Raw genomic sequence first — 52,166 nt, 5'->3', positions numbered from 1 at the left:
AGTCAACTACACACTCAACCAAAGGAGCCGCCTCACCGTCTACCTTGACCAAGGCGTAGTCGGCCCAGACAATAATGCAGCTGAAAATGCCATCAGGCCGTTTGTGATAGGCCGCAAAAACTGGCTCTTTGCCGGTAATCCTGCCGGAGCGGCAGCTAGTGCCAGCCTCTACAGTCTCGTCGAATCAGCGAAAGCAAATGGCCTGGAACCGTACAGATATCTTCGTTTTATCTTCGAAAAACTTCCTTTCGCAGAATCGCAGAGCGATTACGAAGAGCTGCTACCGAACAGGCTCAAAGCCGCCGACCTCCTTTTGCCGCAATCAATAAGTGGGGTTTAATTAGCGGATACATTTATCAGAACGTAAGAAGGCTGAGAAGGTTATATTTGAAACTAATGCCATTCTTAAAGCAGCCATGGATAAAAGCCCGGCGGGTATTGCCATTGCTGGTGCTCCCGATGGTATTCTTCGGTATGTGAATGATGCAGCGTTACTCATACGAGGTGGTACTCGCGAAACAATAGTCAACGGAGTCGGAATTAATAAGTATGTGGCCAGTTGGCAACTTCTGGATCTTGAGGGCAATCCCCTTAAGACCGATGAAGTGCCATTGTCTCGTGCGATTCTTTACGGCGAGACAAGCAGTCGGGATTTAATTATACGTAGAACCGATAACAATGATCGTATAGTCCAGGCAAACGCTGCACCCATCAAGAATCAAGAAGGAAAGATTGCGGCGGGGATTGTTGTTTTCAATGACATCACCGAGCGCAAACAGTATGAAGAAGCATTGGCCTCAAGTGAAAAAGAGTTCCGACAATTAGCCGAAGCCATGCCACAGATCGTCTGGATAACAAGACCAGACGGCTGGAATATTTATTTCAACCAACAATGGGTCGATTACACAGGTCTGACGCTGGAGGAAAGCTACGGTCATGGCTGGAACATACCTTTTCATCCGGAGGACCGGCAACGCGCCTGGGATGCCTGGCAAAATGCAACGCAGCACAACGCCACCTATTCACTGGAATGTCGGCTTCGGCGCGCCGATGGCGCCTACCGCTGGTGGCTGATACGCGGCGTACCGCTGCGTGGAGAAGATGGGAAGATCCTCAAATGGTTCGGTACGTGCACCGATATTGATGATATCAAACAAGCAGAGGTTGCATTACGGGAGAGTCAGTCGAAGCTGGAAACTGCCTTGGCCAGCATGACGGATGCCGTGTTCATTTCAGATGCCGCAGGCAAATTCATTGAGCTCAACGATGCTTTTGCTTCGTTTCACAGATTTGAGAGTAAGGAAGCGTGCCTTAAAAATCTGGATGACTATCCTGATATCCTGGAGGTATTCATGGATAATGGGGAAAGAGCGCCTCTCGAGATGTGGGCTGTCCCACGAGCGCTCCGAGGAGAGACAGCCACCAATGCCGTTTACACACTCCGCCGTAAAGATACGGGTGAAACCTGGAAGGCGAGTTATAGCTTTGCTCCCATTCGAAATACACAGAGAGAGATTATAGGATCGGTAGTCGTTGGGCGTGACATCACCGAGATAGTTAAAGCCGAGGAGGAGAGATTCAAGCTTGAAAATCAGCTTCATCAGATCCAGAAAATTGAATCAATAGGCCAATTGGCAGGAGGGGTTGCCCACGATTTCAACAATATGCTGAACGTCATTCTTGGCTACGGCAACATTATTCTTGAAAAAACCAGGGCGGATGACCCCCTGCATGAATGTGCACAGGAAATCGTCGATGCCGGTAATCGTTCAGCTACTATCACTCGACAACTTCTGGCTTTTGCTCGTAAACAGACAATAGCCCCCAAAGTTCTTGATCTGAACGAGACCATTGAAAAGATGCTCAGGATGCTCAGACGGCTTATTGGCGAGAACATTCAACTTAATTGGCATCCCTCTTCTGTTTGGCCAGTTTTTATCGATCCGTCGCAACTTGACCAGATTTTGACAAATTTATGCGTTAATGCTCGAGACGCCATCGGCGACGTTGGTAAAATCATTATTGAAACAGAAACAACGACCTTTGATGAGATCTATTGCTCACAGCACCCCGGCTCAATTCCAGGCGAGTTTGCGCTTCTCTCTGTGAGTGACAATGGCATCGGCATGGACGCTCATACAGTCAGCAAGATCTTCGAACCCTTCTTTACCACTAAAGAATTAAGTAAGGGAACAGGGCTTGGGCTGGCCACGGTTTATGGCATAATCAAGCAGAACAACGGCTTCATCAATGTCTACAGCGAGCCGGGCCAGGGTACGACTTTCAAAATCTATTTGCCTCGACATACGAAACAGATCACTACCGGCCAGAAGAAAGAAGAAGATGCTATTATGCATGGCCGTGGCGAAATCATCCTTGTCGTGGAAGATGAAGCATCAATTCTCAAACTTGCATCAAGAATACTCACGAGCCTTGGTTATGTCGCTCTCACTGCCAATAGCCCGCAAGAGGCTGTCAAACTGGCAAAGGAAAACGAAAAGAGAATTGATCTTCTCATAACAGATGTCATTATGCCGGAAATGAACGGCCGAGATCTGGCAGATGTACTTCTTGCCCTACATCCAAACCTCAAGTGTTTGTTTATGTCAGGTTATACCTCTACAGTTATAGCAGAGAAGGGCGTGCTTGAAGAGGGAACGCATTTCATTCAGAAACCATTTTCGGCAAGGGATTTGGGCGTAAAAGTGACTGAGGTATTGAAAAGTCAATTGTAAAATCAACAGACCAATTGATTGCCATTTTCAATGTGTGTTAGTAAGGATTTCCAGGATTAATCTCATTAAAATCACTACATGTTCCATTTTTACACTGCTACTGACTCTTGAAAATTCTCCTGGCTCCAGAACCTAACAGCAAAACAAGAAGTGGGAAGAAGAGATTATCCATGATAAGGTTGCCGGCCAATATACGTAACTAATCCTCTTTCTCAAGGGTCAAAATATTTTCTGAATTACTGAAACGGGCTTGCAAGGTGCCCCTCGACCCTATCCCGTTGTTTATCATCCAGTGTTGCATACCACTTGCCTCGAGTAGAGTGTCTCGCACCATCCCCAATAAAAAACGCGCCAGGGAGACAGGGCCTGGCGCGTTTTCAGGTGGGGTCTTCTTACATCGGAGGATGCACCATCAGTAAACCCGGTGTTCTTTTGATGTCTGTTCGGATTCAGTTAGAAAAAAAATAGTTATTTTAACCTTAACTGACACAGCAGAGAGAAAACTGGTTATTCTCCGTTAACCTTGTCCCGCAGAATCCCAGATGGACTAAAGGTTACAACACGCCTTGGAGCAAGCATGAGTTCACTTCCAGTCTGAGGATTACGACCCTTTCTTTCTCGTTTGTCCCTGACATTAAATTTCCCAAAACCACTCAGCAGAAGATCCTCCCCACTGATTAACGTCTCCTTAGCCAAGCGCAGTATGGCTTCTACTGCTTCCACCGACTGTGTCTTTGTCATCCCATCATAGCGCATGTAAATTTCTCTGACGATATCTGCCTTTGTCACGGTCATATGCTAACCTCCTATCTTTTGTTGGAATAAATACATTGCTGCGATTAACGATATACTTGCCAAAAGAAACAAGTCAAAACATATCAAAAGATTGCCTGATATTAGTCATGTTGACTAGCTCTCCATGAGCCCTTAAACTGGAGAATGTATGCGATTTGTTTTTGCGAGAGAACAAAGCAGGGAAATTGAGAAGGGCGATTCTTTGCTTGATGAAGGCAAGAATAGCCTCCGACTTCTATAACGAGAGCCTGCAGTCATATCAACTTATTCCTCCCTGAAAGACCATAATCCATCATATGGGATTGCGACGGTGTGTCGATAGAGCACAACGATGATGATTTTGGATTATTGCTGTATTAGAAATTTTTGGCCTCAAGTTAGATCTCTTCTCTCTATGGTTTTCCTCAGAGTTGTAATCTCTCAGCCGTTGATGTGACCATCAATCACCGATACCCTCAATGTGTTGTTCAAGCAAATCTTAAAAATATATCATCTCCATGATATCAATGTAGATTAATCGATTCTTTATTTTGTTTTTGTGGAGATATTCTATGACAATGAAGCAACGGAGGATTCATGCAATCATTCATGTCGCCACAGTGGCAGCTGGTGGTGTAGGTGCTGGATTGGCAAAGCTTCCAGGATCTGACATGCCAGTATTGTGCGTTTTACAGCAGGCCATGATCATCGCCATCGGGCATGAATACGGATGCGAACTTGCCAAGACTGACGCAAAGCATTTACTACTTACATTCCCTGCCGGGTATGGAGGTAAAGCATTGTCAGGTGTATTGATAGGCTGGTTGCCTGGCTTTGGGAGCCTCATTAGAGCAAGTACGGCGATGGTCATCACTGAAAGCATTGGCTGGACTGCTAACGCATACTTTGCCAATAACGATACCAGCACATAACTCCTTCCACTCCCCTAGTAGTTCCCTCCATCTCTCTGCAAATCCCACTGTTCAAAAACGATCGTTTTTGATCACCCTTTAATCCACCCCTCCAACAGTGTTCGTAAATTAGCCTTCATCCATTTGAACATGTTCAAAATGATCCCCAGGGATTTTGAACATGCTCCGGGATATCTCCGTCCAAAATCAACCGAGGAACATGATGGCAATCTTTGCTTACGGTCGGGTCAGCACTAAAGAACAAGCGAGCAAGAACCAACGCCTGGAGATCGAGAACTCTGGGATGAAAATCGATTTCTGGTTCGCCGATGAGGACGTTAGCGGCAAGACCCACGCATCACAACGCCCTCAGTTTACAGCCTTGCTCAATCAAATCCGCGATGGTGAGACATTGGTCGTTGCCAAGCTCGATCGTCTAGGTCGGGATGCGCAGGATGTCAGTGCCACGATCAAGGCTCTTGCAAAGCGCAAAATCGAGGTCATCGTCCTGCAACTTGGTAAATTGGACCTGACTTCACCGGCCGGTAAGCTGATGCTCAACATGCTTGCCGCCGTTGCCGAAATGGAACGGGACCTTTTGATCGAGCGAACGCAGGCAGGACTTGCTAGAGCCAAGAGTGAAGGAAAGATCCTGGGGCGACCACCCAAGACAACCGAGAAGCAGCGAGTTGAGATCAAGAATTTACGAGAGAATGGCGCATCGATAAGTGCGCTGTCACGGGCCTATGGTATTTCGCGAGCAAGCATCATGCGGATAACCGGAGATTTGTGACCTTGTCACTCTTCCTCAAGAGAGTGCTATTAAGACCATTCAGTATCACCTGACAAACTAAAACACCATTCATTGGAATCCAAAGCCGCCATGCCTCTGTCACGAGGCATGGCGGCTTTGTTTTTTCCCCTTATTCAAAAAAGGACATCAACCATGATTAATGCACCGACCCGAGAGCAACTCAGCCTTTTGCCAGGCTTGTATGAGACTGAGCATATCCCTCAAGAGGATAAAATCGTTTATCTGCACTTCACCATAGACCAGAGCCACTGGTGGGCCATCGAGTGGGACGGACAGGATACGTTCTTCGGCTTTGTCCTGCTGTATGGATGGAGCCAATACGCCGAGTTCGGATTTTTCCAGTTGAGCAAATTGCGGGAGATCAAGGTGGTGGGGATCTATGAAGTCGTAAACGATCCATTTTGGATTCCGCAGGCCGTAAAGGATATTTCCATGATCAGGAATACATTGCATTTCCAGTGCATGCAACAAAACCGGTCAGTGGCTTAACTGGTAACGCTATACATCATCAGAAGTTTTTTCCAGAGCCTTTCCTGTCATGACTGCAGGAAGGGCTCTTTTCTTTTCACAACTACAACCATTCAGGAGGCAGCATATGTCCCAGTCAATTTTGATCGGCAGCAACAAAGTAACAGAAGCAGAGGTCATCCAGGTTCCGGCGGTTCCCTTTACCAAATCTCATCATCCAATCCATCACCGACACATCATTGACGCCATCCGTTCCGGGGTTGCGGCAACTGGGTTGGAGATTGTCAACACAGAGTACGTCCTGGCCAACAATGGTAAACGGATGTTCGGAGTCTGGGATCTCAGTGGTGGCAGCGATGAACTGTGCTGGTCCATCGGTATCCGCAACTCAATGGATAAATCTATGGCTCTCGGCATCACCGCCGGCACCCGGGTGTTCGTCTGCGAGAATCTGTCATTTAGCGGCGAGTTTGTCGAGTTCAGAAAGCACACCAAAGGCTTGGTCTATGACGAACTGGAGTTTATGGCCTATCGGGCGATGAAGAAAATGGTGATGAACCTGACCAAATTTCAGGCCTGGCACGAGGGATTGAAGAACTTCTCTTTGACCGAGTGGGACGCGAAGATCCTGCTGGTAGAGATCATGACCAACAACATCATTCCACCCAGCAGGTTTGTACGATTCAATGAGTTGTACTTCGGAGGTGTCTATGATCAGAACCTTTGGGGATTTCATGAGACCGTTACCGATATGCTGCGTGACAGTAATTTGCTGACATTGCCTGGCAAGAACAGAGAGCTGAACTGCATATTGGATACGTATATCGACGCAAGTCATGCCGAGCAGCAATCAGCTTTAGCAGAGTTTTATGAGCGACGATATCTGCAGGCTCAATTCTAAACAGAGTCATCTACTATTAACCAGCCTGCCATGGTGGATCCAGGCGGGCTTCTCTTTTGGGAGGCTGTCAATGAATAATAAACAGAAACTTCGGTATCAGGGACCGGAGGTATTGCAAGCGATCCTGCAGCGGGAGTTGTACGGCAAAAAGTTTGTCTTGCACTGTGGACACCATATCACCTTCGGAGCCATGCTGGGGAATGATCTTACCGTCAAGAACGGTAAGGAGTTTAGGGTGATTTGCGCTGTGTGTGGGTACTGAAGGGGAGAGCGGTTCATTGTGACTCTGTCGTCTGTAACACCCGAGGTTGCTGGCGTTCTCCAGCCTGGATAGAGGCTGGAAACCCTTGGAGTGGTGCAGAGGTAAAATAAGGGCTGAGGTCTATGAACTCGGTTAGGAGGTGAAACATGTATAGGATTATTGGTGTGTTAGTCGTCAGCGGTTTTGCAGTGTATGGATTGTTTACCTTGTGGCAGAAGTGTAAACCTGAAGAAGATTTCAGGGAATCAACAACCTGACGGTGTCAGTCCGGGACGAGGACTAGCTCTCGTTAACTGGTTCTTCGTAGTCAGCTGTTTTTTCACAATTACAACATCTGTTAATAACAACCGGAAATGCGAGAAGGAACGAACTCCCGCAAGGGGTCTCTCGTTGATTTCTCTTCCGGTAAATCTCTTTGGAGGTATCCACAATGTCAGAAGACAAAAGCTTATCCATGATCATAAGCGAGATTAACAGAACGTTACGTTCTTTCGGAAAAGAGGCCGTTCAGGAAATCAAGATGATGAATAAAGACGGGCAAGTCATCGGTCAGATTCGCTATGGTTATCGCCCGCAATATGTGTTCGATGCGGTGAATGCCATTCTGTTACCTGAAAACTGGAAACACGAAGTCATGTCCAAAGAGATCTTTAATCAGCAGGCGGTTGTTGAGGTGAAACTGTTCATTCGCATCGCCGGTGAATGGCTGTGTAAGGGGTCACAGATGGGACAGATGCACATCGTTAAAGACAACGTTGGTGATGCATATAAGGGAGCTATAACCGATGCGCTCCAGAAGTGTTTCTCTTTACTCTCCATCGGTACTGATGCATATAGGGGGTTGCTAGAGTCACTGTATAAGGGATTCTCAGGTTCGAAATCGTCAACCAAGCAACCTGTATCCGTAGGATCCTTGCCTGCGACATCAACAGTAGCAAATGCTACACTCCAACAGCAAGGCAAGCCGACATCTGTAGAGCCAATACTACCCCAAATAACCGGCGTGCAATTCAGGCTGGTTGATGATCGCTTGATCGCTACCGGCAAGGTTTATGAGAAAAAAGAGATGCTGAAGGCTGCCGGCTTTCAATGGGATGGAACCAGCAAAAACTGGTTCAAAGATGCCGCAGCTGCAACGCCTTGACCGAATCAACTGAAATAGAATGCCAGGCGACATCAGGCATTTGTCAATCGAACCCTACGAGGGAGCGACACACTCCCTCAAGGGGGTTGTTGTGTCCTCCCTCTTATTCTTTTGGAGGAATATCATGGATATTATCAATATCTTGCAGACCAATTTACTCAAACTCTCTCGGCAGCATACCGAGGAAACACTTGGAGATCGCCGAGACTATCTTGGCGCATCAGATATCGGTCAGTGTCCAAGGAAGGTTATCCACGAGAGGATACATCCACATGAACACGATCTCGCAACCCTTCTTCGTTTTGAACGAGGCCATATGGCGGAAGAGATTGTGGCCAAGGTGTTCACAGCTGCCGGTTTCACCAATTTCGAGCGGCAGGTTGAGATTATGGCCTCCAGCGAAGTCGCGCCTTTCATCGTGCATATAGATTTTGTCTTCACTTCATGGAGTAGCAAAGTGAAGTCCATCCTTGAGGTCAAGAGCTGCTCAGTTCCATCAGCGCCTTATGGCTCGTGGGAATCACAGTTGTATGCGCAGATGGGCGCCCTCGCAGAACAGTATCCCGATTATACTATCAAGGGTGCTCTGCTTTCCCTGGACTTGGCTGCAGGAGAAGTTGGTTTCTTTCAGGGATACCAGCCTAACGATACAATCTTTAAGCATCTTAAAAACAAAGCCGAGGACATGTGGATCGCGTATCAGGCCATGTTGCAAGGTAACGAAGTTGAGTTGGCGACAGAACCTGGACTGCTTTGTGGCGGCTATTGCAATTACCTTCTCAACTGCCCTCGTTTTGCGGCACAGGAGGCTCCTGACTTGGTGGGCGTTGTTGAAGACCTGCAACAATTGCAGGCTGAAGAAAAGCAACTGAAAGCTAGAATTGATCCGCTCAAGAAGAATCTATTAGCGGTGGTGCAAAAGGTTGGGACGATCAAAGTCAACAGCTCCATCCTGAGGCAAAGAAACCAATCGAGGAAATCTATCAATCTCGAAAAGCTGGAAACGGTTCTAGCTGATCTTGGACAGTCGATCAGTGACTTTCAAGAACCCAGCACGTGCTCTTCATGGCTCGATATCAAGAGATGCAAGGTGGCTTGATAGGGATTTGTCGGCAACAGGATTATTTCCTCTCAAAAAGTTCGAAGGGGTACATTTTTAAGATATTTGTAAGTATTGGCTGTTTGTATGGCTGTCTTGAGATGGGGCAACACTTACTATCAGGACATCATGACCGAGGAACAACGAGAAGACCTTTTGATTGAATGGAGTGTGACCAGTTCGAAAATCAGAGAGCAGATTGAGAAAGAGTATCTGGAACGATGTGGCTCTTTGCAAAGCCAGGCTCATTGGGAACAGCATCTGGTGAAAGCATTGAATCTTGAACAGTCGTGGCGGCGAAGAGGCCTGCTATAGAGAAGTAGAAAAACTGTACTGTGAAAACTTCCAGCGGCTGAACAGGTATTCCTTGGCAAAGACCTTTACTGGACTTTTTTCCGGTAAAGGTCTTGTTTTTTTGTATGATGTGTAGCCATAATTTGGCACGGAGTCGGCATCCGGTTTTTTTTTTGAGAACACATGAGGAGATGGCGGGAGAAGCACCTTGTCACCTGTACAGGTCCGCTGCGGTAGCCAAGGTGGTATGGATTTCCTTGGCAAACGATTCTGGCTCCAAAACCTCCGCCTCAGCACCCCACGACAATATCCATCGCTTCAACTCAAGCAGATGGTTTACCGTCAGAGATAAGATAACGTCACCATTATCACAATCGACAAGTTCTTGACTAGGGTGCCAGGTCCTTTCTCTCACATAGTCAGCCACATTCCTCTTGAAGAGGATCTTGACACCAATTTCGCCGCCAGTCCAATGCACCCCGAAGTGGCTTCCAGACAACTTCTTGAAACTGAAATGTTCTGGAATAGCAAAGGACTTACCAGTTGTCTTTGCCTTCGATATTCTTGATAAGCTAAACGTCCTGATTTCTCCGCGCATATGGCAGTTACCAGCATTGCCTATGTCCTTTCGGAGAATCTTCGACGCTGTTGTTTGCAGGGCATAGAGTATGCCCGGAGCCAGGTCTCGACAATCCGTCTGAAAATTCTCAAGGTTGCAGTTGTGGTTATTCGTAACACCAGGAGAATCAAGATATTACTAGGCAGCAGTTATTCATTCCAGGGCCTGCTTGCAGCAGTGGCTGGGCAACTTGCTCCCGGCTGACCGCAGGCTTGAGTGCTGCCCGGCGTGTAGATAAAAACGGGGGTTATAGGAGAAGTGCTCCCTGAATGAGGAAAAGTACGTCTGAAGGGCGCCAAAACAGTGAAGTGGTCCTCGGCAAAGCGCGCTGTTGACCACTTCGGTATGAAAACGGACATCCATGAAATATGCGGGCTAGCATCTGCCAACTGATGCGGAGATTGAATTCCTGTCTGAGTCCTCCATCAATACCGATTTGCTTACAGCCGTTTTGCCCGAATTATTTTCCGGACCATATTGTAACTGTAGGAAAGAGTGTTATTGAATATGGGATGAATAATCGAGTAGTCCTGCCAAAACAACCATCCCTCACTTCCATTGATACTGTTTAAGGAGTTTCATGACCACTTCACTCAGGCTTAAGCTCGGTGTTGTCGTTTGTCTTGTGCTGCTCTCTGTCATTACGATTCTTCCATCGTTTTACACAGCGACACCGAGCTGGTGGAAAAAATATATGGCTCCAGGCGGTTTGCATTTAGGGTTGGACCTGCAAGGTGGCATGCATCTGGTTCTCAAGGTTGACCTCGAACGAGCCGCTCAAAATACCCTCGAACTGGTTGCCACTGATCTGAAAGAACGACTTGCAGAAGAAAGCATCAGCGTGGTTCAGAGCAAATCACTAGAAGCGGGAACCGTTATATTCACCTTACCGAACGCAAATGCGGTAGAACAAGTGAACGCTCTAGCAAAAGACGATCCTGATGTTGATCTTCGTATCGAGACTGAAGCTGGCAGTTTCCCTCGTATCTTCATCACGTTATCAAAGGAAAAGAATAGCTATATCCGGGCAAACGCGGTCAATCAGTCCCTTGAGATCCTCCGTAACAGGATTGACCAGTTTGGCGTCGCCGAACCAGTTATCATTCGCCAGGGTGATGATGAAATCGTTATACAGCTACCGGGGGTTAAGGATCCCAAGAGGGCACTGAAACTTCTTGGAGATACCGCTCAGCTCGAATTCAAGATGGTTGCCGAACCAGAAGGGTTGAATATTGTAAAACTTGTCGATGAGGCTGTACGCTCAGGAAAATGGCATCAGGGGGAAGGTATAAAAAAACTCAACCAGGAACTTGAAAACCTGTTGCCTAAAGACACGTCCGTCTACTTTGAAAAGGAAATTGATCCGGCAACCAAGGTAGAAACTAGTCGTCCATTGCTGCTGCAAAACAAAATCATCATGACTGGGGATATGATCAAGGATGCCCAGGTCCGAATCGGCGGTACCTTTAATGAGCCATATGTCAGTCTCGACATGACCGGAAGCGGCTCCAAGGTTTTTGGCACAGTTACCGAGAAAAATGTCGGCAGACGTATGGCTATCGTTCTGGACGATATTGTTCGCTCCGCGCCGGTCATTCGCGAAAAAATACTTGGAGGTTCAGCGCAGATTTCGGGCAGCTTTACCCATGAAGAGGCAACTGATCTGGCTATCATCCTGCGGGTTGGAGCACTTCCGGCTCCTGTGGATATTATTCAGAATATGACTGTTGGGGCCAGTCTTGGACAGGACTCCATCCAGCAAGGTATAACTTCCGGCATCCTCGGCTCGCTGCTAGTAATAGGTTTCATGCTCATTTATTATCGACTGTCCGGAGTCATTGCCAACACCGCCATGGTTCTAAACATTCTTTTTCTCTTCGCGGGTCTCGCCATCCTCAGCGCGACGCTCACTATGCCCGGTATCGCAGGTATTGTACTGTCAATCGGCATGGCTGTTGATTCAAACGTTCTGATTTTCGAAAGGATGCGGGAGGAATCCGCCCTGGGGAAATCCATCAAATCCAGCATTGACGGTGGATTCAGTAAGGCTTTTCTGACCATTGTTGATGCCCATGTGACGACGTTGATTACAGCCCTTGCGCTGTTTTTATTTGGTACAGGTCCAGTTAAAGGATTTGCGGTCACACTGTCGCTTGGCATAATCTTCAACCTTTTCACCTCCATAAATTACTCTCATTGGGTCTTCAACGGTCTCAACTCCTATAAGCTTATTCAACGCATCCACTACATGCAGTTTATTCAAAAACCAAACCTTGACTACATGAAGTTGCGTAAATTTGCTTTTGCTCTTTCAGGCTCACTGGTCATACTGGGAATGGTGGCATTCGGAGAAATTCTCCTGGGTAATGCCAACATGGGTGTTGATTTCAGTGGTGGTTCATTGCTGCAGTACAAGTCAAGCCATGATTTTTCCATGAATGAGGTGCGCCAGGTTTTTGATAGAAGTCATCTTGAGGGTGTTGACCTGCAGCAGGTTGAAAACGAAGGCAGGTTGATGGTCAAAATTAAAAAATCGTCAAAGGTTATTGCTGCAGAGCTTAGTGAGCAGGTCACTGCTGTGCTCAACAACCAATTGCCTGACAAAAAATTTACCCTGGAGAGCCAAACGGAAATTGGTTCATCGGTCAGCGCAGTGCTTCGTAATAAGGCGATGCTTGCTATCGCCCTCTCGATGACGGGTGTCATTGTATATCTCGGTTTTCGATTTAATCTCAGTTTTGGTATCGGGGCGGCTATTGCCACTTTTCATGATGTCTTTGCAGTTTTGGGTATCTGCTGGATCATGAATATTGAGATTACACTATTGATGGTCACAGCTTTACTGACGCTGGCAGGCTATTCATTGAACGATACGGTGGTCATCTTTGACAGGATTCGAGAAAACATGAACAAGTCCGAAACCCCGTCCCTGTTGACAGTTATCAACGACAGTGTCAATCAGGTTCTTGCCCGTTCAATAGTCACCTCCTTTACTGCCTTTTTAAGCGTACTTGCTCTTTTTATGTTGGGCGGATCGGTTATTCATGATTTTTCCTTTGCCTTGCTTCTCGGCATAATCATTGGCACCTATTCTTCAATTTTCGTTGCCAGTCCTATCCTGACACTGTGGGATAAAAATTGAGGATTGCACTTTTCTCACGAAGGATAAGATAGAATGCAGCCTGAATTTCAGAACGGCGACTGGAGTCGCTCACATGTTTTTGATCCGGGAGTCCGACGGCCAACGATAGGTAGTGCGGATGTGGCCCACTGATGTGAAGATCGCAGTTGACGACAGAGCAGTTTCGGTGAGTACATTAGAGGTTCAGTATAGACTTCACACTACAGGATTTCTTACTATGTCAGCAGTTACGAACGACGATGAAACCTCTCTAAGTATAACGCAAGAAGTTCTCCGTAATAGATTTGCCTTACAATTTGTGAGTCGGGCATACGATTCCATTCAAGTCCACCACGAGCAAGGACAATCAGGAGAGACGGGTAAAGTGCTGTTAGTGTGGGACTAAAGTCGATTGTTTGGTGATATTGAGATGAGAATATCTATTGTCGATGACGAAAGATCAGTTGGCGGCATCAGCATTTATGTAGCAAGGCTGAAAAAACACTAGTTAATCAGTATTTCAGACGGATTAGAATTAGGGATTGTTTCCGGGAAACCCTGGATACAGATTGTTGCTACAGCAGCTTCGGATCTCGATTTTGATAATATTTTATTCATCGCCTTGGGCGACATCGTGTGGATCTGCTGCTGGCCGCAGCTTTGATTCAACTGTGATCCCGGCGAGTGTGATATCGATCACGAAGCCCTAATTTTGATTCAGCGAGAAGGCATCCTGTTCCGGAAAATATTTAGCCGCTAAAATAGAAAAGGTGCTATCTTTTTTGCTCAACCTGGCACATCGAATTCCCGCCTTAATGGTATCAAAAACACTTTCCCCAGAGTCCAAACTGTATAAAAAGCAAAGCCAATTATGAGGCTTGAAGTCGTGTGAATCACTCTCCCGCCTCTCTTCCCGTTAGACGGGTTCAGATCTTCATGTCATTACAATGCTCAAGCGTTGGCAGTGTTCGGTGTTTCGATTTCCTCTACAATCTGTTGGTGTTTGGCGTGATTTTTAGCGACTAGCATATAGATGGAAGGTATCACAAACAATGTAAAGAGCGTGCCAATCGCCATTCCCCCTACCAGCACCAGGCCTATCGAGTTCCGGGCCGCCGCACCGGCACCAGTGACCAGGGTTAATGGAAAGTGACCGGCGATGGTTGCGCCGGTGGTCATCAGGATTGGCCGCAGCCTGGTTACGGCAGCTTGGTGGACAGCCTCTTGTTTGGCTATTCCCTGCATCTGGAGTTTGTTCGCAAACTCAACGATGAGAATTCCGTTTTTTGAGACTAAACCAACCAGAGTCACCAAGCCAACCTGGGAATAGATATTCATGGTGGTAGTCCACCCATGGGTCCAGAATGGCACGCTAGGGTCAGGTATCTTCAGAAAGGTAAAAATCATGGCACCGAACATTGCCAGCGGTACTGAACCTGCCAGAATAACGAAGGGATCGCGGAAACTGTTAAACTGTGCGGCCAGCACCAGGAAAATTAGAACCACCGCCAGACCGAAGGCCTGAACAAATTTGTTGCCCTCTGTACGCAACTGCCGCGATTCTCCTGTGTAGTCAATTACATATCCTTTAGGCAGAATCTTTTTTGCTTCACCTTCCAGAAAGCGCAAAGCTTCGTCCAGAGGTCGTATGGCTACCCCGCTGATCTTTACCGCATTGAGTTGCTGAAATCGGTTTAAAGAGCGTGGTACAGTGCTGTCCTTAATGGTGGCGATAGTACTGAGAGATACCAGCTGGTCATTTCTTCCGGTGACATATATGTTGCCCAGTTGATCAGCATTGAGTCGATCCATACGTTGGATCTGTGGGATAACCTTGTAGCTGCGGCCGCCAATGTTGAAGCGGTTGACAAAGTTGCCACCAACCATGGAAGCGAGATCAACACCGACCTGCTGCAGGTTAAGCCCCAGGTCGGCTACTTTGTCACGGTCAATGACTAATTCCGATTGGGGCTGATCGATCTTGACATCGATAATGGGCGGAAAGGCAAACATCCCGCTTTTCATGGCGGCAAACTGGATTTGTTGGGCAAAACCGAGAATTTGTTCCGGCTCGGCCGTAGACGCCAAAACGAACTCCACCGGGAACTGCCCGCCTCCCGGCAAGGCTGGCGGCGTAACCGGGAACATGCGAATTCCGGTAATGCCATGCAGTTTCTGCTGAACTTCCGGCATGATCTGAAAAATATTGCGCTCACGCTGCTGCCAAGGTTTGACCACCATCCCGCCGAACCCGGATGAAGGGAACGTTATCTGGAAGACAAACTGTGTTTCCGGCACACTCAGAAAAGCTGAATTAACAGCGGCTGCATAATGACTTGTCTGGTCGAGAGTGGAGTTTGCGGCTGCATCGAGAATTCCAAAGATAACGCCCTGATCCTCGACGGGTGCCAGTTCTTTCGCCGACATGGTAAACATTGGAACGGTACAGAGGCTCACAAAAAGCCAGACCAGATAGACAGCGGGTCTGGCATTAAGAGTTTTACTGAGTATTTTACTGTACAGATTGCGGATTTTCTTAAAATCACGTTCAATTTTTCCGGCAAAACCACGCTCGGTCATGCCAGCCTTGAGCAGCCGTGAGGCCATCATGGGCGAAAGGGTAAGGGCAACTATACCGGAAATCGTCACTGCTCCTGCCAGGGTAAATGCGAATTCCCGAAAGAGTGAGCCTGTCAGACCGCCCTGCAGACCGATCGGTGCATAGACAGCTGCCAGGGTGATGGTCATGGAAATCAATGGGCTCACCAGTTCACGGGCACCGAGAATGGCTGCCTGCATGGGCGATTGTCCTGTACTGAGGTGACGCTCGACGTTTTCCACAACGACGATGGCGTCATCGACCACCAGACCTACAGAGAGTACTACTGCCAGCAGAGTAAGCAGGTTAATGGTAAACCCGAATACCTGCATGAGGAATATCGCTCCGATGAGAGACATGGGAATGACGATGACCGGAATAATGGCCGCCCGCATTGACCCCAAAAACATAAAAATAATTATAATAACAATAATAAGGGTTTCGCTCAGCGTCTTTACCACCTCTTGAATCGCGTTGTCGATATAGGCAGTCCCGTCATAGGCGATACGGCCTTCCAGGCCATTGGGCAGCTGCTTGGATATAGCATCCATCTCACCCCGCACACGTTTAATCACATCAAGGGAATTTGCGTTCGGCAATGGCCAGATACCCATAAAGACAGCCGTTTGACCGGAAAAACGCACCTCCGCGTCGTAATTTTCGGCACCCAACACCACATCAGCAACATCCTCCAGGCGTATGAAAGCTCCTTTCTGTTCCCGAATCACCAATCGCTTGAATTCCTCGACCGACTGCAGATCGGTGTTGGTGGTCAGATTGACCTGAATCAGCGAACCTTTGGTACTGCCCACGGCAGCTAAGAAATTATTTGCGGCGAGGGCCTCACGTATCTGTACAGGACTGATATTATAAGCCGCCATCCGGTCGGGCTTGAGCCACACACGCATAGCAAAAGTCCTTGCACCAAGGATATCAGCCCGTTGAACACCGTCGAGAGCAGACAGCCGTGGCTGTACAACTCGCACCAGGTAGTCGGTTATTTCATTCTGCTTGAGGACATCCGCGGTAAAGCTCAGATAGGCCGAGGCAAACTGGCTGTCGGCCGATTCAACGTTGATGACCGGTACCTCAGCCTCCGGTGGAAGGTCACCACGCACCTGGTCGACTTTCGAACTGATCTCGGAGAGAGCCTTGATTGGGTCGTAGTTGATTCTCAGGCGGGCATTGATGGTTGATAATCCTTGGACACTTTGGGACTCCAGATAGTCAATACCGTCTGCGGCGGCAATGGCACGCTCCATGGGGCTGGTTATGAACCCACGTACCAGGTCTGCACTGGCTCCCACATAGGCTGTAGTAACAGTCACTACCGCATTGTCACTACGGGGATACTGACGTACATTCAGAGAGCGAATGGCCTGCAGGCCGGCAATGATGATCAAAAAGCTGATAACAAGGGCCAGGACAGGCTTGCGAATAAAAATATCGGTGAATTTCATGGCTAATTCTCGTCAGGCTTCGGGGCGAGTTCGAATTGAGGAGCAAGGGTATTATCAATCTTTACCTCCTGGCCATTGCGGAGCTTGAAAGCCCCAGTGCTTACCACGCTCTCTGTGGTCTTTATCCCTGAGAGAACTACAACAAAATCGCCTCGCTTTTCTCCAAGACGAACAAACTGCTGGCGTACAACCTTTCCAGCAACTGAACCCTTATCATCCTTCTTGTCTTCGATAACAAAAACCGAGTCACTGTACGGCGCATAGAGTACGGCAGTGGCCGGGATTGTCACTACTTCCTTCTTAGCAGGCAGGACCACAGCGACATTGACATACATACCTGCGCGCACTTTTTCATCAGGGTTAGCAAGAGTCGCCTGTACACGAACATTGCGTGTTGCGGTATCCACTTCCGGGCTGATAGCGGTAATGGTACAGGTAAGTACCTGATCTGGAAGAGCATCAAAGGTTACCCGGACCAGGAGGCCGGTGCTGATCTTGGACAGTAGCTGCTGGGGCAGGAGAAAGTTGACATAGATAGGATCCATCGACTGAAGGCTGACGATAGCCTGGCCGTCATTTATAACCTGACCAAGATTTATCTGACGAATTCCCAGTCGGCCGGAAAAGGGGGCGCGGATGGTTTTCTTGGCAATAACGGCGCGAATATTGTCGGCCTGGGCCAGGGCCTGGGTCAGCTGGGCTTTGGCGCTGTCGATATCAGACTGGGGAATAACATTTTTCGCTAAGAGCTTTTGAGATCGTTTGAAATCGATACGGGCGAGATCGGCCACTGACTCGGCTGAACGGAGCTGAGCCTCTTCAACGGAAATGTCCTGCTGGACCAACAGGTCCCCAACTGTGACCCAGGCCCCGGATTCAAAAGCGATATCGACAACCTTACCTGTAACCTCGGCAGTTATAGTGACACCCTGCACCGCCTCCAGAGAACCAACCGCGGTGAGCAATGTCTCCCAGGACCTGGCGGTAACTGAAGCGGCGGTCACTATTTCCGGCGGGGCCACAAACGTTTTCCCCTGATCGATCATTGCCCGGATCTGTAGGGCCTTGATGCCAGCTAAAGTGCCAACGAGTACTACGAGACCCAGAATGGTCAGGAAAATCGCTTTTTTCATGACATCGATTCCCTCGAAAATCAAACTTTTCAGATATTTATCAAAATCAGGTCAAGGCAATAACACCTAAGATAATGGCGAGCAGGGTGAAGTCAATTCAACCGGCTGTTTTACTCATTTAGATTGTCGAAAAACCAGCCTGATTCAGCCGATTGTCCGAAGTTGATCGTCAGTTAATTTCTTAAATTCCTATGAACTCTAGCAACAAACAACCAGCAAGCCACGAAGAGGAACAGATACTCCGTACTTGTATCTTTCTACAACTTCATCATCAACACGAGTCTGCCTTCACTCAACAATCCCTGCAACGGTTCTGTCATAAGAAAGATCTTCAAACGCCCTCAAGCCATCCAGTGGAATATTGTCGACAAAGAGACTGTCGATGAGATCATTTTCTGAACCATAAACCCTCGGAACCGGATCATGCTGGAACAAATGGCCAGAGGAGGCATGCGGGTCGGCGAAGTTCTTAATCTCTGACACCGTCAGAGATCCAGGAGCGAAGCTTGCCCATCCAGAACCCTAGAAGTGGTCGAACAGGTGAGGTGGTTTATGATTCACGGAAAAAATTGGTAAGGTTAACCGACTACACAAAAGCCAAGGATATCGACAACAGTGACCGGATCTTTCCTATTTCCTATGTCGACGCCTGGTCGATGGTGAGAAAAGCAGGCACACTGGTTAATATGGAACTTCGTCCACATGATCTCCGCCCTCATCCAGCGACTTATGTTTCCGTTTCCAGATCTGGCACTCGCATTGAGATCGTCAGCAAAGTCATTCTGCGGCATGCGAACCTTCAACCACCCACCGGTATCTTGGGAAGGTAAATGACACGGAAACCATTCGATGAATCTAGAAACTTTATTGATAGGCGTGCATCAACGGGTGAGGGCCGTTCCTCGCCCGTTTGGAGCAACATAACAGTAGAAAGATTAAACGACGGTTTTTTAAAAGCCGGCATAGATTTTATGTTTTTAAATGGTTTAAGTACATGTGTACGACATTGAAAAAGAAGTCTCCTTTGTTATTACTTATTACTTTTCTTCAGCACCCCTTCTCTCAAGGAAAGAACGTTTTTGGGATAATTGCCGATAGAGAAAAATAAACCTGAAGAACAAAAGATTTTGTTAAAAATCAGGTTATGAAAAGACCGACGGCAGGGCTACGGGTGGAGTGCTGCAATACGTGCAATTCCAATTTTCTCTATTTTTTTTTCACAGATCATGTGGTAAATGATCCCTTACTGTAGGCTTCTCGATGATTTGTTCCCGACTAGGAACATACCGATGTTCGCTGCAGAATGCTGAGTTCCGTCTGGGTGGACGGGAGCGGGGAAACCAATTTGTAGGGGCGTATCGCCGGAATACCGGCGTAGGGCAAACTCTTCGGCCCGAGCCCGTCAGCTAACCTCGTAAGCACCGAAGGGAAAGCACTCTCCAGTGTAGAGGCTTTCCATAGTCTTGCTCTGGAGACGCACCATGTCCACCGCCCGCCAGTCCCTTGGGAATGGCACCCCGAATGCCCCAATTCCATCCGTCTCACCCTCTTCACCGGCGAATACACTCGCCACGCCAGGCCTTGCCCTTGCTGCACTGGGAATAATTTACGGAGATATCGGCACTAGCCCCCTGTATACCATCAAAGAATGCTTTTCCGGCAAGCATGGGATGGAGGCAACTCCGGCCAACGTCACCGGAATCATGTCCATGGTCTTCTGGTCGCTGATTTTTGTGGTGAGCATCAAATATGTGATCTTTGTCTTGCGCGCAGACAATAGAGGTGAAGGCGGCACCTTCTCCCTTCTCGCCACTCTCCGAGGCAAGATGAGAAGCAGCAGACGACGATGGGCCATCCTCACCATCCTGACCGCCTCGGGGGCCTCGCTGCTCTATGGCGACGGGGTTATCACCCCTGCCATCTCGGTTCTGTCGGCGATTGAGGGCCTGAACATGGCCACCGATGCTGCAGCACCCTATGTGGTGCCGATCACCTGTCTGATCCTCATCACCCTGTTTTCGGTCCAGCGATACGGCACCGCTTTTATCGGGAGGCTGTTCGGACCTGTGATGATCGTCTGGTTCTCAACGATCGGCATGCTTGGCCTCAGGGCCATTCTCCGGCAGCCGGATATTTTGGCCGCCCTGAATCCACTCTACGCCTATGAATTTTTCGCGATAAATCATGGCCATGGCATAGTTGCGCTGGCCTCGGTGGTTCTCTGTATCACCGGTTGCGAGGCCCTCTATGCCGATATGGGTCATTTCGGCCCCTTTCCCATTCGTCTCACCTGGTATGGCGTTGTTCTCCCGGGACTGGTACTGAATTACTTCGGCCAGTGTGCCCTGCTGCTGCACGACCCGGGCATGGCCAACGTCAATCCTTTCTATGCGCTGGCGCCTAAAGCACTGCTGTATCCACTGGTCGGTCTGGCCACCATCTCGACGATTATCGCCTCCCAGGCCATGATTTCCGGTGTCTACTCGCTCACCCAGCAGGCTATTCAGCTCGGTTTCGCCCCTCGCATGCGTATCGTCCACACCTCCGAACATGCCAGGGGCCAGATATATATGCCGACCGTCAACTGGCTGGTGATGCTCGCCACCCTGACTCTGGTGCTGGCGTTTCAAGAATCCAGCAGACTTGCCGCTGCCTACGGTTTTGCCGTAACCGGCACGATGACCATTACCTCCCTGCTCTATTTTCAAATAACTCGCTATAAATGGAACTGGCCTCTCTGGCAGAGCAGTCTTCTGCTGGCGGTATTCCTGTTTTTCGACAGCGCCTTTCTCGGGGCAAATATCCTGAAAGTGGCCGACGGGGGCTGGATCACCATCTGCATCGCCACCATTATCGCCACCGGCATGATCACCTGGCGAGATGGCAGAGCCCTGCTGGCAAAGCATTACAGCCTGATGCGAATGCCGACAGAGGTTTTCCTCAAGGATCTGGCAGAGTACAGCCCTCAGCGTACTACCGGCACTGCTGTTTTCATGTCTATATCCCCTGAAGGCATCCCCCACACCTTGCTGCATCACCTGAAACACAATGAAGCACTGCACGAGCGGGTTCTGCTTCTCTCGGTGCTTTCGGCGGAAACTCCCACTGTCAGCCTGGCAGATAGGGTAAATGTCGAGCATCTCGGCCAGGGTTTTTACAGGATAACAGCTCATTATGGTTTCATGGAGACACCAAACATTATGGATGTGCTGGACCAAGTCGACAAGACAGGATTGACAATAGATATCTACACCACGTCTTTTTTTCTTGGCCGGGAAACGACTTTTGCAACAGGCACAGCCCCCATGGCCCAGTGGCGAAAACATCTCTTCATGTTTATGTCCCGCAACGCATGGAACGCCACATCTTTCTTCGGCCTGCCACCTGAACGGGTTGTCGAGCTGGGGAATCAGGTGGAAATCTGATTATTTAATTCCTGCTTTCCGGTGAATTTTCTATACTTTATAAGGCAAAAAGGTTAATAATCATCTAGCATGAGCTGCGTTCAGCATGAGAATCTTCCTGCCAAACCCTGGACGAATGCAGGCAGATCTACCCACTCACCGGCACCGATATCGTCGAAATAAAGAAACAATCGGAGCCGGTGCTGAGCAGTTGGAAAAATTGGATTGGTCCTGATTACCTTGCCCCGTTACTGGCAACATGTGTTAACTACGAGCTGAACCATGTATATATCCGCACCGGGCCGAAGCAATGGCAGCCCGGTGCAAGCCAGCACCACTTTTGACGGCAGGTGCTGGCCGACAACACCCAGCATTCGTGAACTGCAGCATTTCGGCTGAACGACGAACGGAGTGGAGTTGTCACACTTTTCGAGGTTGGTGAGGAAACTCACCAACCTTTTTTTGTCGACGCAGTTCCCCCTGCTGCGAAAGATCCCTTATAGGTTGGTTGGTCGCATCTCTGATTTCTCCCTAACAATGGTACATGAACTATGTTGAAAAAGACGTTCAAGTCGATCGACCGGATCTTTTTGGTCGTGGAGGAATGGTCGCTTTTTTCCGCGACCTGCGTTGCCCTGTTGACCGCCATGGTTAACGTCATCCTGCGTAAGACCACCAATGAGTACAGCCTCTACTGGTCTGACGAGGTGGTGCGCAAGGTCATCTACTTTTCCACCTATATCGGCTGCGTCGCCGCTATCCGGAGCCGCTCACTGATCCGCATCGACGCTCTGCCGCAGATGTTTCCGGTATTGCAGAAACCGCTCTCCCAGCTTGCCCACCTTGCGGTACTGCTATTTGCCGCCTGCATGGTATATGTGGGCGGGCAGATGACGATCATGATGTATCAGGATCAATACGCCCTAACCCCGACACTACAGATCCCTGAATGGTGCTTTTATGCGGTCCTGCCTCTGATGGGGTTGATGATGTTCTTTCGTACCTTGATCACCATGTATGAAGAATGGACTGGCAACAACGATATAACAGGAGGGAAATAAAAATGGATACCTCGTACGTTATGATTCTCGCTCTGTTGCTTGGCTGTCTTGCCTCAACCATGCCGGTGTTCATTGCCCTTTTTTTCACCGGTACGGTCGGCCTCATCTACGGGATCGGCATCGATCCCCAGATCGTCATCGAAGTGCTGTACCGCTCCATAGACAAGTTTGCCTTGGTGGTGGTGATGTTTTTCGTGCTTTGCGGCAACATCATGACCACCGGCTCGATCGTTAAAAAGCTTATAAATACTGCCAATATCATGGTGGGTTTCCTGCCAGGCGGCCTGGCCATGGCCGGCGTTCTGGCCTGCGGTTTTTTTGGTGCTATCTCCGGTTCCACCGTGGCCACCGTGGTTGCGATCGGCGGCTTCATGATCCCGGCCCTGATTGAAAATAAGTATGACGAGAAATTCTCGGTGGGCCTGATGACCACCGCCCCTATCCTCGGCATTATCATCCCGCCTTCCATATCGATGATCCTCTATGCGATGGTCACCAATGACCAGTTGGAGGCCCTGTTTCTCACCGGCTTCATCCCCGGCATCATGATCATGGCTGCGATGAGCGTTTACGCCTATTATTTCTGCCGGAAGATGGGAATGGCCAGACGCCCGATACCCACACGGGCTGAGGTTCTGCATGTGGTCAAGGACAGTGCTTGGGCCCTGTTTCTGCCAATACTTATTTTCGGAGGCATCTATTCCGGGCTGTTCACGGCAAACGAAGCTTCGGTTGTAGCCTGTTTTTATGCCTTTTTTGTTGAGATCTGCATTCATAAGGACATGAATCTGCGGGACGTCAAGAAGGTGGTCGTCTCCTCGGCGGTCACCTCGTCCACCCTGCTGGCCATTGTCGCAGGCGCCTCAGTTTTAGGAGAGTACCTTACCTTTGAGCAAATCCCCAGCAAGATCGCTTCGGTGGTAGTAGAGAATATCAGCTCACCCTGGGTCTTTCTGCTGGCGGTGAATATCCTGATGCTGATCATCGGCATGTTCATGGACATCATCTCCGCGACCCTGATTCTGACCCCGATATTTCTGCCGCTGCTGGCAAAATTTGGGGTAGACACCATGCATTTCGGTCTGCTGATGACCATAAATCTCGGTATCGGCTACTGCACACCGCCACTCGGGGTGAGCCTCTATATCTCCGGCGCGGTAGTGGACCGCAACCTCATCTATGTGACAAAAGCCGTCATGCCGTTTTTGGCTATCCAGACCGCGATCCTGCTGATCCTCACCTACTGGCCGGATCTGGTATTGATGCTGCCACGGATGGTCTATGGCAATTGAGAGCTGGCGCGAAGAATTTGAACAAGCCCCTAAGTGCGAAAGCTGCTGTTCCATTGTTTTGGTAGTCAATGGTTCCTTTTTGTGCAGGGCTGAAGCGGTCAGTCCAGTTTCGAACCTTCAATGGTATGTTCGAATTTTTAAGCTGAGAAATGAGGTTTCGAGTAGGGGAGGGTTTCTAGGGAGCAATCCCTAGAAACCCTCCAATCCCAGTGTAAGACAAAAACGGTCTGTAATTGGGTAACATCATGTATGAACGGGGAAATAGGACCAGATACAGTTATGCCCCTTAGGGTCGTTTAGGCAGTATCTCTTGCAACAATGGATCAAAGTTGGGAATCCAGAGGTTTATTCTGGCAGTTTTAAACTATTCTGCTTTTGGTAGATACCGCTACTTCCAGGTAATCAAAATCGCTGGGTAAATGAACAACTCGAGTAGGGTGGAGGTGACGACACCGCCAATCATCGGCGCGGCGATGCGTTTCATCACGTCGGAGCCGGCGCCGGTGCTGAACATGATCGGAATGAGACCTGCGAGAATGACGCTGACGGTCACTATTTTGGGGCGAATCCGTTTGACTGCCCCGAACATGATGGCTTCCCGGAGGTCTGCGATCGAGCGCAGCCTACCTTCCCGCCGCCATTTCTCATAGGCCATATCGAGGAGCATTGCCACTCCCGTTTCGGCGTCAAGCCCGGCCAGAGCGATGATCCCCACCCATACCGCGATGCTGAGATTGTAGCCGAGCAGATGCAGCAACCAGAAGGAGCCGACCAGCGAGAACGGTACGGCAACAGCACGATCAGCGTCTTTGTCACCGACTGGGTGTTAAGATAGATGAGCACGAAGATGATGAGCAGGGTTAAGGGGATCACAAGCTTGAGCCGCTCAGCTGTCCGCACCATGTAATCATATTCGCCGCTCCACTCCAGGTGGTAGCCATGGGGGATTGATGACATGCCTTCCACCTTGGCTTTGGCCTCTTTGACGTAGCCACCGATGTCACGGCCGGAAAAATCGATAAAGACCTAGGAGGCAAGTAGCCCTTCCTCGCTCTTGATCGCCGTTGGTCCCCTCACTATCTGGATGTCAGCCAACTCACCCAGCGGCACCTTGACCAACGGCGGTGGAGGTCTGGATCACCTCGTTGACGCTTTCAACCGTGAGGCCATACCGGGCGATGGCGTCGTGATGCACCGAGAAGTATAGGAAATAGCCGGTGGTGACTCGTTCTGCATAGACGCTTCTGGTGCCGGGAATATCCCTGAGATAGTTTTCAGGTTCCAGGCCGATCCTCTCCACCTCAGCCAGTTCCGGGCCCATGACCTTGATGCCGACCGGGGTGCGGATGCCGGTAGCCAGCATGTCGATTCTGCCCTTGATCGGCATGGTGAAAGAGTTAAAGCGAGTGGCCGAAGGACGGTTTCGGGAGTATCGTTTTATTGGATCAATTTCATAAGTGTCCATGTCCTTCCACTGCGGGTAAGGTAGAAAGATATCATGGCAATCGACGATGTTTTTTGCAGGTTTTTCTGTCTTTCCAACAATACAAACATCATTGGCTTTGATGCTTCAGCTGAACAGACTCTTCTCACCTATTCCTGGCGCGGTAAGGTCTGTGAACTGCGAAATGCTATTGAACGGGCTGTCATTCTCGGAAATGCTGAGCATATACTAGGTATTGATCTGCCGGAGAGCATTGTCCCCTCAATCAGTTCTCCAGGGAGTGGCTATCCCGTCATCCTCTCCACCCTCGAAGAATCTCATATCAGAAAGATTCTCCAGAAAACTTCTTCGATTCAGGAGGCCGCCGACATTCTCGGCATAGACCAGGCCACCCTGTGGCGACGAAGAAAAAGCTACGGAATCTGAGCCAATCCCCATCACACATCATCTTGCAGAATGCAAGATTGCCATAACTTCTACTTTCAAATTTCAATTTAATATTCGATATGCTTTTAATATATTGAGTATTTTCAGTGTGCTAGCAAGTGGCACTCCTTTTGCAATAGCAGCATAATCAATTCCTTCAAGGTGTGGCTGGCTCGAGGTCTGTTGTATGAACCTGAAAAAGAAAATACTGATCGGTTATGGCGTGGCCTTTTCCCTGATGGGGCTCGTGGTGACGTTAGCGATCTTTCATCTTTGGTCACTGGCCAAGACAACGGATGAGATTCTCCGTGACTATTATCAAAGTATCCTGGCAGTTGAGAATATGGTTGATGCCCTTGGCCGGCAAGACAGCGGTATCTTGCTCATGCTTATGGGGGACGTTGACAAAGGCATTGCCCAGTACAGTGAAAATGAGACGCTTTTCCTTGAATGGCTTGGTCGCTCGAAGGATAGCATCGCCGTTCAGGGGGAGTCAGAAGTTGTTCACGATATTGAGGTCAATTATAGCGAATATAGAAGCATATTCTCAGAGTTATCGAATGGGATCAGAATCAATCGAGATGTGCTTCCACTCACTCTGAAGACCTATAAGGAATCCATCCTGCCGGTATACAGCAAAGTAAAGGCCACCTGCCTGGAACTGCGGACCATGAATGAAGAGACCATGTATTCCGTCAGTGAAAACGAGAGGGAAATTGCCAAGTGGGCGATATGGTCTACCGTAATTGTTGCCTCGCTCGCTTCGATTATCGCCTTCTTTTTCAGTCTGTTTTTTGCCGAAAGACTCGTCCTGCCTCTGCGGCGTTTTGTTGAGGCCGCCAAAAAGATTTCAGCTGGAGAATTTTCTGTTCAGCTTTCCGTCGAAACACGGGATGAGTTGGGAGAACTCGCCGGTGAATTCAACCAGATGACTGCTCAGCTCCGTCGCTACCATCTGATGAACGTCGACCGGATTGTGGCGGAGAGAAACAAGGCAGATGCGATTCTGGCCAGTATTGAAGACGGTCTGGTCGTATTCGACACGCAGCGGAAGGTGACAGGTATTAATCCGGCCGGTCGGCGAATCCTCAATGTGGGATCAGCTGACCCCGAGTCCATGTACTGTGAACAAATACTACCTGTACGTAATGTCTGTGAAATAGTAACGCAAACCATACAGGAAGGGAGTCAACCTGAGATCTCGGATGACCGTCGGATTATTACATTGCCATGCGGAAATGAAACCCGCCATTTCCTTTTCTCTGCCACCGCTATAGGCAGGAGAGACCATAATATTACCGGTGTTGTGCTACTTCTCAAGGATATTACTCAGTTGAGGGAATTGGAACGATTGAAGAGCGAATTCGTCATGGCGGCATCACATGAATTACGAACCCCGCTCACCAGTATCAGCATGAGTATTGATCTGCTCCTGGAGCATGCTTCGCAGTTTTTGCCTGAGAAAGAAATGGATCTTCTTCAGGCAGCCCATGATGAAGTCCATCGCATGAAGATTATGGTTCATGATCTCCTGGATCTCTCCAAAATCGAGACAGGAAGAATAGAGCTGGAATTTGAATATGTTCCGGTCGCCACACTGTTTGAGCATGCCCGGGGTATTTTCAAAGGACAGGTCAGCATGAAAGAGGTCAGCCTGACCGTGGATAATGTCGAAAATCTGCCTCTCGTCCAAGCCGATACCAATAAAATTGTCTGGGTCCTCTCCAATCTTGTTTCCAATGCGCTGCGGTATGTCGAAGAAGGTGGCCATATCAGGCTCTCGGCAGAAAGGGTCAGTAATCATATCCATATCTCAGTACAGGATGATGGGACGGGAATTCCCCCTGAATACCAGACCAGAATTTTTCAGAAATTTGTCCGGGTTAATACGCAGGAAATCGGCAGGACAGGTCTCGGGCTGGCCATCTGCAAAGAGATTGTTCGGGCCCATGGCGGGACAATCTGGGTTGAGTCTGATCAGGGAAAAGGCAGCGTCTTTACCTTCACGGTACCTGTTGCTGAGCGGGGAGAGAGGCGGCGGACGACCATTTGAAGATTAAGGGGATGTACTGGTCTGAGACAAAAAAGTGTGCTCTGTTTTAACAAGTAATTTTAAATATATAGGCACCTGTAAAACAAAAAAGGAGAAATCATGTTAATTACCCTGGTAGTAATCTTCGTTCTCGCCTATGCCTGCATTGCCCTTGAGCACCCTATAGGGGTAAATAAATCGGCTTCGGCGCTTATGGGCGCTGGTTTATTATGGACAATCTATGCCCTCATGAGTGGCGATCATCATCTGGTTTCTGAAAACCTGACAGAATCCGTAGCGGCTACGGCCCAAATCGTCTTCTTTCTGATGGGTGCGATGACGATTGTTGAGGTAGTCGATGCCCATAACGGTTTCAGGGTCATCACCTCACGCATCAAGACAAAAAAACTGACTTCCCTCCTCTGGCTGGTTGGTTTCGTCAGTTTCTTTCTCAGTTCCATCCTCGATAATCTAACCACCACCATTGTCATGATTTCACTGATGAAGAAGTTGCTGGATCGCCATGAAGACCGCCTGTTTTTTGCCGGCATCATCGTTATTGCCGCCAATGCCGGGGGAGCCTGGACGCCGATCGGCGACGTCACGACCACCATGCTTTGGATCGGCGGTCAGATCACGACCCTTAGTATTATGAAGGGGGTTTTCCTGCCTTCGCTGGCCTGCCTTATTGTCCCGCTGACTCTTTTAACCTTTGTCTTGCGTGGGAAAGAGGTCATCAGCCCTAAAGCGATTAATAATGGAAATGATATCAAGACGACTCTCTTTGAACAGAATCTGATGTTTGTCTTGGGCCTCAGCTGTCTGGTGGCTGTGCCGATTTTCAAGTCCATCACCCATCTTCCTCCTTTCATGGGGATCCTCTTTGGTCTCGGCATCCTCTGGTTTGTCGGTGAAAAGCTGCATCGCAAAAAAACGGACGAGTTTAAAGAACACTTGACCCTGGTCGCTGCTCTTAAACGCATCGATATGAGCTGTATCGTCTTCTTCATCGGTATCCTACTTGCTGTTGCTACCCTGGAACACACCCACATCCTTAGCTCACTCGCCCAGTGGCTCGAAAAGACGGTAGGCCGTCAGGATATCATCGTCACCCTGATCGGTCTGGCCAGTGCTGTGGTTGATAACGTACCCCTGGTTGCCGCTTCCATGGGTATGTATGATTTGGCCACCTACCCGACTGACAGTTTTCTCTGGGAGTTCATGGCCTACTGCGCCGGTACCGGCGGCTCAATCCTGATTATCGGTTCGGCCGCAGGTGTGGCCGCTATGGGTCTCGAAAAAATCCACTTCTTCTGGTACGCGAGACGAATCGGTGGGCTTGCCGCACTTGGCTATTTCGCCGGAATCGCGGTCTATATAATTCAGTTCAAACTGATGCACGGATGATTGGCAAGACAAACCTGAGGAGCCCCTTCCGTGATACATGGAGTGAAAACATGATATGGCTCGTGGGGAGGCTTTAAAAGATAATTCAAAATGTGAGGACAAGTACTATGACAGAAGAATTGAAGGCCAAGGTACTGCTGGTGGATGATGAGGTCGATTTCCTGGAGACACTGGCGGAACGTCTGGAGGCCCGAGGGTTGAAGGTCAGTACCGCCACCAGCGGTGAGGAGGCGGTGGCCGCTGCCGATAAGGAGGGATATGACCTTATCGTCCTCGATCTGTCGATGCCCGGCATCGACGGGCTGGAGACCCTGAAGCGAATCAAGACCAGGCAGCCGGAGGCCGAGATCATCATACTCACCGGCCAGGGTTCGATCAGGACCGGTATCGAAGCGATGAAACTTGGGGCGGAGGACTTCCTGCAGAAACCGGTCAACATTTCCGAACTCTTGGAAAAGATCAGCGAGGCCAAGGATAAGCGAATGCTGGTTCTGGAGTCTAAGAGCGTCAAGGAGATCGAGAAGATCCTTCATACCAAAGGCTGGTAAAAAATCTATACCTTCGGACGGTTTCATTGATAGCTGAATGTAACAAGTATAGAGGCCAATGTGGCTCATTACGAGAAGGAGAAGACTTGTGAGTATTGAAAATCAGACTGTAGGCGACATCATGCTCCCCCTTTCCGCCTTTCCCTGTCTGAAGGAGAGCGGCACGGTGCAGGAGGCAATTCATCAGTTGCGATCATTCTGCCCGATCGGCAGCCGCGGTCCTTGTGGATTCAATGAACTGATGGTGGTGGATGACAATGGCGGCTTGATCGGCCGGGTTACCCAGCAGGGGATACTGAAGGTCCTTTTTTCCACGTTGTTTGATACCGATGATATCAAAAGTTTCGAAGGCAGGACTGCAGAGTACAGTGACCTGACAACCTTGTTGAACGGGGTGATGATCAGAGAGGGCGTCAATCATCTCAACTCTCCTCTGACCAAGGTCATCGAGAAGGGAATCCGGCTCTTGCCCGCCGGCGCAGACCTTATTCATGCCATGTCAGTCATGGTCATCTGCAGGGAGACGATGTTGCCGGTCGAGAAGGATGGCAAACTGGTGGGTGTGATCAAGCTCTCAGAGGTCTTCGGGGCCCTTGGGGATAAACTTATTTCGATGAACAGCAAATAGAGGGAAGAAACATGTCATCAACCTATGTCGCCACTGCGGAGGTCAAGGCCCCGTTTGACTGGAAAAGAGTCTTCTTTCTGTTTCTGGGCGTCGCCCTGTTCAGCATTATTTATTTCGCTCCGCCCTGGCCGGACGCCATTGATCCGATGGGCAAACACTTTACACTTTCTGTTCAGGGTAAGGGCGCCCTCGCGCTCTTTGCCCTTGCTGCCACCTGGTGGATCTTCGAAGTTCTACCAATCGGCGTCACTGGTATCGCTATCGGCGTCATTCAGGCGCTGTTCCTTATCAGAAAGCCTGAGGTGGCCTTCAAAGATTTCATGGATCCCTCAGTCCTCTTTATTTTCGGTTCGATCGTCATCGGTCTCGTTTTTACCAAGAGCGGTCTCACCAAGCGGATGGCCTATAAGATGCTTTCCATTGTCGGTGAGCGGACCAGCATGATCTACCTGGGTTGTTTCGTCATGACTGTGGCTCTGACCCATCTGATGGCCCATACTGCGGTAGCGGCCACCATGTTCCCTTTATTGATGGCGATCAACGCATTGTATTCCGACAGCGACCAGCCAACCAAGTTCGGTAAGGGCCTCTTTATCGGTATGGCGTATGTCGCCGGCGCAGGTAGTATCATCACCCTGCTCGGTTCAGCACGTGCGGCAGTCGCTATCGCATTCTTTAAGGAAATGACCGGCAAGGAAATCAGTTTTTTTGAATTGACCTTATATCTTCTTCCCCTGGGCTGGATAATGATGATGCTGATATGGGGTATGATGATGATCTTCTGCAAACCGGAAAAGGCAATCATTCCCGGATTGAAGGAACGGGCCAAGCGAATGTATACCGAACTGGGCGGCTGGAGTAGAAACGAGATTATGACTCTTGTAATCGTTCTCTCAGTCATTATCCTAATTGCTGCAAAAAACTGGGTTCCCGCCCTGAAAACCATTGATAAGACGGCAATTCTGTTGTCTTCAACACTATTATTCTTCATCTTGAATATCCTGAAGATTGAGGATCTTGAAGATATTCCCTGGAATATCATCCTGCTCTTTGGCGGCGCGATGTCCATTGGTTTCTGTCTTTGGCAGACCCATGCCGCCGAATGGCTGGCGGTCAACTGGCTGGCGCTTTTCAAAGAAGCCTCAGGCGTGGTCTTTATTCTCGGTATAGCCTTCTTTGTCATGGTCATGACCAATTTCATCATGAACGTTGCCGCGATTGCCATCTCCTTGCCGGTAGCCTTGGTTATTGCTCCCTATCTCGGTGTAGCTGGCGAGGTTATTTTCTTTGCCTCACTGGCGACTGCCGGTATGCCGTTCTTCCTACTGATCGGGGCTGCGCCGAATGCCATCGCCTATGGCTCGAAGCAATTCACCGCCGGTGAGTTCTTCCGTTACGGCATCATGGCTAGCGTCGTACTGATGTTTGTTGTCTGGGTGATGGTAACAGTTGTCTGGCCCCTCATGGGGCTGCCGATCATGTTGGCAAAATAAACAGCTTTTCGGCAATACAGCAGTGACTGGAAATTTTTCCAGTCACTACTGCTCTCGCCTTTGTTCTCTATAAAGCAGACCTTGAGTTTTCAAGGTTTATTTAAGTCATATGAGGGAGCGATTGAGTAAAAAGAGGCAAATGAAGGTACTGGTCGTGGATAATGAGAAGGGGTTTGCCTCTGTGCTGACGAACCACCTGAGGCGGCGAAAGATAGAAGCCGACAGTGCCTGCTCCGCTGCTCAGGCTTTGGAGTATGTCCGGAAATTTCAGCCAGATGTCCTGGTCCTTGATCTGCAGATGCCGGATATCAGTGGTCTTGATGTCTTTCGTCAGATCAAAGTCCTTGATTCAACAATCGAAGTAATCCTGGTAACCGGAAATGGTTCTTTTGACATGGTTATCGCCTGCATGCAGCTGGGGGCCTTCGATTACCTTATGAAACCAATTGACCTTAATCACTTTCTGGACACCATTACCGGCGCCTTTGAAAATCGAATGCGGGCGTTGAAAGAAAGGAGCCATACTTTTAGGTAGTATTTGTTTGCTAAAAGTATGGAATAGTATCCTGAGCAAGGAAATAATCATGACAGGATGAACTCTGAATAAGCAAAAAAATGCAAATGTAGTATTGTCTGCATGTGGATCTTTTCGGGAGTCAATTGCAGGTCTCTTGCCATGATGACGAGTATGGCCGGCCTGATTGTCTCTTCGGAGCCGAGCAATTTCGACCCTCGAAGCACGTTCCTTTCTCTGTGAAAAACTCCTTTAGTGGCCACCCGGCCGATTTTTCCCAAAACACACCCCATTTTCCAGGCTTCTTTTGCCTCAAGGAGCAATACGATGATCTCTCAATTTCTCGCTAAAATACTTCCGCCCGCGGAAAACCGATTCTACACATTTTTTGAGGAAGCAGCACAGGTATGTGAACTGTCTGCCCAGTTGTTTTACCAGATAGTTCATTCAGATCCTAAGGAGCGTGACACCTGCCTGATACACACCGGATCCTATAAAAAAAGAGCGGTAGAAGCCCTTGAAGGAAGCTTGACCCTTCTTAACTCGTCGTTCATCACGCCCATTGATAGGGAAGATATCCAGCTTATCTCTACTTCTCTTTACAAATGTACCAAGTCAATCCTAAAAGCCTGCAGTAACCTACGCAGCTACAATATCGATTCCTATAACGACATTGTGAAAAATCAAGCAGAGATCCTGATCAGATCAACGGAAGAGTTGCTTAACATCATAAATACCTTTAGAAAAGCTTCCTCACTGGAAGAGGTCACCCAGATTAGTCGCCGGATCAAGGAGATTGAAAACAGAGGCGATGAGATTCTCGCCAGTGCCACCGAAGAATTGTTTTCGGGAAAATATGATGCGATTTATGTTCTGAAATTACGAGATATTTACAAAGGAATCGAAAATGCCGTCGATCGATGCTCAATAATCTCCGACCTTATCATGAGTGTTGTCCTGAAACACAATTGACAGCAGGCGATGCACTTTCGGCTGCAACCTGAATCAAGATTTGATGATAGAGCAACAACCAGCTTAATAAGGAAGATATTACATGGTCATTACACTGGTCTTTGTAATTTTCACCGCACTTGTTTTCGAATATATAAACGGTTTCCATGATTCTGCCAACGCGATCGCCACTGTAGTTTCCACAAAGGTACTGACAGCAAGAGCGGCAATACTGTATGCAGGTGTATTGAACATGGCTGGAGCGTTTTTCGGTACCCATGTAGCTAGCACAATAGGCAAAGGTATTGTTGAAACCGCCAGTGTAACCCAGGGGGTGATTCTTTGCGCCTTACTGGCAGCGATCACCTGGAATCTTATCACCTGGTACTACGGCATCCCATCCAGTTCGTCCCATGCCCTTATTGGCGGCTTAATTGGCGCAGGAATATCAAAATCCGGCCTGGAGGTCGTTCAAATTCAGGGCGTTTGTCAGAAGGTGTTGATCCCGATGATAACCTCACCGATCCTTGGATTTGGCATCGGGTTTTGTTTCATGGTAGCAATTCTCTGGCTGTTCTCAAAAGCCAATCCAAGTGCGGTCAACCGTCATTTTAAAAAACTGCAGCTTGTTTCGTCAGGAATTATGGCCTTGAGTCACGGCACCAATGACGCTCAGAAAACCATGGGGATTATCACTCTGGCACTGGTCAGTTTCAATGTCTTACCCTCTTTCGAGGTACCTTTATGGGTTATCCTTTTATGCGCTCTGACCATGGGCTTTGGAACCATGGCCGGCGGCTGGCGGATCATCCGCACAATGGGCAGTAAAATGATCAAACTGAAACCGGTACACGGATTCGCCGCAGAAACCACAGCGGCAATTGTCATTCTCGGGGCTTCTCATTTTGGCATTCCTGTCAGCACCACGCATATCATCTCCACCTCGATCATGGGTGTCGGCAGCACGAAAGGGGTACATGCCGTGAAATGGGGAATTGTCGGTAATATCGTCATGGCGTGGGTCTTTACCATCCCTATATGTATGCTCCTCGCCATTGTCATTTATCGTATCCTTCCCCTCTAAAACGTATTCAAGTGAGAGCATATATACAAAGCAATGATACAAGATTTGATGTTGATGCTGGTCGACGGCATAGGTTCATTGGGATATCTGGGCATTTTCATTCTTATGGCTATGGAAAGCTCCTTAGTTCCTATTCCAAGCGAATTGGTTATGTCGCCAGCAGGATACCTTGCACAGCAGGGGCTCATGAATCCGTGGATCGCAATTTTATCCGGTACAACCGGGAGTCTTGCAGGCGCATATGCCAACTATTGCGTTGCTCGCTACCTGGGGCGACCGGTGCTATTCAAGTATGGAAAATATTTTTTCATCTCCCCAGATAAGCTGCATCGGATTGAACGGTTCTTTCTCCGCCATGGTGAAATTTCCACATTTATCGGCAGGCTGTTGCCAGTTGTCAGGCATCTGATATCAATCCCTGCTGGTCTTTCAGGAATGCAGCTTCTTCGTTTTTCATTGTATACCCTGTTGGGCTCATTTATCTGGTGCTCTGTTCTAACCTGGATAGGATTTACGATAGGTCGCAATCAAAATTTAATCATGCTGTATTCAAAACAAGCCATTATTTGGGCGTCCTTCGGTAGTTGTTTGTTGTTGATTGCATACACTTTTTTTCGTCACCGCACAGTAAAGACCGCAAAAAAAGAATGATACTTTCCATGGCGGTTTTCAACCAATGCAGGCTTCTTAAAGCTCATTGTATAATATGATTTCGGGGTCTTTATGGAATGGTTGCTGGATATAAATGTCTGGAGTTCCCTTGTAACGCTGACGGTATTGGAGATAGTTCTGGGTATTGATAATATCGTCTTTATTACACTCCTGGTGGGCAAGCTTCCGGAAAATAAAAGAGGCATAGCTCGGCAGTTTGGTTTAATGGCAGCCATGGTTACCCGCATTCTGCTCCTTTTGTCAATTGCCTGGCTTGCCCGGTTGGAAACACCACTTTTTACAATTCTTGATAATCAGGTCTCAGCACGTGATATGGTCTTGTTGGCCGGAGGTCTTTTTCTTATTTATAAAGCAGTCGTTGAGATACATGGCAGCCTTGAGGGTGGGGATACGAGAGAGGCACCTCAACATTTTGCCTCTCTGCTACCCGTAATAATCGCCCAAATTGCAGTGATTGATATTGTTTTCTCTTTAGATTCGGTCATTACCGCAGTGGGTTTGGCTGACCATGTGCCGGTCATGGTGGCGGCTATCGTTATTGCAATCGGCGTGATGATGTTGGCGGCTGCACCTATAGGCAAATTTGTCGAACAACATCCAACAATCAAGATGCTTGCTCTTGCATTTCTTGTTCTTGTTGGGATAGCCTTGGTCGCAGAGGGTACAGGTCATGAAATGCCAAAGGGATATTTATATTTTGCCATGGCCTTTTCCTTCGCAGTTGAAATGCTCAATCTCCGTTTGCGTAAAAAGCTACCGCCTGTGCAACTTCATCAGATCTATGATGAGATCTCTAAAGATACAGAGAGGAATATAGATGGTGAGAATGCTGTTTAGGCTGACGTTACCAGACCATTTGCCTGAGACGGATCTGGTGCAGACATCCCAATAAAAGGTTACATGCAGGAGCCTTCAAATGAAGAGCCTTTATACATTCGCTGCTGACACCTACGATAAACGGCCTGATATTACAGGTATAGTCTCCGCTTTTATTGTTGTTTTTATTGACTTCATCACTGGCCGACAAATTGACTTTCCGATTCTTTATGGACTTCCTATCGCTCTCGCGGCATGGAAATTACGAAAAAACATGGCATACACGATGTCTGTTCTTCTACCACTTATACGACTTGCGTTCCTTTACCACTGGAGTGAAATTCAACCATTCGTTGTTGCATTTACCAATACATGCATAATCATGTTTTCCTTACTGTTATATGCCTATCTGATTCAGAGAACTGCATGGCAAACGCAAAAATTACAGAAAAAAGTTAAAAGCTTAGAAGGTTTTCTGCCAATTTGTGCTTCATGTAAGAAAATACGAAATGAAAAAGGCGAATATGAACAAATAGAAAAATATGTCAGTGAACACTCAGACGCTTTGTTTTCTCATGGTATATGCCCAGAATGCGCACAAAGACTGTATCCGGAATTTACACGCAAACCTTGAACATTGTGATGCAGGTATCCTGTGATTCTCACTACCAAATTGGTTCTCTCCTGAGTATTGTCTACAATTGGCACTTTTGGATGGTGAATTACAGGTGAAAAGCACTCCAAGTATTACCCTGGCGGATGTGGCTCGGGTAGGCCGAGTGAGTGTTCTGACATCCCAATTGCGTAAACCCTTACTGGGCATGGATTTGCCGCTGAGTCCGGGAAGTCATGGCAATTTTATCTTTTGACACAACACTGAACTCCGGTTTTCGAGCTTCGATTGGCTAACAGCCCAGAATCAAAAATGGATAGTAGCACCTTTAATCAATGAGGATTCCCAGCAGATTGAAATGCTTTGGTAAGCTACAGTCTGTTGTCACTCAATTTTACATAATTTCAATAAAATGCCGAGTTCTACCCTGTCAGGAATAAATTCAACATCTAGCGTTGCTACATTTTTTAACCTTTCTAACACATTATTAATGTATGTCTCCCTTATTGGGTTAACTTCCAGTAGTGACGACCCACCTCAGCCAACATCATTCAGCAAAGCAATGAAATCCACGTTCTAAAAGCTGCTATGGCTATGAGTATGGCCAGAAGTCGTCTCAGGTGAATTATGGATACTTTGCAACTTACCAGCCCTCCCATAGCGGCAGCTGGCATAACAGTCAAGATGATTGGGATGGTCAACAGCCACTCAATTTGCCCTGTTAGCGACTTGCCTATAAATCCTGCAATCGAAGACAACAGAACAATAGCGAGGTTAGTGCCGATAGCTATTCTGGTGGGGATTTGCACATATGACGTCATTAGGGGAATCAAAATAAAAGATCCGCCTTGACCAACAAGTCCTCCGAGAAGGCCAACGCCAGATGCGGTGGTTAGTGCTCGGAAACGGCTGAATTCTAGAACGCTGACATTTGGCATCTCAATATCATGAGCAACTGGGAGCAACATGCAGATGGAAGCAGTAAACGCAAGACAGGCAAAGATAAAAAGAAGAAAAGTGTTAGAAACAAACTTTGAGCCAGCCCCGCCAATAACGGCAAATAAAAAGATGGCGCTGCCCATCCACATAGAAAGCTGATTGGATACGAAGCGCATTCTTTTGTGAACGAAAGCTCCGGACAGGCAGCTTGCCAACCCCTGAACAATGGTAAGCCCTGCTACACATTGCATGGTCAAAGGTTTCAGGCCGACAAGAGGAGGGACATAGAGCAAGAGCGGAGCCATGATGATTCCCCCCCCTATACCGAGCAGACCTGATAAAAATCCTGTAACCAGTCCGAGGACGCCAATTACAAGGTACAGTTCCATTGTCGTTATTGAACTGTTATACCGACAGATTCATCGGTTACCTCGCCAATTTTTGCAGCATACTTAACACCTGCGCTATAGAGAGCTTGTATTAGGTCATCCGCTTGGGAATTGGGCAGGGCAAGCAACAGGCCACCAGAGGTTTGCGGGTCATACAGCAGTTGCTCACTTGCATTGTCGAGGTTAAGACACATTTCAAGGTGATGCTTATCTACCATTGCCTTGTTGGGTTTGTTGCTACCCGTTGTTTCACCCTTCCTATACATTTCAAGGGCATGAGGGTAGAACGGTATTTTGCTGTAATCGATGATGATCCTTGAATCACACCCGTGCGCCATTTCCAGCAGATGGCCGAGTATGCCAAAGCCCGTAACATCTGTACAGGCATGCAGACTATATTTCAAACCGGCATCCATTGCAGTACCGTTCAATGCAGCAATGATTGGCAGGATCTCCCTTTCCAGCTCAGCGTAAGGCAATTTTCCTGAACGGACGGCATTGAATAATACGCCAGACCCGACTGGCTTTGTAAGAATTAATGCATCGCCAGGTCGTGCACCTGCATTGGTGATGATGCGGTCTGGATGAACAACACCGTTCACACAAAGACCATATTTGGGCTCTTCATCATCAACGGTATGACCGCCAACAAGGCAGGCTCCGGCTTCAACTGTTTTGTCGTGCCCGCCTCTTAGAATTTCGCGAAGTACCCCCATGTCGAGATGCTTCGACGGAAACATAACGACATTAAGCGCCGTCAGTGGTTTTCCGCCCATGGAATACACATCCGATATTGAGTTTGCCGCTGATATCTGCCCAAACCAATATGGATCATCAACAGGCGGTGTAATGAAATCGACAGTGTTGATCATGGCGATTTCATCGGAGAGACGATAGACGGCAGCATCATCAGATGTTTCTATGCCGACCAGAAGATTTATATCAGAAGGTGTTTTGAGGCCAGCAAGCGCGTCCGACAGATCCGTCGGACCTATTTTGGCAGCTCAACCGCAGGTGCGGGCTAATCCAGTGAGGGTTTTCTTTTTGAAAAACTCCATGGAGCTCTCCTTATAGAAAAAAGCTATGAGTTGAAAGTAATCAATAGTCTCGCCATATGATAGAGTGGTTTTCAATGATGTCAAGAACGAAGGTGGTACTGCTGATGGGAGGGGTTAATACGCCATCTCCACATCTTTATTTTTGAGCCTTCCGTTTAGAAAACACAGGGCAAAGTGGTGCTTAAGGAAACCCTCCAGTTTGTTCTCTGTGCCTATCCAAGGGTCACGATGCAATAAAGTGCAATCGCCCACTGAAAATATACTTTGCTATGTCGCGTAATATGCTCATTTTTATTGATATGATAGTGACAACCATTTAGGGTGGCCTTGTACAGACGTTCGTCGCTGATCAACCCTCATAACGGAGAATTTTATGACACTCACAAAAGCTGATATCGTACGAGAAGTCTACATGCGCCATGATGACATAACCAAGGCTCAGGCTAGCAACGCCGTGGAGTCCTTCCTGAACCTTGCTAAGGCTGTCTTGATCAGTGGTGACGATCTGCTGCTGAGTGGTTTTGGGAAATTTAATGTAAGAAACAAAAAAGAGAGAAAAGGGCGCAACCCTCAGACCGGAAGCGAGCTCATGCTGAGTTCAAGAAGGGTTGTCACTTTCAGCCCATCCGGAATTTTGCGTGCTAAAGTAAATGAACAATGAGACAATTCTGCCAGGTAATAGTACCTCACCCGTAGAGGTTCAAGCATTGAGGTCAGATGGAATAAATGCCATGGCAGTGTTTCAAAACGCCTTTTCAGGCAATGCAGAATGGTAACGGCATGTGCAAGGTGTTAATTGTCGAAAATAATCCGTCTATTATTAAGCTCCTAGCCCATTTTTTTCAGGCTGAAGGATGTGATATTCGTCTAGCGGAAAATGGCTTATTGGCTTTGACTATGCTGGAGTCGTTTATTCCTGACATTCTTGTCACGGATATTATCATGCCGAAGATCAGCGGCGATGTGCTGTGTAGAGTTGTTCGTAATACTCCAAAATTCAAAGATGTTTTTGTCGTCATCTATTCCGCAATCGTATATGAAGATGAAAATCATATTTTTGATCTGGAAGCTGATCTCTATATTGCGAAAGGACCAAAAGATACGTTAAAAAATCATATCTGCCGCATTCTTGAACAGTTTCGGAGTGGAAAGCGACGAGAGCATGTTGTTCATGGAACGGAAGGTCTTCATCCAAGAAATGTTACCATTGAACTACTGCGATCTCGACGGCACTATCATGCGATGATGGACAATCTCGCTGATGCAGTTATCGAGATGAACAGTGCAGGGCAGATAATCCAGGCAAACAGAGCAGCACAAGAGATATTGGCCCTTGACTTGACAGCTATCCTTTCAAGCCAGTTGACAGAATATCTTGCTGGGCAAGATTTCAATCTCGTCGAACAATGGATTGCTCAGATTCCCTATGAAGCATTGCCTCCTTTTTGCTCAAGTTATGATAAACCCATGCTCGTTGGTAAGCGCCAGGTAATTCTCAAGCTTATGCGTATTGCCGATAATGAAGAATTTTTCATTATTGCCATTTTGCAAGACATTACTCCGCATAAGGTAATCGAGGAAAAACTCATAGAGAAAGTACAGGAATTCAACGCGGTAATGGAATCCATTGGATATGGGGTTCTGTTCATGGGCCCTGACCTCAGAGCTCGTCTTGCTAACCGTGCATTTCGGGATATGTGGGGCATAACAGATGATTTTTTTGCTGGACAACCCACATTCCGTGATCTGATTAATTTCAACCGCTACAATGGCGTATACGATATCCTCGAAGAGGATTTTGACAAGTATATTGATGAGCGTGAGGCAGCTGTCAGAAGCGGTGGAAGTGTTTCAGAGGAAATCAATCGAAAGGAGGGCTTGGTATTCCAGTACCAATGCGTTGCTTTGCCTGACGGTGGAAGGATGCTGACATATTTCGATATAACAAAGCATAAAAACACCCAGACTCAACTGGCGAAATCCCTGGAAGAAGTGAAGGCGCTGGCTAATAGCGACCCCCTGACAGGTCTGTACAATCTCCGCATGCTGCAGGAACGTTTTATAAGCACATTAGCAATTTCCAAACGAAAGGATTGGAAAGCTGCGATCATGTTTATTGACCTTGATGGATTCAAGGAAGTGAACGACATTCATGGGCACCTTATAGGTGATATGGTTCTCAAGATGGTCGCTCAGCGGTTATTGAACATTGTCAGAACAGCCGATACTGTTTGCCGTATAGGTGGCGATGAATTTCTGGTAATTCAGACCGAGGTCTATAACGATGCAGATGCAGCTCATGTTGCCAATAAAATCATTCAGCAACTCAACGATCCATTTGTACTGGATGGGGCTACAATAACGATCGGGGCCAGTATCGGTATCTCAATGTACCCTGCGCATGGCAGCAACCTTCAGGTGCTGATCAAGAACGCAGATGATGCCATGTATGCTGCCAAAGCTATGGGCAAGCAAAACTACACATTTTTCCGATCTGAGCTAAGCGAAGACCTTTCCTGACTATTATCTCAAAGAAAAACCACCTCCATCCTGACAAAGCCAGCACGATGAGAGGGATCTTAGGTCTGCTACTGGTCACAACCGTTTGACTCTCAACTTTCAGCCAGTTTCAGACAGGCCTAGACCCAGGTTTTCAAGTTGAGGCCTCCTTTCATAGCTTCAGATGGATCCTTCCCATATCTTTTCGGTAACAGAGCACGATAGAATTCTGAGAAGTTATGTTGCTGTGTAACTCTTTAATGAAGAAATGACGTGTCGAACGAGGTTAGCCTCACAAGTTGATGCTTCTCTCATAGCGGCTGCCTTCTTCATGCCTCCGAAGTCTGACTCTTTAATATTCTATGCCTCGGAGGTAGCCTCGTTATGTACCAGTTTTGAAAATGGGCTCCGCACACAAGTCGATTTTCAAAACTGGTACATAATGGAGGGGACACTGACAACCTGACTTCATTCCAGTTGATTGATAACTGTTCTGGCTATTACCAGGTCCACCTCGCTTGAAAATTTGCTGTGATGTTAAGCGAGAAATCTTTTCTATTAGCCTATTCTGCACAATAAATCAGAGTAAGATCATCAATACATGGGCTATGTTTACCATCTCATTGATAGAGGTATCACGGTACAGTGCCCTTGTCGCTTTTCAATATCTCACCGACTTTCCTGCTTAAATCTGCTGCCGAAAAGGGTTTTTGCATGAAACGCATTCCCTCTTCCAACACACCCTTTCCGGCAATGACGGTGGAGGTATAACCTGACATAAATAAGCACTTGATGTTTGGATCCATGGCAAGAAGCACATTTGCCAGATCTCGCCCATTCATTTCCGGCATAATGACATCTGTTATGAGAAGGTTAATTGTCTTGTCAGTTTCCTTGGCAAACTGAATTGCTTCTCCCGGGCTATTGGCAGTGAAAACGGTATAACCAAGATTCGTCAGTATTCTCGACGTGAGTCTAAGGATAGAGGCTTCATCTTCCACTACGAGTATGGTCTCCCCCCGACCATGTAAAATCACAGCATCCTTTTTCTTTTCTGCGGAAGTGATTGGTTCTGCATGCCGAGGTAGATAGACCCTAAATGTCGTTCCATGATCCAGTTCACTGTAGACGTTGATGAATCCGTTGTTCTGTTTAACAATGCCGTAAACCGTGGCCAGTCCAAGACCAGTGCCCTTGCCTGTTTCTTTGGTTGTAAAAAAAGGCTCGAAGATCATGGCGATGGTGGCAGGGTCCATGCCAATCCCGTTGTCACTTACGGTCAGCAACACAAACTCCCCAGGGATAAATCCAGGATGTCCCGAACAGTAACTCTCATCGATGGTAGTCTTCCCTGTTTCAATAGTAATACTTCCCACCCCCTTGATGGCATCCCGGGCGTTGACACAGAGATTCGCCAGGATCTGATCCAGTTGTGAAGGGTCCATATAAATTTGCCATATGGGGGAGGGATGCCATATCAGCTCAAGGTCTTCGCCGATAAGCCGCCTCAGCATTTTGAGCATTCCTTCGAGGCTCTCGTTCAGATCAAGGACTTTGGGCTCTATAGTCTGTTTGCGGGCAAAGGCCAGAAGTTGCCTGGTGATACTGGCTGAACGAGAACCGGCATCGATAATTTCCTGAGCATACTCATGCAGGGGATCATCACCCTTTGTTTTTTCAAGAATTATATTTCCATAACCGAGGATGATGCTCAGCATGTTATTGAAATCATGAGCTACGCCACCAGCCAAATGGCCTACCGATTCCATTTTCTGTGCTTGATTCAATTGCGTCTGCAACATCTCTTTTTCGACCTCAATCTTTTTACGCTCGGTAATGTCCTGATTTACGCCATAGGTCTTGACTGTCCTCCCTTGATCATCCTTGAGGATGAAAAACCGAACGCTGATGAAACCCACAGCTCCATCTGCGTAAAGCATCCGATGTTCTACACTTCGACTGAAGTCGGGATCTTTTGCTTCTATCGCTTGACGAATCTCTTCGCCAACAAGAGCCATGTCGTCAGGATGAACAAAGAGGCGGGCGTATTCAGCAGACGGCATTGTATATCCGCCCACCTGGCCCACTGTGGTTCGATAGATTTTGTAAAAATGATCGTTGAAGGTGAAAAGGTCATTGACAATATCATATTCCCAGTGGCCGAGATGGGCCATTTCCATAGCGTTGGACAATTGGGCTTGCAGTCTATTCTTTTCGTTTTCTGATTGTACTTTATTGGAGATGTCCATAATCGTTCCAATAAAACGAACTTGTTTACCGGAATCGTCACAAACAACCTCCCCCTTGGCATTGCAATGTTTCATCTGCCCATCTGCAGCATTGAGCCTGATATCCAAATCCAGCGATTCGCCGGTTTGAAAAGCATGATCGAATGAATTGACGTAATTTTCAAAATCATCTGGATGAATAAATTTGCCGTTTGCTTCAAAACTTGGAACGAAATTCTCTGGCTTCACGCCAAAAATATGGTAAGTCTCATCCGACCACCAGACGTGATCGGTTTGCAAGTCCCACTCCCAACTTCCGACTCCGGCAACATGTTGGGCGGCATTCAATTTTTCAAGAAGCCCTGTTTTAATTCGTTCTGTTTCTTTCAGGGATTCTTCTGCCAGTTTGCGTTCTGTGATGTCAATGCAAATTCCAGCCATGCGGACTGGCTTTTTGGTTTGGTCGGATGTTGTTTTGCCCAGGGCTTTAATCCACCGCACCTGTTTGTCTGGAAAAAGGATTCGATATTCATTATCAAGAATTCTATCCTCTTCGATCGCCCTTTCCATTCGCCGGTAAGCATCAACTTTATCGTCGGGATGCAGCACCTGATCCCACAGACTAAAGGTGGGTTCATTTTTGTCAGGATCCAGCCCAAATAACCTGAAGAGCTCTGGAGACCAGGCGAGTCGCCCCGTGCTCATGTCCCAATCCCAGACTCCTATGCCAGCAGACTGTTGTGCGAGTTTGAACCGTTGTTCACTCTTCTCAAGAGCTTTCCTGCTCGTAGTTAAGGATTGAGCCATTTCGAAAAAAGCATTGGCGAGCATACCCAGTTCGCCATCGTTAACTGAAGCGTCTTTACTCGCTTCAAGATCTCCTTTGGCAAATTTTTGCGTCAAAATAACAAGACGTTGAATCGGTGAAATTAATGTCTTGTTGCCAATCACCCAGGAAATATAAAGCGATATCAAAGTTACCAGGAAAAGAAGCAGCAAATTCCTGGACAAGGCGGCATTGGCTGGCGCGACAATATGGCTTTTAGGAATACCCGCCCACACATACAAATATGGGGCATCTCCAGATAAAAGATGTATTTTAACATACGCAAACATTCGTTCTTGACCATCTGAACCAGTACCAAAGAAGAGTCCTTCCTCTCCCCCATGCGTAGCAATGTCCCAGGACTTTGCTTGAATCATCTGTCCAATAGGATTGGTATTTACTTGAGTTGGATAATAAAATATCCGGATACCTTTATAGTCGGTTATGGATATGAAAGACTTCTCAGGGAGTCGTGAAACGTCATAAAACTTGGAAAAACTCTCCAGCTTGAGGGTTGCGGTTAAAACACCCTTCGGCCGACCATTTTTATCGGGGACCGGATAGGCAAAACCAAACGACGGATTTGCGTTCCCGACCCTGGTTACAATATATTCCCCGGCTGCAAATTCATCGTTCTCTATAGCTTCTTTGAAATGTTTACGATCGGCAAGATTTGCGCCCGTAAAAGGTTTGCCAGAAGCAATAACTTCCCCCTTGAGGTCAACTAAAACGAAATTGTTGAAGTCAGAATTCTTCTTCAACACACTGCTGAGAAGAGCAGTGCATGCATTGGGGTCCATGGCTTGAATTGTAGGTGCCTGGGACAAAGTGATGAGCACTTGCTGGGTAGACTGGGTAACCGTCCTCTGAGCTTGAGCAATGCTGTGGGTCAATAACACAACATTTGATTGTGCTATTTCAATAAGATGTCGCCTCTGCTCTATGCCGGAATAAAAAAAAATGGCAAGGCAAGGCAACACTGTAATGAGTATGAGCAGGGCTAGTTTATTTCTTATAAAATTTATATTGAAAAATTTCATACCCATTGCGCTCCAGATAGGAACCTTGGTGATGCTTCAACTAGTGTTTGGAAGAACGCATAGCAGATTTTATGTAAGCTTGCATATTGAATAGATAAAAACGTTTTTCATCAACAGCCGTTGCCATGTAAAAATGATCATATATGACTAATGCATATCATTTTTTCAGCCGGTAAGGAAATGCTTTCGTCGGCTAGGTATTCGAAATGTTCGTTTGGTCAAATTGCTTTTTTTCAGCTACTTATCATTGGAACGGGATTTGCTGAGATTATTTCGGATTATCTTGAGACAGTTTTTTCACATTCTATTGACATGAGATACATCCTGGCAAAACTATACAAATAGCCAGCAAGTCCAGTTAAACTTTAATAAAATTGTTCATAAATGGAGTAACTGCAGATCATAGATCGCCAAAGATAAGGACATGCACGAGCGGCAGAAGGTCATGCGTGTCAATCTCATTGACCAGTTATTCGATCATGAGTTCATGTACCATCTCTCACCTGAGACTGCATTATTGCAGTTAGGATTACGAAACCGACTGATTTTTTTCAGGACAGTAGACATCTCTCATCGGCCAAGACATCCCCATAGGGAGATGCTTTATTCTGGCAGTATTAACCTACTCTTTTATGACAGATAAGTAAGCAATATCGTGCATCTGGATCTCCTGAAGAAGGCGCATTATTTTCAGGACGGCTGTTAGGTTAAAACTCTTGGCAGCTGAATTTTATCCTATCAGGACAAATCCTCTCCAAACTGCAGCGTCAATCGGTATGCACTACCAGCGTTCACCTTACAGCACCCTGCTATTAGCAAAGAAAGAGAGCCCCCTCATAGAACGCCATAACGAAATAACGGTCAGTTACTCCAGATGCGAGAACGCAAATCTTAGCTCAGCTCAAAGCTGCTAGCCCCTTATCTTCTTTTGGAGAGAAAGTGATTTCTATTCATTATTCCCCAGTAAAGTGATAAAATAATTTCATAACCAAGCAGACTATTGCATGGGCTTCGTGGTCAGGACAGGCTGGGATGCCCTCTCTTTTGGCTCATTCCATTTTTCCTCCTCCCGCACAGCCTCCCAGTTTGTCGACCTGGACTTTATGCACGCTTTTCCCCCATTTTATCAATAGACTACCGGTGATATTCTAAAGTCTACCCCGAGGTCTTTTATGAATTTCATCTCCCGCTATCCAGTACGATTTGTGGTCCCGCTACTGCTTCTACTTCTTACATTTTCTGGAATTATAGTCAGTTACATATTTTCTATTGATATTTTTACAGGTTTGATCGAGAAACAGGCGATACACTTTGTCACCGAGGTTATGGGGCGGAATCAGAACCGACTGAATGCTGCCTTGCGAAACAAGGATATAAAGCGGCTTCAGATGAATATTGATCTTCTGACTCAAAATGATCCCGGCAATGGGGCAGCCGTGGTTTTGGACGAAAAACTGAAGATTATCAGCGCATCGAATTCAGCATGGTTTGGACAGGCTTTGGAAGAGGCTGGAATATCTGATGAAGGGAAAGCATTGCTGGAAGGCTTTTTCAGGAAGAGGGATCAGTTGTCGACTGTCGTTGTTAGCCAAGATCTGCAAACCATTCTCGCTGTATTCCCCTTGATAATTGACGAGGCCTCGGACAAGAGGGGACTGCTCTACTATGAGTATGACCTGCGTGGCCTCAAACAGGCCGGCAAACAAACCTTGAGTTGGAATATTATCATAACATTCGCAATACTTATATCAATAGCATCACTGAGCTGGCTCTATCTTCATTTTGTCATTTTCAAGCGTATGCTGCTGATTGTCAAAACTATGGAACAATTTGGCCAGGGAGATAATACTGCCCGTTCCGCGCTTGCCGGGAATGATGAGCTGGCCACTGTCTCCGCTTCGCTGGACGAAATGCTGATGCAACGGGTAGCCGAGGAAAAACTGATTCGAGAGAATGAGAGGATGTTGAAGTTGCTGACCGATGGGCTACCTGTGCTCATTGCCTATGTGGACAAGGATGGGTGTTATCGTCTGGTCAACAAAGAGTTTGAAAACTGGTTTTATCTGCAACCAGAACAAATTGTCGGCAAGAAGATTCATGAATTGCTCGGTGAAAAGGGATATAGCGAGATCGCCGATTATGTCAGTCAAGCCCTGCTTGGTAAGGTGGTGGAGTATGAAGCGTCTATTCCTATAAACAAAGACGGCATGCGCCAGTTTCACGCTACCCTTCTACCCCATTTTGATAACGGCTGTGGGGTGCAGGGCTGTTTTCTACTGGCCCAGGACATCACGCAACAGAGATTGGATCAGGATCAGATCAAAGAAGCAAAAGCGCTTTGGGAGCGCACTTTTGACTCCATACTCGAAGAAATCATCACGGTGCATGACAAGAATTTCCGAATCGTCCAAGCCAATCGTGCCGCTGCTACCTTTTTTAAGTCCACAAAGGAAGATCTCATTGGCCGCCATTGCTATGAGCTCTTTGGCGATGACAATACTCCCTGCTTAGGGTGCCAGGTACAAGCGGTCCTTTTGGATGGTAAGACCCGTACTACCGAACTCTATAATGCGCGATTGCAGAAAGACTTTTTGATTACCATTTCGCCTATTCTTAATGAGCAAGGAGAATTCACCGGCATCGTCCATTCTGCCAAGGACATCACTGTTTTCAAGCAGTTAGAGGATCAACTTCGCCAGGCCCAAAAGATGGAGGCCATCGGAACCCTGGCCAGTGGTATCGCTCATGATTTCAACAATATCCTATCTCCTATTATTGGCTATAGTGAATTAGTGGCCGATCGACTACCTAAGAACAGCGAGGAATTGGAGATGGTGCTGAGTATCCACACCGCGGGCATTCGAGCAACGGAACTGGTCAGGCAGATTCTCACCTTCAGTCGCCAGTCTGATCAGAAGCGACAACCGTTGCAGATCCACCTGATTATTAAGGAGGCCCTCAAGCTGCTACGTTCCTCCATCCCAACTACCATTACCATTCATCAGCAAGTGCCTGATTGTGGGCTGGTCATGGCCGATCCGACTCAGGTCCACCAGATAATTATGAACCTCTGTACCAATGCCTATCATGCAATGCGCGAGACTGGTGGCAAGTTGAACGTCAGCCTGGAAGTTGTTGAACTGACGCCACAGGATTACCTCGACAGCCTGGAATTACAGCCTGGTCCGCATGTAAAACTACGTGTATATGACACCGGCTGTGGCATGTCGAAAGATCTAATGCAACGGATCTTTGAACCTTACTTTACAACCAAGAAGCAAGGCGAGGGAACAGGGCTGGGGCTGTCTGTGGTGCATGGCATTATCAAGAATCTTCGCGGTCATATCACTGTATATAGCGAACAAGGCAAGGGGACAGAGTTTCATGTCTATCTACCTCAGGTACAGAGCAGCAATCAGATAATAGACACGGAAAATGCTGGAGACATCCCGCAAGGGAGTGGTACCATTCTGGTCGTGGATGATGAACCAGTTCTTGGTGAGATGCTGAAGAAGATGCTGAAAAATATGGGCTATGAAGTTTTGCTCTGTTCAAGCAGTACTGAGGCACTGGAGGTTTTCAGACAGCAGAGGACGCGCGTTGCCATAGTACTCACTGACATGAACATGCCAGTGATGAATGGGGCGGAGTTGGCCCGGCAAATCAAGCAACTTAGTCCGACCATGCCGGTGGTGCTCTGCACTGGGTTCAGTGAGATTATTGACGAAGAAAAGGCCAGACGGATTGGAATTGATGGCTACATGACAAAACCTGTCATTCAACGCCAGCTTGCCCAGACCCTTCGCGATGTTTTGGAAAGAAAGGGTGGCAGCGATCCTGCTGTGTGAGTGGAGGGAAGAGCTTGAGTTGCATGCAGCTCAAGCCTAATCGGGTATCCGTTTGATTTTCTTCCTGACAAGTTAGAGTTTTCTTTTTCAATGGAATTGCCCGAAAAGGGAGTAACTGCAGATTAAAGATTACCCAAAGAGAACCTCTCAAGAGTGCAAAAGCACTCCAATCTGAGGTTCAAACTGTATATACGTAATAAGAAACCGGTCTAAGGCTGTGGTACAGTGAGGTCGTCAAGATCCTATTTGGCGGGGCCAAGGGTTAGCGCATTGACCATGTTGGTTAGATGGCGTTTGTTGATGATCAATGGATACTGTCGGGATGCAGCATACGAGAAATGACTAAATGCTGGCGACTAGAGCTCCGTGATGGTCGGATGTAACCGAAATATAAGTTGAATAAGTTCAACAAAATGGTACATATTACATATACTGAAGGTGTTGGGAGAAGTTGACGGTATCTTTGACGGTATTTTATTTGTGTTGATTGCAAATGGTAGGATAGGAGACGGGCAGTTCAGGCCAGTTGAGTGGTCGCCGTCTCCACCACTTAAATAGCCGAAATTATTCACATTGAGCGTGATTGGTTTCGGCTATTTTTGTTCCCGCTTTGTTCCCGGTTTTTCAAATATTAGAGGTACTTTGTTAATCCCTTGAAAGGAACGAAATTTTCAGGCCATTTTGTAGTTAATCGACATAGGAGCTTATATTGCTTTGGTGCTTTCATGTTGACTTTCTCAACCGTAACTTCAATGTTCCTTGGACCGTTAATTCTGATTAGCTCTTTAAAGTCATGTGTGAAAAATCGCGGCGTATAACCTACCAATTCTGGTGGATCTTCCGTCCTTAATGCCAAAGCATCTGGGTCGAAAAGGTTTTGGATGTCTTCCATGATCATTAATTTGTCTTTCTTTTTCAATGAATTTAGTCGTTCGACGTAGCTGTTGGCTAAATGGCTGATTCCGTGACTGAAAAAAAGGACACTATACTTTCCGAGATTGTTTTTTGGCACAAGGAAAAATTGGAAATTATCTGTCGCTCTAATTCCTCCAGATCTTGCTAATTCATCTAGTGGAGATGCTGATCCCTTTGATAGATATAACCAGTCGTAATAGTCATCGTGTTCTGGTCGAGATTTTTGAAGGAGTCTATTTTCAAACACAGGAAAAATAGTCTTAGATTCATACGTCATTCTTGTTTCTTCCATCCCGTAGAATGGTTCGAGTTCTCCAAATTCAATAGCTCTCATTGCAACTTCAGTGTATTCAAAATAGTATTTACTATTTCTGTACGAGAGCTTGCCAACCGGTGTCCATTTTCCAGTGATCTCGTTTTTCCATGCTACTACTAAGTCTTGCATCATACTAATACCTTACGAGTTTCGAGTAGGCGTTTTTTATTTTCTTCTAACAACTTCAATGCGAATGCAATAGATTGATCACTTATAAGTTCAGGAGGTATACGATTAAATATTTCCTCGATTGAAATGTTACTTAATGACTCAAGTTTCTCTAGCCAGTGAATTGCTGTATTCGGTAATGACTTCGCAAAAAAAAGAAATGCATCGAGAGTTTTTACTCTAGCTCCTGTCGCATTGTAAAACGGTGTTTTGGCCTTATTTGCAAAAGCTTGCACCGTGAAGCGCATGTCTCGGCTGGACAATCTTCCTTCAATTTCATCCTTTGAAGTGCGACATCCAAGTCCAGATGCATGGTCATAAGTCGGTGCGAGGTGGTAATGATTTGATTTGTAGTCTATGATATAGCCCCAATTTTGATGATGCCTATCAGAATTTGCGATCCAGCAATCAAACATCAAATATACTAAAAACATATCACCGATTTTTGAAGTATAGGGTTCAGGTTGATAGTTGATAGGTAATTCGATAGCTTTTCCGTGCTCTTCAAATAATTTAAAAACATTATTGATTTTATATTCTGGTATTCTTAATACGTTGGTTTCGGTTGGATATGTATTATCAACAAAAGCTAAAAGTTCATTGCCATGGATCAGTGTTCCCCCATCAGGGACGAAAGTTCCTGATGCCACACCTGATTTCCCATTCCATCTTGCAAAAGAGTAACTGGCGCAAGGAATGCTTAATAGTTTTGCTAGTTCAGAAGTAGCTTTTTCGGCCCAATTCTCTCCGGTGCCAGGCCTCCCTATTTTGAATAAAGTTTTCTGGTTTAAATGGCGATCCTGGTACCAAAATTTTTCCTTAGTGCCAAGTTGTTCAAGATTTTCGTAATCTGAAATTTCGTATATTTTATAATACATATAATATCACTGCTGTCTCGCAAATACATGTGTAATACCAAATAAATAAAGGCTCGGAGAGCTTCTTGTGTTATAATGAAATTGCGAAATGTCATTCAAATACAAGGAGATCCGAGCCATGGCGCATTGTAACACAATCCTCAGTCAACTTGCCGCATTTTTCCCGAGACATGATTTTGAAAAACTGGCAACTCAGTACCATCAAGGCCAAAAGTTTCGCTCCTTCAATCGCTGGAGTCAGTTCATGGCCATGATGATTGCACAATTGACCGGAAGAAAGAGTCTGCGTGACCTGGTAGGCAATATAGCTGTACAAGGAAAACGGATCTATCATCTGGGCATG

Annotated in this window: 43 protein-coding genes, 1 pseudogene and 1 riboswitch; of the genes and pseudogenes, 32 read left to right on the top strand and 12 right to left on the bottom strand. The window is 47.3% G+C overall.

Annotated features, from left to right (window positions below):
• A partial coding sequence (locus BUF15_RS22290; protein ID WP_234981252.1) for an IS66 family transposase occupies nt 1–340 on the top strand: 340 nt, incomplete at its 5' end.
• Between the two features lie 7 nt (nt 341–347).
• Nucleotides 348–2,735: a hybrid sensor histidine kinase/response regulator gene (locus BUF15_RS22285; protein WP_327021891.1), complete on the top strand. Its 2,388-nt coding sequence runs from the start codon at nt 348–350 to the stop codon at nt 2,733–2,735.
• A gap of 507 nt (nt 2,736–3,242) precedes the next feature.
• Here the strand turns inward: BUF15_RS22285 and BUF15_RS22280 are convergent.
• Nucleotides 3,243–3,530 (bottom strand): integration host factor subunit alpha, encoded by a 288-nt coding sequence (locus BUF15_RS22280; protein ID WP_073615920.1) that lies wholly within the window; start codon nt 3,528–3,530, stop codon nt 3,243–3,245.
• A gap of 551 nt (nt 3,531–4,081) precedes the next feature.
• On the opposite strand from BUF15_RS22280, the gene BUF15_RS22275 reads away from it, so the two are divergent.
• The 8 genes from BUF15_RS22275 to BUF15_RS22240 all read left to right on the top strand — a co-directional run bounded on the left by BUF15_RS22275 (nt 4,082) and on the right by BUF15_RS22240 (nt 9,423).
• Nucleotides 4,082–4,441 (top strand): hypothetical protein, encoded by a 360-nt coding sequence (locus BUF15_RS22275; protein WP_073615919.1) that lies wholly within the window; start codon nt 4,082–4,084, stop codon nt 4,439–4,441.
• A 202-nt stretch (nt 4,442–4,643) separates the two neighbouring features.
• The gene (locus BUF15_RS22270) at nt 4,644–5,213 is read left to right on the top strand and encodes a recombinase family protein (RefSeq protein ID WP_073615932.1); all 570 of its coding nucleotides are present in this window, start codon (nt 4,644–4,646) and stop codon (nt 5,211–5,213) included.
• Nucleotides 5,214–5,366: 153 nt separating this feature from the next.
• A complete protein-coding gene (locus tag BUF15_RS22265; RefSeq protein ID WP_073615930.1) occupies nt 5,367–5,723 on the top strand; it encodes a hypothetical protein in 357 nt (118 codons plus the stop codon).
• A 106-nt stretch (nt 5,724–5,829) separates the two neighbouring features.
• On the top strand, nt 5,830–6,603 hold the full coding sequence (locus tag BUF15_RS22260; RefSeq protein WP_073615918.1) for a DUF932 domain-containing protein: 774 nt from the start codon (nt 5,830–5,832) through the stop codon (nt 6,601–6,603).
• 70 nt (nt 6,604–6,673) lie between these two features.
• Entirely contained in the window at nt 6,674–6,865 is a 192-nt protein-coding gene (locus BUF15_RS22255) for a hypothetical protein (protein WP_073615917.1), read from the top strand.
• Between the two features lie 520 nt (nt 6,866–7,385).
• Nucleotides 7,386–8,009 (top strand): hypothetical protein, encoded by a 624-nt coding sequence (locus BUF15_RS22250; protein ID WP_234981251.1) that lies wholly within the window; start codon nt 7,386–7,388, stop codon nt 8,007–8,009.
• 124 nt (nt 8,010–8,133) lie between these two features.
• Nucleotides 8,134–9,108: a hypothetical protein gene (locus BUF15_RS22245; protein ID WP_084554377.1), complete on the top strand. Its 975-nt coding sequence runs from the start codon at nt 8,134–8,136 to the stop codon at nt 9,106–9,108.
• An 87-nt stretch (nt 9,109–9,195) separates the two neighbouring features.
• On the top strand, nt 9,196–9,423 hold the full coding sequence (locus BUF15_RS22240) for a hypothetical protein (RefSeq protein ID WP_143170836.1): 228 nt from the start codon (nt 9,196–9,198) through the stop codon (nt 9,421–9,423).
• Between the two features lie 190 nt (nt 9,424–9,613).
• Here BUF15_RS22240 and BUF15_RS22235 read toward each other — a convergent pair whose 3' ends face one another.
• Entirely contained in the window at nt 9,614–10,000 is a 387-nt protein-coding gene (locus BUF15_RS22235) for a helix-turn-helix transcriptional regulator (protein WP_073615915.1), read from the bottom strand.
• On the opposite strand from BUF15_RS22235, the gene BUF15_RS22230 reads away from it, so the two are divergent.
• Both BUF15_RS22230 and BUF15_RS22225 read left to right on the top strand, forming a co-directional pair.
• On the top strand, nt 10,001–10,225 hold the full coding sequence (locus BUF15_RS22230; protein WP_073615914.1) for a transposase: 225 nt from the start codon (nt 10,001–10,003) through the stop codon (nt 10,223–10,225).
• Nucleotides 10,226–10,601: 376 nt separating this feature from the next.
• Nucleotides 10,602–13,163: a protein translocase subunit SecDF gene (locus BUF15_RS22225; RefSeq protein ID WP_073615913.1), complete on the top strand. Its 2,562-nt coding sequence runs from the start codon at nt 10,602–10,604 to the stop codon at nt 13,161–13,163.
• Nucleotides 13,164–14,093: 930 nt separating this feature from the next.
• Here BUF15_RS22225 and BUF15_RS22215 read toward each other — a convergent pair.
• From BUF15_RS22215 to BUF15_RS27560, 3 genes are all read right to left on the bottom strand, one after another.
• Complete coding sequence (locus BUF15_RS22215; protein ID WP_073615911.1) at nt 14,094–17,201, bottom strand: efflux RND transporter permease subunit; 3,108 nt, start codon at nt 17,199–17,201, stop codon at nt 14,094–14,096.
• Between the two features lie 2 nt (nt 17,202–17,203).
• Nucleotides 17,204–18,334: an efflux RND transporter periplasmic adaptor subunit gene (locus BUF15_RS22210; RefSeq protein WP_073615910.1), complete on the bottom strand. Its 1,131-nt coding sequence runs from the start codon at nt 18,332–18,334 to the stop codon at nt 17,204–17,206.
• A gap of 288 nt (nt 18,335–18,622) precedes the next feature.
• A complete protein-coding gene (locus BUF15_RS27560) occupies nt 18,623–18,817 on the bottom strand; it encodes a hypothetical protein (RefSeq protein ID WP_084554375.1) in 195 nt (64 codons plus the stop codon).
• Nucleotides 18,818–18,840: 23 nt separating this feature from the next.
• Between BUF15_RS27560 and BUF15_RS27555 the strand changes: the two genes are divergently transcribed.
• The 4 genes from BUF15_RS27555 (at nt 18,841) to BUF15_RS22190 (ending at nt 24,091) form a co-directional block, all read left to right on the top strand.
• Complete coding sequence (locus BUF15_RS27555) at nt 18,841–19,164, top strand: hypothetical protein (RefSeq protein ID WP_084554373.1); 324 nt, start codon at nt 18,841–18,843, stop codon at nt 19,162–19,164.
• A 464-nt stretch (nt 19,165–19,628) separates the two neighbouring features.
• A riboswitch (cyclic di-AMP (ydaO/yuaA leader) is annotated at nt 19,629–19,770 on the top strand.
• Between the two features lie 45 nt (nt 19,771–19,815).
• Nucleotides 19,816–21,759, top strand: coding sequence for a potassium transporter Kup (locus tag BUF15_RS22200; protein ID WP_200802453.1), 1,944 nt, complete (start codon nt 19,816–19,818; stop codon nt 21,757–21,759).
• A gap of 530 nt (nt 21,760–22,289) precedes the next feature.
• Nucleotides 22,290–22,799, top strand: coding sequence for a TRAP transporter small permease (locus tag BUF15_RS22195; protein ID WP_073615909.1), 510 nt, complete (start codon nt 22,290–22,292; stop codon nt 22,797–22,799).
• 2 nt (nt 22,800–22,801) lie between these two features.
• Nucleotides 22,802–24,091, top strand: a complete 1,290-nt coding sequence (locus BUF15_RS22190; protein ID WP_073615908.1) for a TRAP transporter large permease — start codon at nt 22,802–22,804, stop codon at nt 24,089–24,091.
• A 388-nt stretch (nt 24,092–24,479) separates the two neighbouring features.
• Here the strand turns inward: BUF15_RS22190 and BUF15_RS27885 are convergent.
• Both BUF15_RS27885 and BUF15_RS27540 read right to left on the bottom strand, forming a co-directional pair.
• Nucleotides 24,480–25,048, bottom strand: a pseudogene (locus BUF15_RS27885) (efflux RND transporter permease subunit).
• 139 nt (nt 25,049–25,187) lie between these two features.
• Nucleotides 25,188–25,556, bottom strand: a complete 369-nt coding sequence (locus tag BUF15_RS27540) for an efflux RND transporter permease subunit (protein WP_073615906.1) — start codon at nt 25,554–25,556, stop codon at nt 25,188–25,190.
• A 33-nt stretch (nt 25,557–25,589) separates the two neighbouring features.
• On the opposite strand from BUF15_RS27540, the gene BUF15_RS22170 reads away from it, so the two are divergent.
• The 12 genes from BUF15_RS22170 to BUF15_RS22110 all read left to right on the top strand — a co-directional run bounded on the left by BUF15_RS22170 (nt 25,590) and on the right by BUF15_RS22110 (nt 36,740).
• Nucleotides 25,590–25,961, top strand: a complete 372-nt coding sequence (locus tag BUF15_RS22170; protein WP_073615905.1) for an AAA-type ATPase lid domain-containing protein — start codon at nt 25,590–25,592, stop codon at nt 25,959–25,961.
• A gap of 187 nt (nt 25,962–26,148) precedes the next feature.
• Nucleotides 26,149–28,014: a sensor histidine kinase gene (locus BUF15_RS22165; RefSeq protein WP_073615904.1), complete on the top strand. Its 1,866-nt coding sequence runs from the start codon at nt 26,149–26,151 to the stop codon at nt 28,012–28,014.
• Between the two features lie 99 nt (nt 28,015–28,113).
• Nucleotides 28,114–29,400, top strand: coding sequence for a sodium:proton antiporter NhaD (gene nhaD / locus BUF15_RS22160; protein ID WP_073615903.1), 1,287 nt, complete (start codon nt 28,114–28,116; stop codon nt 29,398–29,400).
• Nucleotides 29,401–29,507: 107 nt separating this feature from the next.
• Entirely contained in the window at nt 29,508–29,948 is a 441-nt protein-coding gene (locus BUF15_RS22155; RefSeq protein ID WP_073615902.1) for a response regulator, read from the top strand.
• Between the two features lie 88 nt (nt 29,949–30,036).
• Nucleotides 30,037–30,576: a CBS domain-containing protein gene (locus BUF15_RS22150; RefSeq protein ID WP_073615901.1), complete on the top strand. Its 540-nt coding sequence runs from the start codon at nt 30,037–30,039 to the stop codon at nt 30,574–30,576.
• 11 nt (nt 30,577–30,587) lie between these two features.
• Nucleotides 30,588–32,069, top strand: a complete 1,482-nt coding sequence (locus tag BUF15_RS22145) for an SLC13 family permease (protein ID WP_073615900.1) — start codon at nt 30,588–30,590, stop codon at nt 32,067–32,069.
• A 139-nt stretch (nt 32,070–32,208) separates the two neighbouring features.
• Nucleotides 32,209–32,604 carry a response regulator gene (locus tag BUF15_RS22140; RefSeq protein WP_159441354.1) on the top strand — a complete coding sequence of 132 codons (396 nt, stop codon included), beginning with the start codon at nt 32,209–32,211 and terminating at the stop codon, nt 32,602–32,604.
• Nucleotides 32,605–32,910: 306 nt separating this feature from the next.
• Nucleotides 32,911–33,555, top strand: coding sequence for a DUF47 domain-containing protein (locus tag BUF15_RS22130; RefSeq protein ID WP_073615897.1), 645 nt, complete (start codon nt 32,911–32,913; stop codon nt 33,553–33,555).
• Nucleotides 33,556–33,637: 82 nt separating this feature from the next.
• On the top strand, nt 33,638–34,618 hold the full coding sequence (locus BUF15_RS22125) for an inorganic phosphate transporter (RefSeq protein WP_073615896.1): 981 nt from the start codon (nt 33,638–33,640) through the stop codon (nt 34,616–34,618).
• 33 nt (nt 34,619–34,651) lie between these two features.
• A complete protein-coding gene (locus tag BUF15_RS22120; RefSeq protein WP_073615895.1) occupies nt 34,652–35,269 on the top strand; it encodes a DedA family protein in 618 nt (205 codons plus the stop codon).
• 72 nt (nt 35,270–35,341) lie between these two features.
• Entirely contained in the window at nt 35,342–36,127 is a 786-nt protein-coding gene (locus BUF15_RS22115) for a TerC family protein (RefSeq protein WP_073615894.1), read from the top strand.
• 79 nt (nt 36,128–36,206) lie between these two features.
• Nucleotides 36,207–36,740 (top strand): hypothetical protein, encoded by a 534-nt coding sequence (locus BUF15_RS22110; RefSeq protein WP_073615893.1) that lies wholly within the window; start codon nt 36,207–36,209, stop codon nt 36,738–36,740.
• A gap of 530 nt (nt 36,741–37,270) precedes the next feature.
• On the opposite strand, the gene BUF15_RS22105 is transcribed toward BUF15_RS22110, so the two are convergent.
• Both BUF15_RS22105 and selD read right to left on the bottom strand, forming a co-directional pair.
• Complete coding sequence (locus BUF15_RS22105; protein WP_073615892.1) at nt 37,271–38,047, bottom strand: sulfite exporter TauE/SafE family protein; 777 nt, start codon at nt 38,045–38,047, stop codon at nt 37,271–37,273.
• Nucleotides 38,048–38,052: 5 nt separating this feature from the next.
• Nucleotides 38,053–39,105 carry a selenide, water dikinase SelD gene (selD, locus tag BUF15_RS22100; RefSeq protein WP_084554369.1) on the bottom strand — a complete coding sequence of 351 codons (1,053 nt, stop codon included), beginning with the start codon at nt 39,103–39,105 and terminating at the stop codon, nt 38,053–38,055.
• Nucleotides 39,106–39,478: 373 nt separating this feature from the next.
• On the opposite strand from selD, the gene BUF15_RS22095 reads away from it, so the two are divergent.
• Nucleotides 39,479–39,766, top strand: a complete 288-nt coding sequence (locus BUF15_RS22095) for an integration host factor subunit alpha (RefSeq protein WP_073615891.1) — start codon at nt 39,479–39,481, stop codon at nt 39,764–39,766.
• 65 nt (nt 39,767–39,831) lie between these two features.
• Nucleotides 39,832–41,625 (top strand): diguanylate cyclase domain-containing protein, encoded by a 1,794-nt coding sequence (locus BUF15_RS22090; protein ID WP_073615890.1) that lies wholly within the window; start codon nt 39,832–39,834, stop codon nt 41,623–41,625.
• Between the two features lie 614 nt (nt 41,626–42,239).
• Here BUF15_RS22090 and BUF15_RS22085 read toward each other — a convergent pair.
• On the bottom strand, nt 42,240–45,698 hold the full coding sequence (locus BUF15_RS22085) for a PAS domain-containing protein (RefSeq protein WP_159441353.1): 3,459 nt from the start codon (nt 45,696–45,698) through the stop codon (nt 42,240–42,242).
• A gap of 1,172 nt (nt 45,699–46,870) precedes the next feature.
• On the opposite strand from BUF15_RS22085, the gene BUF15_RS22075 reads away from it, so the two are divergent.
• Complete coding sequence (locus BUF15_RS22075; protein WP_073615887.1) at nt 46,871–49,546, top strand: hybrid sensor histidine kinase/response regulator; 2,676 nt, start codon at nt 46,871–46,873, stop codon at nt 49,544–49,546.
• Nucleotides 49,547–50,177: 631 nt separating this feature from the next.
• Here the strand turns inward: BUF15_RS22075 and BUF15_RS22070 are convergent.
• Together BUF15_RS22070 and BUF15_RS22065 are read right to left on the bottom strand one after the other, a co-directional pair.
• Nucleotides 50,178–50,909: a hypothetical protein gene (locus BUF15_RS22070; protein WP_084554367.1), complete on the bottom strand. Its 732-nt coding sequence runs from the start codon at nt 50,907–50,909 to the stop codon at nt 50,178–50,180.
• Entirely contained in the window at nt 50,906–51,823 is a 918-nt protein-coding gene (locus BUF15_RS22065; protein WP_073615886.1) for a HipA domain-containing protein, read from the bottom strand. The genes BUF15_RS22070 and BUF15_RS22065 overlap by 4 nt, the downstream gene beginning before the upstream one ends.
• 118 nt (nt 51,824–51,941) lie before the next feature.
• Here BUF15_RS22065 and BUF15_RS22060 point away from each other — a divergent pair.
• A partial coding sequence (locus tag BUF15_RS22060; protein ID WP_159441352.1) for a DUF4372 domain-containing protein occupies nt 51,942–52,166 on the top strand: 225 nt, incomplete at its 3' end.

It is taken from the genome of Desulfopila aestuarii DSM 18488 (assembly GCF_900143695.1).
In the GTDB taxonomy this organism is placed as follows: Bacteria; Desulfobacterota; Desulfobulbia; order Desulfobulbales; family Desulfocapsaceae; genus Desulfopila; species Desulfopila aestuarii.
This window is presented reverse-complemented; position numbering and strand designations above follow the sequence as displayed.

What these genes read in the sequence shown, in the direction of transcription:
- BUF15_RS22280 (WP_073615920.1), bottom strand. Translation starts at nt 3,530, where the DNA reads ATGACCGTGACAAAGGCAGATATCGTCAGAGAAATTTACATGCGCTAT.
- BUF15_RS22275 (WP_073615919.1), top strand. Translation starts at nt 4,082, where the DNA reads ATGACAATGAAGCAACGGAGGATTCATGCAATCATTCATGTCGCCACA.
- BUF15_RS22270 (WP_073615932.1), top strand. Translation starts at nt 4,644, where the DNA reads ATGGCAATCTTTGCTTACGGTCGGGTCAGCACTAAAGAACAAGCGAGC.
- BUF15_RS22265 (WP_073615930.1), top strand. Translation starts at nt 5,367, where the DNA reads ATGATTAATGCACCGACCCGAGAGCAACTCAGCCTTTTGCCAGGCTTG.
- BUF15_RS22260 (WP_073615918.1), top strand. Translation starts at nt 5,830, where the DNA reads ATGTCCCAGTCAATTTTGATCGGCAGCAACAAAGTAACAGAAGCAGAG.
- BUF15_RS22255 (WP_073615917.1), top strand. Translation starts at nt 6,674, where the DNA reads ATGAATAATAAACAGAAACTTCGGTATCAGGGACCGGAGGTATTGCAA.
- BUF15_RS22250 (WP_234981251.1), top strand. Translation starts at nt 7,386, where the DNA reads ATGATGAATAAAGACGGGCAAGTCATCGGTCAGATTCGCTATGGTTAT.
- BUF15_RS22245 (WP_084554377.1), top strand. Translation starts at nt 8,134, where the DNA reads ATGGATATTATCAATATCTTGCAGACCAATTTACTCAAACTCTCTCGG.
- BUF15_RS22240 (WP_143170836.1), top strand. Translation starts at nt 9,196, where the DNA reads ATGGCTGTCTTGAGATGGGGCAACACTTACTATCAGGACATCATGACC.
- BUF15_RS22235 (WP_073615915.1), bottom strand. Translation starts at nt 10,000, where the DNA reads ATGCGCGGAGAAATCAGGACGTTTAGCTTATCAAGAATATCGAAGGCA.
- BUF15_RS22230 (WP_073615914.1), top strand. Translation starts at nt 10,001, where the DNA reads ATGGCAGTTACCAGCATTGCCTATGTCCTTTCGGAGAATCTTCGACGC.
- BUF15_RS22225 (WP_073615913.1), top strand. Translation starts at nt 10,602, where the DNA reads ATGACCACTTCACTCAGGCTTAAGCTCGGTGTTGTCGTTTGTCTTGTG.
- BUF15_RS22215 (WP_073615911.1), bottom strand. Translation starts at nt 17,201, where the DNA reads ATGAAATTCACCGATATTTTTATTCGCAAGCCTGTCCTGGCCCTTGTT.
- BUF15_RS22210 (WP_073615910.1), bottom strand. Translation starts at nt 18,334, where the DNA reads ATGAAAAAAGCGATTTTCCTGACCATTCTGGGTCTCGTAGTACTCGTT.
- BUF15_RS22200 (WP_200802453.1), top strand. Translation starts at nt 19,816, where the DNA reads ATGTCCACCGCCCGCCAGTCCCTTGGGAATGGCACCCCGAATGCCCCA.
- BUF15_RS22195 (WP_073615909.1), top strand. Translation starts at nt 22,290, where the DNA reads ATGTTGAAAAAGACGTTCAAGTCGATCGACCGGATCTTTTTGGTCGTG.
- BUF15_RS22190 (WP_073615908.1), top strand. Translation starts at nt 22,802, where the DNA reads ATGGATACCTCGTACGTTATGATTCTCGCTCTGTTGCTTGGCTGTCTT.
- BUF15_RS27540 (WP_073615906.1), bottom strand. Translation starts at nt 25,556, where the DNA reads ATGGACACTTATGAAATTGATCCAATAAAACGATACTCCCGAAACCGT.
- BUF15_RS22170 (WP_073615905.1), top strand. Translation starts at nt 25,590, where the DNA reads ATGGCAATCGACGATGTTTTTTGCAGGTTTTTCTGTCTTTCCAACAAT.
- BUF15_RS22165 (WP_073615904.1), top strand. Translation starts at nt 26,149, where the DNA reads ATGAACCTGAAAAAGAAAATACTGATCGGTTATGGCGTGGCCTTTTCC.
- nhaD (WP_073615903.1), top strand. Translation starts at nt 28,114, where the DNA reads ATGTTAATTACCCTGGTAGTAATCTTCGTTCTCGCCTATGCCTGCATT.
- BUF15_RS22155 (WP_073615902.1), top strand. Translation starts at nt 29,508, where the DNA reads ATGACAGAAGAATTGAAGGCCAAGGTACTGCTGGTGGATGATGAGGTC.
- BUF15_RS22145 (WP_073615900.1), top strand. Translation starts at nt 30,588, where the DNA reads ATGTCATCAACCTATGTCGCCACTGCGGAGGTCAAGGCCCCGTTTGAC.
- BUF15_RS22140 (WP_159441354.1), top strand. Translation starts at nt 32,209, where the DNA reads ATGAAGGTACTGGTCGTGGATAATGAGAAGGGGTTTGCCTCTGTGCTG.
- BUF15_RS22130 (WP_073615897.1), top strand. Translation starts at nt 32,911, where the DNA reads ATGATCTCTCAATTTCTCGCTAAAATACTTCCGCCCGCGGAAAACCGA.
- BUF15_RS22125 (WP_073615896.1), top strand. Translation starts at nt 33,638, where the DNA reads ATGGTCATTACACTGGTCTTTGTAATTTTCACCGCACTTGTTTTCGAA.
- BUF15_RS22120 (WP_073615895.1), top strand. Translation starts at nt 34,652, where the DNA reads ATGATACAAGATTTGATGTTGATGCTGGTCGACGGCATAGGTTCATTG.
- BUF15_RS22115 (WP_073615894.1), top strand. Translation starts at nt 35,342, where the DNA reads ATGGAATGGTTGCTGGATATAAATGTCTGGAGTTCCCTTGTAACGCTG.
- BUF15_RS22110 (WP_073615893.1), top strand. Translation starts at nt 36,207, where the DNA reads ATGAAGAGCCTTTATACATTCGCTGCTGACACCTACGATAAACGGCCT.
- BUF15_RS22105 (WP_073615892.1), bottom strand. Translation starts at nt 38,047, where the DNA reads ATGGAACTGTACCTTGTAATTGGCGTCCTCGGACTGGTTACAGGATTT.
- BUF15_RS22095 (WP_073615891.1), top strand. Translation starts at nt 39,479, where the DNA reads ATGACACTCACAAAAGCTGATATCGTACGAGAAGTCTACATGCGCCAT.
- BUF15_RS22090 (WP_073615890.1), top strand. Translation starts at nt 39,832, where the DNA reads ATGCCATGGCAGTGTTTCAAAACGCCTTTTCAGGCAATGCAGAATGGT.
- BUF15_RS22085 (WP_159441353.1), bottom strand. Translation starts at nt 45,698, where the DNA reads ATGAAATTTTTCAATATAAATTTTATAAGAAATAAACTAGCCCTGCTC.
- BUF15_RS22075 (WP_073615887.1), top strand. Translation starts at nt 46,871, where the DNA reads ATGAATTTCATCTCCCGCTATCCAGTACGATTTGTGGTCCCGCTACTG.
- BUF15_RS22070 (WP_084554367.1), bottom strand. Translation starts at nt 50,909, where the DNA reads ATGATGCAAGACTTAGTAGTAGCATGGAAAAACGAGATCACTGGAAAA.
- BUF15_RS22065 (WP_073615886.1), bottom strand. Translation starts at nt 51,823, where the DNA reads ATGTATTATAAAATATACGAAATTTCAGATTACGAAAATCTTGAACAA.